General features: G+C 36.0%; 55 protein-coding genes, 1 pseudogene and 1 riboswitch. Of the genes and pseudogenes, 51 read left to right on the forward strand and 5 right to left on the reverse strand.

The annotated features are described in order from the left end of the window. Positions 1 to 576: 576 nt before the first annotated feature. On the reverse strand, positions 577 to 2,151 hold the full coding sequence (gene serA / locus DBX25_RS12215; protein WP_108671085.1) for a phosphoglycerate dehydrogenase: 1,575 nt from the start codon (positions 2,149 to 2,151) through the stop codon (positions 577 to 579). A 241-nt stretch (positions 2,152 to 2,392) separates the two neighbouring features. After that, positions 2,393 to 2,530: riboswitch (FMN riboswitch) on the forward strand. Positions 2,531 to 2,696: 166 nt separating this feature from the next. Here serA and DBX25_RS12220 point away from each other — a divergent pair. Then, positions 2,697 to 3,281: an ECF transporter S component gene (locus DBX25_RS12220; protein ID WP_108671086.1), complete on the forward strand. Its 585-nt coding sequence runs from the start codon at positions 2,697 to 2,699 to the stop codon at positions 3,279 to 3,281. Between the two features lie 95 nt (positions 3,282 to 3,376). Here DBX25_RS12220 and DBX25_RS12225 read toward each other — a convergent pair whose 3' ends face one another. Then, positions 3,377 to 3,625: a ferredoxin gene (locus DBX25_RS12225; protein ID WP_108671087.1), complete on the reverse strand. Its 249-nt coding sequence runs from the start codon at positions 3,623 to 3,625 to the stop codon at positions 3,377 to 3,379. Positions 3,626 to 3,873: 248 nt separating this feature from the next. On the opposite strand from DBX25_RS12225, the gene DBX25_RS12230 reads away from it, so the two are divergent. The 12 genes from DBX25_RS12230 to DBX25_RS12290 all read left to right on the forward strand — a co-directional run bounded on the left by DBX25_RS12230 (position 3,874) and on the right by DBX25_RS12290 (position 14,963). Next, positions 3,874 to 4,938 (forward strand): YpbB family protein, encoded by a 1,065-nt coding sequence (locus tag DBX25_RS12230; protein ID WP_108671088.1) that lies wholly within the window; start codon positions 3,874 to 3,876, stop codon positions 4,936 to 4,938. Next, positions 4,935 to 6,440 (forward strand): RecQ family ATP-dependent DNA helicase, encoded by a 1,506-nt coding sequence (locus DBX25_RS12235; RefSeq protein WP_108671089.1) that lies wholly within the window; start codon positions 4,935 to 4,937, stop codon positions 6,438 to 6,440. The genes DBX25_RS12230 and DBX25_RS12235 overlap by 4 nt, the downstream gene beginning before the upstream one ends. Further along, positions 6,430 to 7,035, forward strand: a complete 606-nt coding sequence (locus tag DBX25_RS12240) for a CPBP family intramembrane glutamic endopeptidase (protein ID WP_108671090.1) — start codon at positions 6,430 to 6,432, stop codon at positions 7,033 to 7,035. Before DBX25_RS12235 ends, DBX25_RS12240 begins: the two co-directional genes overlap by 11 nt. Further along, the gene (locus DBX25_RS12245) at positions 7,035 to 7,688 is read left to right on the forward strand and encodes a LysM peptidoglycan-binding domain-containing protein (protein WP_108671091.1); all 654 of its coding nucleotides are present in this window, start codon (positions 7,035 to 7,037) and stop codon (positions 7,686 to 7,688) included. The genes DBX25_RS12240 and DBX25_RS12245 overlap by 1 nt, the downstream gene beginning before the upstream one ends. Before the next feature lie 183 nt (positions 7,689 to 7,871). Next, a complete protein-coding gene (locus DBX25_RS12250) occupies positions 7,872 to 8,330 on the forward strand; it encodes a YpbF family protein (RefSeq protein WP_108671092.1) in 459 nt (152 codons plus the stop codon). Positions 8,331 to 8,422: 92 nt separating this feature from the next. Further along, on the forward strand, positions 8,423 to 9,055 hold the full coding sequence (locus DBX25_RS12255; RefSeq protein ID WP_108671093.1) for a CBS domain-containing protein: 633 nt from the start codon (positions 8,423 to 8,425) through the stop codon (positions 9,053 to 9,055). A 57-nt stretch (positions 9,056 to 9,112) separates the two neighbouring features. Continuing rightward, the gene (locus DBX25_RS12260; RefSeq protein WP_108671094.1) at positions 9,113 to 9,505 is read left to right on the forward strand and encodes a hypothetical protein; all 393 of its coding nucleotides are present in this window, start codon (positions 9,113 to 9,115) and stop codon (positions 9,503 to 9,505) included. Between the two features lie 17 nt (positions 9,506 to 9,522). Continuing rightward, a complete protein-coding gene (locus DBX25_RS12265) occupies positions 9,523 to 10,296 on the forward strand; it encodes a metallophosphoesterase (protein ID WP_108671095.1) in 774 nt (257 codons plus the stop codon). Between the two features lie 88 nt (positions 10,297 to 10,384). After that, a complete protein-coding gene (locus tag DBX25_RS12270; RefSeq protein ID WP_108671096.1) occupies positions 10,385 to 11,293 on the forward strand; it encodes a MerR family transcriptional regulator in 909 nt (302 codons plus the stop codon). 84 nt (positions 11,294 to 11,377) lie between these two features. After that, positions 11,378 to 11,959, forward strand: a complete 582-nt coding sequence (locus DBX25_RS12275) for an adaptor protein MecA (RefSeq protein WP_108671097.1) — start codon at positions 11,378 to 11,380, stop codon at positions 11,957 to 11,959. Positions 11,960 to 12,167: 208 nt separating this feature from the next. Beyond that, positions 12,168 to 13,442 carry a Glu/Leu/Phe/Val family dehydrogenase gene (locus DBX25_RS12285; protein ID WP_108671099.1) on the forward strand — a complete coding sequence of 425 codons (1,275 nt, stop codon included), beginning with the start codon at positions 12,168 to 12,170 and terminating at the stop codon, positions 13,440 to 13,442. Positions 13,443 to 13,997: 555 nt separating this feature from the next. After that, positions 13,998 to 14,963 (forward strand): YpdA family putative bacillithiol disulfide reductase, encoded by a 966-nt coding sequence (locus DBX25_RS12290; RefSeq protein WP_108671100.1) that lies wholly within the window; start codon positions 13,998 to 14,000, stop codon positions 14,961 to 14,963. A gap of 200 nt (positions 14,964 to 15,163) precedes the next feature. Here DBX25_RS12290 and DBX25_RS21640 read toward each other — a convergent pair whose 3' ends face one another. Together DBX25_RS21640 and DBX25_RS12300 are read right to left on the reverse strand one after the other, a co-directional pair. Beyond that, positions 15,164 to 15,754, reverse strand: coding sequence for a CPBP family glutamic-type intramembrane protease (locus DBX25_RS21640; RefSeq protein WP_108671101.1), 591 nt, complete (start codon positions 15,752 to 15,754; stop codon positions 15,164 to 15,166). Between the two features lie 564 nt (positions 15,755 to 16,318). Then, positions 16,319 to 17,296, reverse strand: coding sequence for an asparaginase (locus tag DBX25_RS12300; protein ID WP_108671102.1), 978 nt, complete (start codon positions 17,294 to 17,296; stop codon positions 16,319 to 16,321). A 159-nt stretch (positions 17,297 to 17,455) separates the two neighbouring features. Between DBX25_RS12300 and prsW the strand changes: the two genes are divergently transcribed. The 9 genes from prsW (at position 17,456) to fni (ending at position 25,559) form a co-directional block, all read left to right on the forward strand. Beyond that, positions 17,456 to 18,130 carry a glutamic-type intramembrane protease PrsW gene (prsW, locus tag DBX25_RS12305; RefSeq protein WP_108671103.1) on the forward strand — a complete coding sequence of 225 codons (675 nt, stop codon included), beginning with the start codon at positions 17,456 to 17,458 and terminating at the stop codon, positions 18,128 to 18,130. Positions 18,131 to 18,430: 300 nt separating this feature from the next. Continuing rightward, positions 18,431 to 19,222 (forward strand): spore cortex-lytic enzyme, encoded by a 792-nt coding sequence (gene sleB / locus DBX25_RS12310; RefSeq protein ID WP_205685225.1) that lies wholly within the window; start codon positions 18,431 to 18,433, stop codon positions 19,220 to 19,222. A 147-nt stretch (positions 19,223 to 19,369) separates the two neighbouring features. After that, complete coding sequence (gene ypeB / locus DBX25_RS12315; protein WP_108671105.1) at positions 19,370 to 20,722, forward strand: germination protein YpeB; 1,353 nt, start codon at positions 19,370 to 19,372, stop codon at positions 20,720 to 20,722. Between the two features lie 170 nt (positions 20,723 to 20,892). Further along, positions 20,893 to 21,549 (forward strand): flagellar brake protein, encoded by a 657-nt coding sequence (locus DBX25_RS12320; protein WP_108671106.1) that lies wholly within the window; start codon positions 20,893 to 20,895, stop codon positions 21,547 to 21,549. Positions 21,550 to 21,596: 47 nt separating this feature from the next. Further along, positions 21,597 to 21,788, forward strand: coding sequence for a DUF5359 family protein (locus tag DBX25_RS12325; RefSeq protein WP_338066683.1), 192 nt, complete (start codon positions 21,597 to 21,599; stop codon positions 21,786 to 21,788). A 192-nt stretch (positions 21,789 to 21,980) separates the two neighbouring features. Next, the gene (gene cmk / locus DBX25_RS12330; RefSeq protein WP_108671108.1) at positions 21,981 to 22,652 is read left to right on the forward strand and encodes a (d)CMP kinase; all 672 of its coding nucleotides are present in this window, start codon (positions 21,981 to 21,983) and stop codon (positions 22,650 to 22,652) included. Between the two features lie 5 nt (positions 22,653 to 22,657). Further along, complete coding sequence (locus tag DBX25_RS12335; protein ID WP_108671230.1) at positions 22,658 to 23,239, forward strand: lysophospholipid acyltransferase family protein; 582 nt, start codon at positions 22,658 to 22,660, stop codon at positions 23,237 to 23,239. A 146-nt stretch (positions 23,240 to 23,385) separates the two neighbouring features. Then, positions 23,386 to 24,519, forward strand: a complete 1,134-nt coding sequence (gene rpsA / locus DBX25_RS12340) for a 30S ribosomal protein S1 (RefSeq protein ID WP_108671109.1) — start codon at positions 23,386 to 23,388, stop codon at positions 24,517 to 24,519. 11 nt (positions 24,520 to 24,530) lie between these two features. After that, on the forward strand, positions 24,531 to 25,559 hold the full coding sequence (gene fni, locus DBX25_RS12345) for a type 2 isopentenyl-diphosphate Delta-isomerase (RefSeq protein WP_108671231.1): 1,029 nt from the start codon (positions 24,531 to 24,533) through the stop codon (positions 25,557 to 25,559). Between the two features lie 67 nt (positions 25,560 to 25,626). Here the strand turns inward: fni and DBX25_RS12350 are convergent, their stop codons facing one another. Continuing rightward, complete coding sequence (locus DBX25_RS12350; RefSeq protein WP_108671110.1) at positions 25,627 to 25,761, reverse strand: YpzI family protein; 135 nt, start codon at positions 25,759 to 25,761, stop codon at positions 25,627 to 25,629. Between the two features lie 110 nt (positions 25,762 to 25,871). Between DBX25_RS12350 and DBX25_RS12355 the strand changes: the two genes are divergently transcribed. From DBX25_RS12355 to DBX25_RS21365, 29 genes and pseudogenes are all read left to right on the forward strand, one after another. Further along, a complete protein-coding gene (locus DBX25_RS12355) occupies positions 25,872 to 26,471 on the forward strand; it encodes a YphA family membrane protein (protein ID WP_108671111.1) in 600 nt (199 codons plus the stop codon). Positions 26,472 to 26,475: 4 nt separating this feature from the next. Then, entirely contained in the window at positions 26,476 to 27,384 is a 909-nt protein-coding gene (locus tag DBX25_RS12360) for a YIEGIA family protein (RefSeq protein ID WP_108671112.1), read from the forward strand. Continuing rightward, positions 27,371 to 27,556 carry a capping complex subunit for YIEGIA gene (locus DBX25_RS12365; protein WP_108671113.1) on the forward strand — a complete coding sequence of 62 codons (186 nt, stop codon included), beginning with the start codon at positions 27,371 to 27,373 and terminating at the stop codon, positions 27,554 to 27,556. The genes DBX25_RS12360 and DBX25_RS12365 overlap by 14 nt, the downstream gene beginning before the upstream one ends. A 256-nt stretch (positions 27,557 to 27,812) precedes the next feature. Next, positions 27,813 to 29,123, forward strand: coding sequence for a ribosome biogenesis GTPase Der (gene der, locus DBX25_RS12370; RefSeq protein ID WP_108671114.1), 1,311 nt, complete (start codon positions 27,813 to 27,815; stop codon positions 29,121 to 29,123). Between the two features lie 15 nt (positions 29,124 to 29,138). Beyond that, positions 29,139 to 30,185 (forward strand): NAD(P)H-dependent glycerol-3-phosphate dehydrogenase, encoded by a 1,047-nt coding sequence (locus DBX25_RS12375; protein WP_108671115.1) that lies wholly within the window; start codon positions 29,139 to 29,141, stop codon positions 30,183 to 30,185. Between the two features lie 213 nt (positions 30,186 to 30,398). Continuing rightward, positions 30,399 to 30,599 carry a DUF2768 domain-containing protein gene (locus tag DBX25_RS12380; protein WP_108671116.1) on the forward strand — a complete coding sequence of 67 codons (201 nt, stop codon included), beginning with the start codon at positions 30,399 to 30,401 and terminating at the stop codon, positions 30,597 to 30,599. A gap of 28 nt (positions 30,600 to 30,627) precedes the next feature. Continuing rightward, positions 30,628 to 31,350 carry a hypothetical protein gene (locus DBX25_RS12385; protein WP_205685226.1) on the forward strand — a complete coding sequence of 241 codons (723 nt, stop codon included), beginning with the start codon at positions 30,628 to 30,630 and terminating at the stop codon, positions 31,348 to 31,350. 365 nt (positions 31,351 to 31,715) lie between these two features. Further along, the gene (gene spoIVA / locus DBX25_RS12390; protein WP_108671117.1) at positions 31,716 to 33,194 is read left to right on the forward strand and encodes a stage IV sporulation protein A; all 1,479 of its coding nucleotides are present in this window, start codon (positions 31,716 to 31,718) and stop codon (positions 33,192 to 33,194) included. A 414-nt stretch (positions 33,195 to 33,608) separates the two neighbouring features. After that, positions 33,609 to 33,881, forward strand: a complete 273-nt coding sequence (gene hbs / locus DBX25_RS12395; RefSeq protein ID WP_157950961.1) for a non-specific DNA-binding protein Hbs — start codon at positions 33,609 to 33,611, stop codon at positions 33,879 to 33,881. A 187-nt stretch (positions 33,882 to 34,068) separates the two neighbouring features. After that, the gene (gene folE, locus DBX25_RS12400; RefSeq protein ID WP_108671119.1) at positions 34,069 to 34,635 is read left to right on the forward strand and encodes a GTP cyclohydrolase I FolE; all 567 of its coding nucleotides are present in this window, start codon (positions 34,069 to 34,071) and stop codon (positions 34,633 to 34,635) included. A gap of 25 nt (positions 34,636 to 34,660) precedes the next feature. Further along, the gene (mtrB, locus tag DBX25_RS12405) at positions 34,661 to 34,885 is read left to right on the forward strand and encodes a trp RNA-binding attenuation protein MtrB (protein ID WP_108671120.1); all 225 of its coding nucleotides are present in this window, start codon (positions 34,661 to 34,663) and stop codon (positions 34,883 to 34,885) included. A gap of 144 nt (positions 34,886 to 35,029) precedes the next feature. Further along, positions 35,030 to 35,851, forward strand: a complete 822-nt coding sequence (locus tag DBX25_RS12410; protein ID WP_108671121.1) for a heptaprenyl diphosphate synthase component 1 — start codon at positions 35,030 to 35,032, stop codon at positions 35,849 to 35,851. Positions 35,852 to 35,854: 3 nt separating this feature from the next. Beyond that, positions 35,855 to 36,565 (forward strand): demethylmenaquinone methyltransferase, encoded by a 711-nt coding sequence (locus DBX25_RS12415; RefSeq protein ID WP_108671122.1) that lies wholly within the window; start codon positions 35,855 to 35,857, stop codon positions 36,563 to 36,565. A gap of 150 nt (positions 36,566 to 36,715) precedes the next feature. After that, positions 36,716 to 37,678 (forward strand): heptaprenyl diphosphate synthase component II, encoded by a 963-nt coding sequence (hepT, locus tag DBX25_RS12420; protein ID WP_108671123.1) that lies wholly within the window; start codon positions 36,716 to 36,718, stop codon positions 37,676 to 37,678. Between the two features lie 108 nt (positions 37,679 to 37,786). Continuing rightward, positions 37,787 to 38,233, forward strand: a complete 447-nt coding sequence (ndk, locus tag DBX25_RS12425) for a nucleoside-diphosphate kinase (RefSeq protein ID WP_108671124.1) — start codon at positions 37,787 to 37,789, stop codon at positions 38,231 to 38,233. 307 nt (positions 38,234 to 38,540) lie between these two features. Beyond that, complete coding sequence (locus DBX25_RS12430) at positions 38,541 to 39,329, forward strand: CheR family methyltransferase (protein WP_108671125.1); 789 nt, start codon at positions 38,541 to 38,543, stop codon at positions 39,327 to 39,329. A 343-nt stretch (positions 39,330 to 39,672) separates the two neighbouring features. After that, on the forward strand, positions 39,673 to 40,842 hold the full coding sequence (gene aroC, locus DBX25_RS12435) for a chorismate synthase (protein ID WP_108671126.1): 1,170 nt from the start codon (positions 39,673 to 39,675) through the stop codon (positions 40,840 to 40,842). 4 nt (positions 40,843 to 40,846) lie between these two features. Further along, the gene (gene aroB, locus DBX25_RS12440) at positions 40,847 to 41,929 is read left to right on the forward strand and encodes a 3-dehydroquinate synthase (RefSeq protein ID WP_108671127.1); all 1,083 of its coding nucleotides are present in this window, start codon (positions 40,847 to 40,849) and stop codon (positions 41,927 to 41,929) included. 27 nt (positions 41,930 to 41,956) lie between these two features. After that, a complete protein-coding gene (aroH, locus tag DBX25_RS12445) occupies positions 41,957 to 42,328 on the forward strand; it encodes a chorismate mutase (RefSeq protein ID WP_108671128.1) in 372 nt (123 codons plus the stop codon). A gap of 13 nt (positions 42,329 to 42,341) precedes the next feature. Next, the gene (hisC, locus tag DBX25_RS12450; protein WP_108671129.1) at positions 42,342 to 43,433 is read left to right on the forward strand and encodes a histidinol-phosphate transaminase; all 1,092 of its coding nucleotides are present in this window, start codon (positions 42,342 to 42,344) and stop codon (positions 43,431 to 43,433) included. A 59-nt stretch (positions 43,434 to 43,492) separates the two neighbouring features. Continuing rightward, positions 43,493 to 44,596 (forward strand): prephenate dehydrogenase, encoded by a 1,104-nt coding sequence (locus tag DBX25_RS12455; RefSeq protein ID WP_108671130.1) that lies wholly within the window; start codon positions 43,493 to 43,495, stop codon positions 44,594 to 44,596. Between the two features lie 15 nt (positions 44,597 to 44,611). Beyond that, positions 44,612 to 45,901 carry a 3-phosphoshikimate 1-carboxyvinyltransferase gene (gene aroA, locus DBX25_RS12460; RefSeq protein ID WP_108671131.1) on the forward strand — a complete coding sequence of 430 codons (1,290 nt, stop codon included), beginning with the start codon at positions 44,612 to 44,614 and terminating at the stop codon, positions 45,899 to 45,901. 427 nt (positions 45,902 to 46,328) lie between these two features. Next, the gene (locus tag DBX25_RS12465) at positions 46,329 to 47,195 is read left to right on the forward strand and encodes a hypothetical protein (RefSeq protein ID WP_108671132.1); all 867 of its coding nucleotides are present in this window, start codon (positions 46,329 to 46,331) and stop codon (positions 47,193 to 47,195) included. A 112-nt stretch (positions 47,196 to 47,307) separates the two neighbouring features. Next, positions 47,308 to 48,570, forward strand: a complete 1,263-nt coding sequence (locus DBX25_RS12470; protein WP_108671133.1) for a tetratricopeptide repeat protein — start codon at positions 47,308 to 47,310, stop codon at positions 48,568 to 48,570. A gap of 39 nt (positions 48,571 to 48,609) precedes the next feature. Beyond that, positions 48,610 to 49,146, forward strand: a complete 537-nt coding sequence (locus tag DBX25_RS12475; protein ID WP_108671134.1) for a ReoY family proteolytic degradation factor — start codon at positions 48,610 to 48,612, stop codon at positions 49,144 to 49,146. A gap of 125 nt (positions 49,147 to 49,271) precedes the next feature. After that, positions 49,272 to 49,730 (forward strand): YpiF family protein, encoded by a 459-nt coding sequence (locus DBX25_RS12480; protein WP_108671135.1) that lies wholly within the window; start codon positions 49,272 to 49,274, stop codon positions 49,728 to 49,730. Positions 49,731 to 49,983: 253 nt separating this feature from the next. After that, a complete protein-coding gene (locus DBX25_RS12485; RefSeq protein WP_108671136.1) occupies positions 49,984 to 50,487 on the forward strand; it encodes a QcrA and Rieske domain-containing protein in 504 nt (167 codons plus the stop codon). 3 nt (positions 50,488 to 50,490) lie between these two features. Further along, complete coding sequence (gene qcrB / locus DBX25_RS12490) at positions 50,491 to 51,165, forward strand: menaquinol-cytochrome c reductase cytochrome b subunit (protein WP_108671137.1); 675 nt, start codon at positions 50,491 to 50,493, stop codon at positions 51,163 to 51,165. A 53-nt stretch (positions 51,166 to 51,218) separates the two neighbouring features. Beyond that, positions 51,219 to 51,334, forward strand: a pseudogene (locus tag DBX25_RS21365) (menaquinol-cytochrome c reductase cytochrome b/c subunit); the annotation flags it as partial.

The following is a 51,334-nucleotide window of genomic DNA, read 5'->3' on the forward strand; positions in this document are numbered from 1 at the left end:
TCAATCGCCCACACTTCTAATTGTTCACGTTCATTTAATTGGTTTCTCGTCATCATTTTGTACGTCACTTTTTGTATTTTAACCGCTTAGTTGATTGGAGTGGAGGGCGACGACTCCTGCGGGAGGAGTGTGAAGCTTGAGACCCCGCAAGGAGCATAGTGACTGAGGAGGCTCAAGTCACACCCCGCGGAAAGCGTTCGCCAGGAACGGAAATTAAAGGATTATCTAGTATATAAATTATTTTAATTGAAAAAAGACTTTAGACAAACTCTTAATTCTTAGAGTTTGTCTAAAGTCTGAAGCGTGTTAACCATTAAAGTTAACACGCTTTTATTATTGTTTAGAAATTAATATTATCTAGAACTGAGGATAACTTATATATAAGAATTTCTGCGTCTAGCTACAGCGCCTAGCCCTGACGTACAGGACGTACAAATGCCATCGGTGCTACTGGACATGGCGACCTTAGTCGGCCACGAGGTCATAAGTCGATCCATCAAGACGGTAAAGACCAGCCTTCTCGCCGGCTTGGCTAATGCTTGTCGGAGCGTAACAACGCGCTTGTGCTTTTATACTTTAAAGGGTTATAGAGTGCATAGATGTAATATCGTCCAGGTTCTCCATAAGTGTGAACATTTCTTCACTAAGAGGCTTATCAAAGGACATAATCATTATTGCTTCTCCACCAATTGTCTTTCGACCAACTTGCATCGTAGCAATATTTACACCGTGGTCTCCTAAAATTTTTCCAACTCGTCCGATGACTCCCGGCTTATCAGTATGCTGGATATATAAGAGATTACCTATTGGATTGAAGTCAATGTGAAAACCATTTAAACTAACCACTCTAGGTCCATAATTCTCAATATAAGTTCCTTTTAGTTCAAAGGTTTTCTTATCTCCTTTAACGGTTACAGAAATACAATTCGAATATCCAAATGTGTTTTGTGATATTTTTTCTCCAATAGTTATTCCTCTTTCCTTGGCTGTCAAAAGTGCATTTACCTCATTAACTGTTGCATCCACTCTTGATTGGAAAAATCCTGAAAGTAAGCTTTTGGTTAAAATCGATGAATCAAAATCAAAGCCATTTCCTGCATAGGTAATCGATATTTCATGTATGCCTTCTTTCATGCATTGAGAAACAATTGATCCCAATTGTTTTACTAAATGATAAAAAGGTTGTACCTTTTCGAATAGTTCTTTTGATATAGCTGGCAAATTGATACTATTAGCCACTGGATTCCCGTTCAAATAATGCAAAACTTCCTGTGCCACCTGTGTTGCGACATTCAACTGAGCTTCTTTTGTGGATGCTCCTAAATGAGGGGTTACAATAACTTGATCAAGCTCTAATAGACGATTATGGATAGCGGGTTCTTCAGAGAACACATCGAGTGCAGCTCCTGCGATATGCCCCTCAACAATTAGTTCATATAAATCGTTTTCATCAATGATTCCGCCACGTGCACAGTTTAACAAATAGACGCCTTTTTTTGCTGTACGTAGGTTTTCCTTGTTCAAAATACCAGTCGTTTCTTTAGTCAAAGGTGTATGTACGGTAATGACATCGGAGGTTTTTATTAATTCCTCTATAGATAAGAGTGTAACGTTTAATTTTTTTGCACGATCAGCAGTTAAAAATGGGTCATAGACTTGGACATCCATTCCAAAGGCTTTTGCTCTTTTTGCAATTTCTCCTCCAATCCTACCGAATCCAACGATTCCTAATATCTTCCGATTCAATTCAGTTCCAGTAAATGAACTGCGCTTCCATTCTCTATTTTTTAATGATGTATGGGCTTGAGGTATGTGTCTAAGCAAAGATGACATCATTGCAAAAGTATGCTCAGCAGTAGAAATCGTATTTCCGTCAGGTGCATTCACCACTACGATTCCGTTCCTAGTTGCTGCTTCTACATCTACATTATCAATTCCAACACCAGCTCGAGCGATAATTTGTAGCTTCGGCATTTGATTCATCAATTCTTCAGTAACTTTGGTTGCGCTACGCACTAGAATGGCGTCAATTTCATGCAATTCTGATTGTGCTTCCTCAACTGTTTTCTGAATTAAGTCAATCTCCTTAGCTTCTAATAATGGATATAATCCTTCAGGTTTTATTGAATCAGCGACTAAGACTTTATACACTCAAAACCACCATCCTATTTGGCAAAATATTATAAATTTTTGTTTATTTTACATAATGAAAGAACATCTGTCAATTTAACATGGACAAATATATCGTAATTACGAACGTTAAATAAGGCAATAATGATTTTTGTTCGCATTTAATTTGTGATTGGTATTAATTGTTTTTGGTACCCGAAACAAATTTCTTCACAGAACGAGTTAATTCCTATATAATCATTACTGTAGTAAAAATTAAATAGTCTATCTTCGGGGCAGGGTGTAATTCCCGACCGGCGGTGATGAGGAAGTTTCTCTAAGCCCGCGAGCCGTTTTTATAATGGCAGGATTTGGTGTGATTCCAAAGCCGACAGTATAGTCTGGATGGGAGAAGGTGGAGGTTCAAGGACGTTTTAATTTATAATAGTTATTACGTTTATTTGGATGCGCTTTTTTCTCCCTACAGAATGTTTTTTTCTGTAGGTTTTATTTATGTTGGAGAAAAAGCCATGCAATGAACCAATCCTCTTTTCGTGGAGTAGACACAAAAAGAAGGAGAGAAAAGAATGAAGCAAGAAAGTAAGGTTAAGAAGTATGTAGCAATAGGTATGTTCAGCAGTATAGCGTATATTTTGATGCTGTTAAACTTTCCTTTCCCAGGGTTACCTAATTATTTGTTGATTGATTTTAGTGATATTCCAGCTTTGATAGCCGCACTTTTATTCGGACCAATGGCAGGTATATTGGTTGAACTAATTAAAAATCTACTGGACTATATCATGACAGGAAGTTCTACAGGTGTTCCGATTGGGCATCTTGCAAACTTTACAGCGGGGTTATTGTTCGTCCTACCAACATACTTTGTTTATTCAAAACTTCTAACTAAGAAGGGTATGACATTTGGGTTGGTTGCAGGTACATTATCGATGGCATTCATTATGTCGGTATTAAATTACTTTGTGATTTTGCCAGCTTATTCAATTTTTATGGGTTGGGAAGCAATGTCTGCAAGTGCAACAAGACAGTTGATTGTCACAGCGATCTTACCATTCAATCTAATTAAAGGAATCTTTATTACTATTGTATTCATGCTATTATTTACTAAACTTCAGCCATGGATTAACAAAAAGTCCATGTTGAAGGGAGCTTAATATATAAATGTTAAAAACGTCTCCATTTTTGGAGACGTTTTTTGTTGAAATAAAAATACCACCCAAATAATAAGGGTGGCACTTCCATTTAAGCATTATTCAAATTTCATAGCGTCGCCGTCGAATGGCTCATCTGCAACTTTAATGGAGTCAGTAGGACAGCCTTCAAAAGCATCCATCATATCATCTAATAAAACATCAGGAATCTCAACAATTCCTTGGTTGTCATCTAGAGTAACAAATGCAATGCCTTCATCATCGTAATCATAAATGTCCGGTGCAGCCGCTCCACAAGCACCACAAGCGATACATGTTTCTTTGTCAACAATCGTATATTTTGCCATGTTAAAAATCCTCCCGCCAATAATTTTGTTTCCATGATTTTACACAAGAAACATCTTTCTATCCTTTATTGTAAATCTCATTCCTAAACTTTTCAATAGAAAATCTATTGAGAATGCTTATCATATAAGGGTTTGTTGCACTTTTACCATTTTAAAATAAAGTGACAAAATTCAATTTTTCTCTACAAAATGTTCCTTAATTTGATAAAATGTGATGTAAGATAAAATTAAAAGTGAGTGATAAAATAATGATTACATTTATAGAGGCACTCATTTTGTCCATACTTATTAAAGTGAATGGAGAGCGAACAGTTTATTCAATCTATCACATTTTGAGTGGGAAAAAAAGCTTCCAAACAATCCAAGACAGTCATTTATATAACATATCGGTATGGTTTGATACAGCTAGGAACATGAATCGTAGTGATTTTGATATATTAGTGAATAATTTACATAATCAAGGTTATATACAATTCATTTCAGATAAGAAGCATGCCATCGTAAATCCAGAAGGTGTATTGGCGTTAGAAATGGCTTTTTCAAAAATGGAAATCCCCAACCATCTTAATGGGATGGGTCTTCAACGTCCAGTAAGGATTTTTTGGAAAAGGCTGTCACTCTTTGTACAAGTAATTTCTAATTACAATCACGAATCATCTATATATATTCCTATCCAAAGAGATACTGGGGTTCAAAATTTTGTTAAACAATATCTCATGTCTTTTAATAATCGCCAGATAATTGGTGATTTTTTGCATAAGGAGTTTGTGATAATCCTTCATTCTTTATCAGAAGATCAAAGACATATATTCGTATGGAAGTTAACAGGATTTCATAGAGCAGGGTGGACTAATCAACAGATTTCGAAGAAACTAAAATTGGATGAATGGCACATCCATTATTTATTCTTAAATACACTTCACTATATTATTCAAGAGATAAAAAAATCACCAAATAAATTTCCTGTTTTATTTAATTTAAGTAAGGATTTGTATACAGAACATTTCTCTCAAATCACTGAGTCAAGTCAAATAACCTATAGGATGTTGGGGAAAGGTTATGGAATAGATGAGATTGCTGCTGTAAGGGGATTAAAAACAAGTACGGTCGAAGATCATATTGTCGAACTTGCATTGAGTATTAAAGACTTTAATATATCACCTTATGTAAGTGAGGAGATTTTTCAAGAGATACTTTCCATTTCAAATAAGCTAAAGACCAAACAATTGAAAATAATTAAACAAGAGCTTGATCATCAAGTAAGCTATTTTCAAATTAGGTTGGTTTTAGCAAAAAGTGGTGGGCGATTATGAATTTATTGTCTTATTTAAAGCAATATTTTGGATATAGTTCCTTTAGGAAGGGACAAGAGGAAACTGTAATGAGCTTAATAAACAGCCAAGATACACTCGCTATGCTTCCTACTGGTACCGGGAAATCTCTTTGTTTTCAATTGCCAGCATATGTTTTGGATGTAAGGGTGGTCATTGTTTCTCCACTAATTTCATTAATGCAAGATCAAGTAGAACAGATGAAATCACGGGGAGAAAAAAAGGTAGTCGCTCTAAATTCTTTTCTGTCCACAGAACAAAAATCCAAAGTTTTGGAAGTTCTTCATCAATATAAATTCATATTTCTATCACCCGAAATGCTTTCAAATGAGAATGTTATTCGTGCCTTACAATTACTTGAGATTGGCTTATTCGTTGTAGATGAAGCTCATTGTATTTCTCAATGGGGATACGATTTTCGTCCCGATTATTTAAAGTTAGGAGACGTTCGGGAGAAGCTGGATTTCCCATTAACTCTAGCTTTAACCGCAACTGCAACAGAAAAAGTCCGAAAAGATATTAAATTGAGGCTCCGAATAGAAGAAGGTAATGAAGTTATTTCATCAGTGAATCGACCCAATATTAATATGCAAGTGGTTCATTGTGAAAACCATGTGATAAAGATGAGTAAATTAGAGGAACTTGTTTCCCAACTGAAACCACCAGGTATCATTTATTTTTCAAGTAAAAAACTTGCAGAACAAGCCGCTCAGCATCTATCAAAAGAAAATCTTTTAATATCCCATTACCATGGTGGAATGGAGCAAGAACAAAGAATCCTAATCCAACAACAATTCATTAATGGTCAATTGGATGTTATTTGTGCAACAAGCGCATTTGGGATGGGAATAAACAAAGAGAATGTGAGATATGTAATTCATTTTCATATGCCAGGTGACCTTGAGTCCTATGTTCAAGAAATCGGCAGAGCTGGTCGCGATGGTGAACAAAGCTGTTCGATTCTTTTATATGGAGAGGGAGATGAAGCCATTCATACTCATCTAATGGATTTTGAATTACCAGGAAACTCATCTATAGACCTATTGTTCGATTACAAGCAATCCATTAAGGATTATAATGAAATTAAGAAAAAGGAACTAATGACTGAAAGGATGCAGCAGCTAGGTTTGAATGAAATCCACATACGATTAATAGATTCGCTTCTTCATCAATTTAAAGATTCTAATAATCAAAGGGGTAAAATTCAAGGTTATCTAAATGAAAGAAGAACCAACAAAGTTGCTAAACTTTTGAATATACAAGGTTGGATAAAAGATAAAAACTGCAGACGACAAAACCTATTTGAGTATTTCAATGAAGAGCCCCAACTCTCCCAACAATCTTGTTGTGATAATTGTGGCCATTTGATCCCAGAAAGTTTGTGGCTTGGAAACGAGCTATTATATGAGAAACGCGATTCCTTTAAGGGTTGGGAACTAGAATTGGAGAAATTATTGTTGGAAAAGAGAAGCCATGAAAAATAAACAAGCAGAACTGATAAAACATCTTACGGATCAGCAACTTCTAGCTAATGTCATATTAACTCAAGTAATTGTCTTAATCGTTGCTGCAATTATTGGCTTTTTAACTTTTAACAGCTTCCAACAATTTTCTGAATTATTCCGTTGGGATTTTGAGCAAATAGTGGTAATTGGAGGTTTATCTGGGCTACTTATTGTTTCGTTAGATATCGTATTCATGAAGTTTTTACCTGAGCGTTATCATGACGATGGTGGGATAAACAAGCGAATTTTTGGAAGCTTGTCCTATCCAATGATTATCATTGTAGCTTTTGTTGTAGCGATTGCAGAAGAAATTTTGTTTCGAGGAATTCTGCAAACTACTTTTGGTTTGGTTCTCACTAGTATTATTTTTTCAATTGTTCATTATCGATATTTGTTTAATTGGTTTTTGTTTATAAATATTGTGTTACTTAGTTTTTTCATTGGCTTCCTTTACGAATGGACAGGCAATCTGAATGTCACGATATTTGCACATTTTCTTATAGATTGTATTTTAGGAATAATCATCCGTAGGTCAGCAAGAAAAGAAATGACTTTAGAAGAGAGGGAAGATTAGTGGAAAGAAGATCGAATAAGCAACTTGATCAAGCTGATGGACTTCGTTCAGAAATAGAAGGGATGAAAAGAAATTCATCATCTCTTCCGACCAGAAGCGAATTACATGCAAATAAGAAGCAAAAAACAAAATGGAAAGTCAAATTCCCATTAATCAAGCTCTTATCCTTATTTTTTATTTTGATTCCGATTACGATTTATGCCATCTATGCTGCAAATCATCAGGATAATGAAACAGCTGTCACTTCTGTTGATGAGGTGCAGGGAGTTGAGACTATTGAATTTAACGAAAACGAGAATATAACGCAAACAGACGACGAAGAAAATACTGATAAACAAAATGAAGTTATTTCTTCTTCAGATTCAACTAAACAATCCAGTCAAAATACCAATACACAAACGACGAAAGAGAGTGAAACATCGAGTACCGAGGACGGTCAACAGGACGAATCATTAGTTAGCAAAGATTCCTCAGAAGAAGACTATAAAATCGTTTACCATGTTGTAAAACCACAAGAGACAATCTTTCGTATAGCAATGAATTACTATCAATCTCAAGAGGGAATTGAGCTAATAAAAGAGTGGAATAACCTTAAAGATAATAGCATAGAAGTAGGGCAAGAACTGAAAATACCAATAAAAAACAATAATTAATTCATTCTTCAAGGTGGATATTTGAAGTTTGCAGCATTTTTGGTATGTAAGAATTTATTGTCAAAAACCAATAAACTATGCAACAGTCTTAAATAAAGAGTACCTCTTAAGTATTTTCAGGTCTACATTGTAGGACAAGGTCATACAATGTTGTAAACTGTTTATGCTCCGGAGGTATTTTTTATGGAAATGTCCGTTATCATGTTAGAGGATTGGACTGACCAAGCAACAAAAGTAATGTTAAATAATGTAATTGATAGAAAAAAGAAGTTTGATAAACTTAAAAAGAAACATTTTCAAACTAGTGTATCGTCGTTTATCCTTGGTCTGCTTTTCATGGCCTATCTGTATCAATTTATTTTAAAGCCCTATTCATATTCTTTTTTTGATATGTACTCCGTTTTTGTAGATGATTTTATGAATTTGATTTATATGTTAGTTGTCTTTGGTTTGTATGGATACATGCTTTTCCTGAAAAAGAAATTAGACAAGGCTGAAACGGAGTATCATGCACTTCGATGTGAGATTATCGACAGGAGTAAGGATCTGTGGAAACATGAGGATTCTTGGAAAAAAAGGCATAAGGTTTATGAAATGATGAAGAAAAACTATGACATCAACCTTTATCATGAAAATAAATAGAAAATGAAAAAAATATTTTATTTTAAAAAGGTAAATGACACCGTTTGTTGAATACATTATCTAAGAAATATTACAAAAACGGGGTGTGCTATATGTTTGTTAAAAGTATTATGATCCCTAATCATAATTGCTATGTTATTAGTCATGAAGACACGATTGATAAAGCGTTACAAAAGCTTGAAGAATATAAAATTGATGGTTTACCGGTGCTGGACGGGGAGAACTATGTAGGGATCGTCACGCGATACGGAATCTACGAGAACTTCTTTAAATCTATTCTGACTAAGGAAGAATACTTGAAGAATACACTAGCTAAAGAAATTGCCACTCATACCGACAATTATCTTGTAGGGCAGGAGCTGTTTGAAAACACATTAATCGAACTAAAAGATTTCCCGTTATTAGCGGTGGTGGATGACAATAAAAAATTCCTTGGAGTGGTTACTCGCTTTGATGTGCTAGAGCAATTCCAAAGTGCTTTTGGTGTACATAGACCAGGGGTCAGAATCGCTTTCACTTCTGTAGAAACGGAGGGGCGTCTTGCAAGATTATCTGAAATTGCTCATCAGTTCCATGAGCATATTATCTCACTTGTAACCTTTGATGATAGTGACAAGCTTGTTCGTAGAATTGTCATGAAAATTGAAAAAGCTCCTAATATTGATAAATTCACGAAGAAGGTTGAAGAAGCTGGCTTCCGAATTTTAGATATACACGAAGATTAACAATAGCTGTTATGAAACTTTATTCCTCTCATACATTTTGATATGGGGGGATTTTTTATGTTCATTAAATGGTTGAAACTTTTAGTTGGAATCATGAGTGGTTTAGCCTTTATTAAATGGTTTCCTCTTGATCTTCCTTTTTCCTTAAATGGATTTTTAACAGAATGCATATTAAATCCATTAGATTTTTTTGCGTCATCCATCAGTTTTATCATCGGTACCCTTTGCCATGCTAGTATATTGAAAGAAGGATTTACAGAGTTTATTGAATTTATTAAGGGTAGAAAAGGTAAAGTGCAAATAATTTTTATCTCTACGTTTTCTTTAGTGAGTTTTTATGTGTTTTCTTCCATGAGCGTCTTACATACAGCTTTGTTTTTTAGTTTTTCTATTCTATATGGTATTATTTCAATAGATTATTACAGCATTAGGCAAAAAACGGCTGATTAATTATTAGGAGAGACACAATGGTTTATATCTTGATTTTATTGATTTTTGCGTTTTTGATTGTTTTTTTTATGTGGAGGACTGCTAATCAAAATAAAGTTTATTACCAAGAATTTTCATTCGAGCAATTTCCTTCAAGCTTTGGTGAGCTTAAGGTTTTTTTTATTTCTGATATTCACAAGCGAGAAATTAGCAATAAGATTATCGATGAAGTCAAGGGGAAGGTCGACATCGTAATTATTGGTGGTGACTTGACTGAAAAAGGAGTGCCACAAAAAAGAGTAGAAGAAAACATAAAAAAATTGAAAGGTCTCGGCCCTACATACTTCGTCTGGGGAAACAATGATTATGAAGGTGATTATCATTGGCTTGATGCCACATTACTACAATATGGCATAAAAATTCTTGATAATACTTCCGTAATTTTTGAATCTGAAAAGGGAGATCTCGTTTCACTAGTTGGAATCGATTACTTAGGATTTCAAAAAGATAAATTGGACTTAGCATTATCTGACTCTATAGAAGGTTCTTTTCGTATTTTAGTTAGTCATCATCCAGGGATTATAAAAAAAATAAAAGAGTCCGATAGTATCCCGTTAATTTTAAGTGGTCATACACATGGTGGACAAATCAGATTTCTTTGGTTTGGACCTTATGAAAAAGGTGGAATTAAAAAACATGGAAATTCATTACTTTTCACTTCAAATGGTTATGGTACTAGTTTAGTTCCGTTAAGGCTCGGAGCTAAACCCGAAACGCATGTAATCACTATTAAACATAAAACATACAAATAGAATTCCATGCAAAACCTATACAAAATTTACACAAAAACAAACGTTCAGTATACTAGGAAGTAATCATGTTTAGTTTTGGAGGATTTGTATGGCTTTTACTGAAGGGAAATACAACATAAAGGCAGTTTCGAAAATGCTTGGTATTCAGCCGGGGACCCTCAGAGCTTGGGAACGTAGATATCAGTTTATAGCACCTGTCAGAAATGAATCTGGACATAGACTTTATACAGATGAGCACGTACGCATTCTAAGATGGCTAATTGATAAAACAAATCAAGGTTTTACGATTAGTCAGGCAGTTTCTCTTCTTGAAAGGCAGGAAGTTTTGAGCGAGACATTTATTCAAGATGAGATGAATGGAGATCAATCAAAAAATTTATGCTCGGACTTACTGGATGCGTTGCTAAAATTTGAGGAAAATAAGGCACATGAATTAATCAATCAAGCATTCGCCATGTTTACGATTGAAAAAGTCGTCATAGAGATATTAGGTTCGATTTTAGTGCAAATAGGTGATTTGTGGGAGAATGGGAAAATCACGACTGCACACGAACATTTCGCATCATCACTTTTAAGGTCTAGAATTGGTTTTATCATGCATACGCTGCCTCAGAACTCTTATCTTCCTAAGGCCATAGCTGTTTGCGCACCAAATGAATCTCATGAATTCGGTATATTAATATTTACTTTATTTTTACGAAGAAAAGGGTTTGAAGTGATTTACTTAGGCGGCAGTTTAGAAACGAAGGATCTCATTACTGTAATTGATACAGTCAAGCCTAAGTTTCTGTTCATGTCCTGTACCTTAAAAGAAAATACGAAGGATACATTTGCCTTAGTTAACGAATTAAAAGACAAGTTTACCCATCTGGAAATTGGTCTAGGAGGTAGTGCGATGGATAATATTTCACAGCCTGAAAGAGAACATTTTTCAGATCAATTGTTAGGTAATGATAAAACTTATTGGGAAAAGTGGTTGGCTGCTAAAATCAACTAAAGCATCGGTAGTTGGAAAGGCACTCTGTTTCTTCTTATACATAAGATATAGGAAGATGGATATCATCACAGGGGGCATTCGACTATGAAGCTTGAACGGTTAAATTATAACAAAATAAAGATTTTCTTAACCTTTGATGATTTAATGGAATACGGTCTCACCCTAGATGATATTAAAGGCCATTCCTTGAAAGTACAAAAGATATTCCAATCCATGATTGAAGAAGCCTGTGATGAAATGAATTTCCTGATGGTTGGAGCCATCGAAATTGAGATATTCTCATTACATGCCCAAGGACTAGTTATCATCGTTACTAGGGAAGATGATGAAAGCGCGGATGAAGAAGAGTATTTTGACTTGAATGTGAAAATGGGGGAGCAGCCTCATATCATTTTCTCATTCAAGGAATTTGAACATTTGATCCAGCTTGCCCATCGACTAAATTCAATAGATATAGATGCTGGTGCAGTATATTGGTTCGAAGACAAATATATTTTTTATTTTGAGGATATTCCAACGGAAAAATATGATGCAGCCATTTCACTTGCAGCTGAATATGGAATAACATCTACGTTATCTCTATTTAGAATCCAAGAATATGGTAAAACCATTTTTCCTAGCCATGCAATTTCTCAATTGTGTGATTTTTTTAAAAATATTCATTAAGAGAAAACCCCATCAAAACCTTGAAAAGATGGGGTTTTTTGAATTCATAGGCTGTAAAATAAAGTTATGTTGGAATAATAAAAAAGTTCAATTAAAAATTAATCAAAACCTGTTAATTTTTCTTTGCATAAATTGTCCAAAGGTGTATACTATCTCTGAAGGTGACCAAGTTGCTAATTTTAGATATGACTTTTTAGGAGGTACATGAATGGTAGCCGATAAAGGTACGGATAATGCTAACCATGAAAAACATGATGTGCTGAAATCCACCCAAACTGTAATCCACAAAGCTTTAGAAAAACTAGGATACCCAGAAGAGGTGTTTGAACTTCTAAAGGAACCATTACGAATGCTAACAGTTAAAATTCCTGTTAAGATGGATGATGGTTCAGTAAAGGTATTTACTGGATATAGAGCGCAACATAACGACGCTGTTGGACCAACAAAGGGAGGAATTAGATTCCATCCTGGCGTTACAGAGCGAGAAGTTAAAGCGCTTTCAATATGGATGAGCCTTAAATGTGGCATTGTCGACCTTCCATACGGAGGAGGAAAAGGTGGGATTGTGTGTGACCCAAGAAATATGTCCTTCCGTGAGTTGGAAAGGTTAAGTCGTGGCTACGTACGTGCAATCAGTCAGATTGTAGGACCAACTAAAGATATTCCTGCTCCAGATGTTTTCACTAACTCACAAATCATGGCTTGGATGATGGACGAGTATAGCCGTATTGATGAGTTTAACTCTCCTGGTTTCATTACAGGTAAACCGCTTGTATTAGGAGGTTCTCATGGACGTGAATCTGCTACTGCAAAAGGTGTAACAATCTGTATCCATGAAGCTGCAAAGAAAAAAGGAATTGAGATTAAAGGTGCAAAAGTAGTTGTTCAAGGTTTCGGGAATGCAGGAAGCTTCCTAGCGAAATTCATGCATGACGAAGGAGCAATCGTTGTCGGTATTTCCGATGCATACGGTGCCCTTTATGATCCTAATGGTTTAGACATCGACTACCTATTGGATCGTAGAGACAGCTTTGGAACAGTTACTAAGCTCTTCAATAACACTATTACAAATAAAGAGCTATTGGAACTTGAATGTGACATTCTTGTACCAGCAGCTATTGAAAACCAAATTACTGAAGAAAACGCTCACAATATCAGAGCTAAAATAGTTGTAGAGGCTGCTAATGGTCCAACAACTTTAGAAGCTACTCAAATCCTGACAGAAAGAGGCATCTTGCTTGTTCCTGATGTATTGGCTTCTGCAGGTGGAGTTACCGTTTCATACTTTGAGTGGGTACAAAACAACCAAGGTTATTACTGGTCAGAGGAAGAAGTTGAGGAAAAACTAGAAAAAATCCTAGTTAAATCCTTCAACAACATTTACGAAACTGCACAGACTAGAAGAGTAGACATGCGTTTAGCGGCTTATATGGTCGGAGTTCGTAAAATGGCTGAAGCTTCCCGTTTCCGTGGATGGATTTAATCCTTCTACCAAATTCAGTACTGACATTGCAATATGTTTGAAATAATATAAGATTAATCCTATCATTAATGTTGATGATAGGATTTTTTTTGTCCTTTAGCAATGTATAATTTGGCAGCAAAGAAGTAAATCGACGTAGTGGCCAATTTTAGGATTAGAGTATAAGTGCAACTAGGCAATCGCCAGCGCTTAGGCTTGGAGCTAGCCAAGTTTTCTAATTTCCATCACTGTAAACAATAAAAGTGCATTATATATTATTCGAGAAATCACGATATTGTTTGAAATAGGCTATTTTTTAAAAGTTTGCTGCTTTTTTGTGCAATGTAATAATATATGTCTAAGTTGATTGGAGCGGAGGGCACTTGACTCCTGCGGGAAATTGAGGGAAGTGGGAGAACCCACAGGCGCTAGCGCCGAGGAGGCTCCCACCCTCTCCGCGGAAAGCAAGTGCCTGGAGTGGAAAGAAACAGGCAAACTATAGAGTCTAATACAACAATTTATAGGAAACGAGCTTGTAATTAAATATTATTGTTGTTTTGTTTAGGAGGAGTTTTCATGCGTAAAGAAAGTGTTGTAATAGTAGGTGGAGGACCATGTGGTCTTGCAGCATCCATTGCATTACAGGAAGAGAATATAGATGGGGTCATAATTGAAAAAGGAAACATTGTAAACGCCGTATACAATTATCCAACCCACCAGACATTCTTTAGTTCAAGTGAAAAACTTGAAATAGGTAATGTTCCATTCATTACTGAAAATAGAAAACCATTTCGTAATCAGGCTTTAGCATACTATCGTGAAGTTGTTAGACGTAAGGATTTAAGAATTAACACGTTTGAAAGAGTAATGGAAGTAACGAAAAATAATTTTGGAAATTTCATTGTTAAAACTACAAAGGAAGAGTATGAAGCTGAAAAAGTCATTATTGCTACTGGATATTATGATAATCCGAATTACATGAATGTTCCAGGAGAAAATTTACCCCATGTTCATCATTATTTTAAAGAAGCCCATCCTTATTTCAATAGTGATGTAGTGGTTATTGGAGGTAAAAATTCTAGTGTAGATGCAGCTCTCGAATTAGTGAAGGCAGGGGCAAGAGTCACTGTTTTATATCGTGGGTCCCAGTATTCTCCGAGTGTTAAACCTTGGATTTTGCCAGAGTTTGATGCATTGGTGCGTGATGGGACGATAAAAATGGAATTTGAAGCATGTATTGAAGGAATAAGTGAAGAAAAGGTATTTTACCAGGTTAAAGGTGAAAAAAAGGAAGTACAAGCAGACTTTGTTTTTGCCATGACCGGATATCGCCCAGATCATAATTTCTTAAAGAAAATGGGTGTTGACATTGATTCAGATACCGGGCGTCCAATTTTTAATCCAGAAACGATGGAAACTAACGTGGAAGGGATTTATATAGCTGGAGTTATTGCGGCAGGAAACAATGCAAATGAAATTTTTATTGAAAATGGAAGGTTTCATGGTGAATTGATTGCTAATCATCTATCCTCGAAAGGTTAATATAAAATAATTCAGCCAGGATCACTAAGGGTAAGTAGTTCAGTTATTGTGGGGAAAACTTAATATAACACCCTAAATAATATCTGAATTCAAATGGTAAATCTCACTCATTAAATAACTTGTAAAAAAGCTCAGAACTATACATAACTCTGAGCTTTTTTACAAGTTACATTTTCTCATTAAAGTCTTTTTTGGAGTATTTAAAATATCCATCCGTTAAGAACCATACCTAAATTAATAATAAAATGAAAGACTATGGCTGGGTATATGCTTTTGGACTTTATTACTATAAATGCGTAGAAAAGCCCCCCAAAAGAAAAAAGCAAACTCATTACCAAAGGAATTCCTATTGATATATGCAACAGACCGAATCCAATGCTGGTAACGAAAACGGCGTAAAAAATCGAAACATTTCTTTCTATACTAGATAACATTATGCCTCTCCAAAGCAACTCTTCGAGGAAAGCGTTTACGATGGAGAATAATATACCATATCTCACGAATGATGTTGTATATCTCACATCTTCAAGGAACAATAAAGGTATAAAGATTGTAGTCGAGCCGACCAGTCCAATAAATAAAAAATATGATAACTTAATCGAATGAAATGGAAACACTATGCGTATCCGCCAATCTGGTAATTTTTCGAAAAGAAACACTTTTTGCTTAGATAACAAAAGTGAAAGCAATAGTCCACATATTATAAACAGAAGCAAACTTCTATTTATAATGATTTTCATCTTTTTGGATATGTCCCATTCAGTAAAATAATCAGTTCCAATTTGAAACATGAATGTCCCTAATAAAAAGAATATAAACAAGGATACTGTTGAACGAAATTGAGGGGTTAAAGCGTAGATGAAAAGAAAGAATACGATTAGTAATATTCCCCAAACAAATAACCTGTAAGAAAAAAGAATAATACCTGAGAAAAATAAACTTGCCAAAAATATGAGTAATACATTTATTCTTAAGTGTTGTATTTAAAATCCCTCCTTAATTATCCTGTAATTTTTTATGGTAACATCGCGTTATCAAAACAATAACATTTCCTCTTCTTTTATACTTTAACATATATTACCTTTTCATTTTGTTTTTTCCACCTAAAATAACAACCATAATCGCATCCCAGTTTACAAATTGACAAAAGATATTGTCATTCTGTTAATTGATATGTTATTTGATTTGTTAATTTAGGAACGAAAACAGTAATAATCCATAAATAACAATAAAAAAATCGAGTATAAAACCTTTACGATTTCATACTCGATTTTCAATGCTAATTCTATTGTTCCTCCACGTTATCTGAACTACCTACACTAAGGGTCCTGGCTGAATTTTATTTAATGTGCTGACTAATTAGCGAAAACAGCAGGGAGTTGATTTTTAGTGCAACCTGATTCCAAGGCAATTAAAAGTTTAATGCGGGCTTTTTGTCCATTTAATCCATTGGAAAAAATGACACCAAATTCTTTTAGTTGTTTTCCTCCCCCTTCGTATCCATATACATCCTCTGCAATCCCATTAAAACAACGAGAAACTAATACGATAGGAATGTCTTGTTCTAAAAGAGCTTTTACACCTGGTAGTGTAGCAGGGGGAAGGTTACCTTGTCCCAATGCTTCAATTATTAGTCCATCAATGTTATTTATCTTCAATGCATAAAGTAAGGATGAGTCCATTCCAGCGTGAGCTTTAAGAAGTGGGACGGATTTAGTGACGTATTGAATATCATATTTTTCACTATTGATTGGTTTATGATGAAAGACAATGCCTCTTTTAGTCACTATGCCGATAGGTCCGTATTGTGGACTTTGAAAGGTAGATACATTACTTGTATGAGTTTTCGTTACATTCATCGCAGTATGTATTTCATCATTTAGCACAACAAGGACACCCTTTTTCTGTGCCTCATCGGAAATGGCCACTCTAACTGCAGAAATATAATTATATAATCCATCGAATCCAATTTCATTGCTAGAACGCATAGCTCCAGTCAAGACAATCGGGATATCGCTATTTACTGTTAAGTCTAAAAAGTATGCCGTTTCTTCCAATGTATCTGTACCATGGGTAATAACTACTCCTTCAATCTTGGATCGTTGAATATGGTGAACGATAAGATCTTTAATATAAAGCATTTCCTTCGGTGTTATGTGAGGGGATGGTAAAATAAATGGATCTTCTAAAATGAGCTCGGCTAAATCATTTATATTTTCTGATTTTGATTTCATGGGATTTTCTTTAGTCGGTTTTACTGCTCCTGTTTCTTGATCTTCCGACATTGAAATCGTTCCACCTGTATGTATAACTAATATTTTTTTCTTCTTCATAAAATCCTCCTCGGTGCTTAGTGAAACAAGGCATCTAGACGGTAAATGAACAAGCTTATACCGTTTTCTTTTTTATAATATCATGTTACGATTATATATAACTAATGAATTCATTCTTTACCAATTAGTTAGTTTTTTGTTATAGAAAGGGGTCAGCCTATGCTGATTGTACTATCGGCCGGTATTGCACCAGGGCTGGCAATATTGAGCTATTTTTATTTAAAGGATTATTATGAACATGAACCGATTTCTGTTGTGTTTAAAACTTTTTTATTTGGAGCAATACTTGTCTTTCCCATCATGTTCATTCAATATGTACTTACATCAGAACAAATCGTAACGAACCATTTTGTGAATGCCTTTCTTACTACAAGTTTTCTTGAAGAATTCTTTAAATGGTTTGTCTTAATTTATACCATTTATCAGCATGTTTCATTCGATGAGCCATATGATGGCATTGTTTATGGTGCAGCTGTTTCACTCGGTTTTGCAACCGTCGAGAATATTTTATACCTTTTGGGCAATGGTGTTGAATACGCTCTAGGTAGGGCATTCTTACCTGTTTCATCACATGCGCTTTTTGGGGTTATCATGGGATTCTACTTAGGGAAGGGGAAATTTCAAAAGCATAAAAAGAAACTGATGCTTTCACTTGCCTTTTTAATTCCGTTTTTTCTTCACGGAGTTTATGATTATATTTTGATCACCCAAGTCAAATGGATTTACTGGATACTGCCTTTCATGATTTTTCTTTGGTGGTTTGGACTTCGAAAAGCAAAGCTAGCTAGGACTCTTTCAGATCTTCATGCTGCAAGTTCCTCTGTTAATATGTAAATTATTAGATGGCCTAACAATCATATTGCTGATTGTTAGGCCATCTTTTTTGATTTGGTTCTTATAAAACGAGATATTTTGTTGATGCAATCAACAAGCTAGTTTATAGATCGTTGTAAAAACTATTTCGTAAAGGCTGTTGATTGTTAGTAGAAGGAACAGATTTTAAAACTATCATTAGGAATAAAAAGATTGTAAATGAAGAAAATAGGTGTAATTCCAATTAAAGAAAAGGGAGTGTAAATAATGATAGGAATTCCTTCGAAATTGAGGGTCTATTTCTTCATTTTCCTAGTTACTATGATGTCCATCACGGGATTTGGATTGAAAACTGAAGCATTTTCCAGTCAAGTGATACAGAAGGGAGCGCAGGGTGATGATGTTATCGAGTTGCAGGCTCGCCTTCAAAACATAGGGTTTTATAATGGGAAAATTGATGGTGCTTTCGGATGGGGTACGTATTGGGCAGTAAGAAATTTTCAAGATAAATTCAGCTTACCGATAGATGGAGTAGTTGGTCAAACCACAAAAAGTAAGCTAGTAAATGCGTCAAACTTCAATAAAACTTGGGTTCATGATCAAATTAACAAAGGTAACGATTTTACTTACTATGGTGGAGTACCAATTGAAAAACAAGTTAAGAAAAAAGCAACGACTTCAAAACCAGCAGAGGGTGGAACTGCTAAAAAAAATACAACTAGTAAGACGAGTACAGCCTCTAATGTACCTGCTGGTTTTTCAGAAAATGATATTAAGCTTTTATCCAATGCTGTGTATGGTGAAGCAAGGGGAGAGCCTTATATCGGTCAGGTGGCCATTGCAGCTGTCATCCTTAATCGATTGGAAAGTCCATTATTCCCAAACACTGTTTCAGGTGTAATATTTGAACCGCTAGCATTTACAGCTGTAGCGGACGGGCAAATTTGGTTAACACCAAATGATACAGCAAGAAAAGCTGTTATCGATGCAATAAACGGATGGGATCCAACTGGAAACGCTTTATATTATTTTAATCCGGATACTGCGACAAGCAAATGGATTTGGAGTCGTCCTCAAATTAAAAGAATTGGTCAACATATCTTCTGTGAATAAAGCAGCTGGAATAGGTGTGAATGATGGTCACTACACTAAACGTAAATTAGATAGAAATGGTCAGCCTTACAATTACCTAGAAGCCAATAAAAAATAAACACAATGTTCAAGAAGAAAGTCTTACTTTTAGTAAAGGAGTGAATGGCCTTGTTGCGAGGAATACTTATCGCCGTTCTAACTGTTGCAGTGGCTGGAACGGCTTTCTGGGGTTATCAAGAACATAAAGAAAAAAATGTAATCCTATTAAATGCAGAAAATAACTATCAAAGGTCGTTTCATGATTTGACATATCAAATTGATTTATTGAACGACAAAATAGGTACGACATTGGCGATGAATTCTAAACAATCTCTATCTCCAGCACTTGCTGATGTATGGAGAATCACTTCTGAGGCGCAAAATGATGTAGGACAGCTACCGTTAACGTTACTTCCCTTCAATAAGACGGAAGAATTCCTGTCTAAAATCGGAAATTTCAGCTATATGGCAGCGGTTCGTGATTTAGACAAGAATCCTTTAAATGAAAAAGAATATAAGAAACTAGAAGATCTATATAAGCAATCTGCTGATATTCAACAAGAGTTAAGAAAAGTCCAATATCTAGTTTTAAAGAACAACCTAAGATGGATGGATGTGGAACTTGCACTTGCCTCAGGGAAAGAAACAGCTGACAATACAATTATTGATGGCTTTAAAATGGTAGAAAAAAAGGTTACAGGATACTCTGAAGCCTCTGAGATGGGACCAACTCATGTAAGTAGCGGGAAAAAAGACGCATCATTCAAAAATTTACAAGGAAAAGAAATTACCAAAAAAGAAGCGGTCGAGTTAGCTAAAAAATTCACCAATATGAAAGGTTCTCTTAAGGTGAAGGTTGAAGATGGCGGTAAAGGAGCTGACTTTGGGTTCTATAGTGTTAGTCTTCAAGATTCCAAAACGAAAAATGAAGTAAATTTGGACATCACAAAAAAAGGTGGCTATCCAGTTTGGTTCATTAATAATAGGGCAGTAAAAGAGAGTGCGATTAGTCTAAACGATGCAACGAATAAAGCGACAGCATTTTTGAAAAAAAATAAATTCACCTCACTTGATTTATTTGAGAGTACGCAATATGACAATATTGCAATGTTGAACTTTGTTACCATTGTAGATAATGTCAGGGTATATCCAGATTCTGTTAAGGTTAAAGTGGCATTAGATGACGGTAGTATAATAGGATTTTCTGCGAATGATTACTTAAAGGCAAACAAGGATAGGGAAATTAAAGCTCCTACCCTCTCGGTAGATGAAGCAAGACAATTCATCAACCAAAAAGTAAATATAATGGAGAATCGTTTGGCTATTATTGTGAACGATATTGGTGAAGAAGTATTGTGTCATGAATTCTTAGGAGTAATAAAAGAGGATACGTATAGGATTTTCATAAATGCTGATACTGGACAAGAAGAAATGGTAGAAAAACTTCAAAATGCAGAACCTATTTATGAAAATTTAATATAAACTCTGTATCTTTTATGGAATTTTAAGGATTAATTTTAAAAATATGCTATAGTAAAAGGAAAGGCACAATCGTGCTTTTCCTTTTTGATTATTATTAGATGTATATATAAGTGCGCGCTTTTCGCTTTTCACTAAATCAACTTGAAATAACGTCTGGAAGTGTGGAGATTATGATAAAAATAGGAGATACTCTCATACTTGAACCAAAATTTTCTTTACAACCTGAAAAGTATAGATCTAAAATACAAGAACTCACTAGTGATTATTTTTATGTCGATTATCCTGTGAATCTTTCGACCAATCGTACCGTGTTCATGACAGATGGTACACAGTTGAAATGTACATATATCGGTCCTGACCAATCTGTTTACATTTTCGATACAGAGGTGCTAGGAAGGAAAAAAGGAGAACTTCCCCTTGTGAAGTTAAGAAAGCCTTCAGAGGATACTTTTGTAAAAATACAGAGACGTCAATTTGTAAGGGTTGAAGCATCTGTAGATGTCGCAATACACCCAATGAAGTTTGAATTTCAGCCTTTTCTTGCAGTGACCGATGATATAAGCGCAGGTGGGGCAGCAATCATGGTTCATAAAAAAGTGAATCTGATTCCTTCTACCCAAATACAGGTATGGCTATCATTACCTCTTAAATCAGGGGAGATTCATTATCTTCAAGTAACAAGCAAGATTATTAGAGTCATAGAGGTTGATAATTCGAAATTTAATCGTGTATCCATACAGTTTGAAAACCTAAGTCAAACAGATAGGCAAATAGTAATTCGATTTGTATTTGAAAGACAATTGGAAATGCGAAATAAAGGATTATAATGAATGTAAACTGACAAATCTGTTAATACTTGTAGAAAAAACAAGTGGTGATTGCTTTGAAAACATTTGAAAGAATCCTAATAAAGATCATCGTGATTCAGTTCTTATTCTTACTTTTTTTTCAATTATTCTTTCATAAAGAAGATTCATTTTTAGAACTAAAAAAACTTGCTCAATACGAGGGAGTAAATAAAGATAATTACACGAATGTATTGGAAACGATGGGTGGAAATAAATAATTAGTCCACATTTGCATTTTTAACATAGGATAATAGTTTTAAATTTATTGTGACAAAAGTCTCCCGATTTGAAGGAGGCTTTTGTCCTTTTTGTTAGATATCAAATGTGAGCTTTCGTGCATAATTAAATCTGTGTTTATGATAAAATAGAAGAGTAATTTGTATTTTGCATAAGGCAGTTCAGGAGGAAATATGATTAAACAAATATCAGTTGCGATTGATGGGCCAGCTGCTGCTGGAAAAAGTACGGTGGCAAAGATTGTTGCCGAAGCATTCTCTTATATTTATGTAGATACTGGTGCCATGTATAGGGCATTAACTTATAAGGCGTTAAAGAATAACGTCGATATAGAAGATGAAAGCAAACTACATGATTTATTAATGAAAAGTGTCATTGAATTAAAACCTAGTGAAATAGGACAACTTGTTTTCCTAGATGGAGAGGAAGTAACCGAAAAAATTAGGACACAGGATGTGACTTCATCTGTTTCAGCCGTTTCTAGACATGAACTAGTACGAAAAGAAATGGTGAAGATGCAACAGGAGTTAGGGAAAAATGGTGGAGTTGTCATGGACGGTAGAGATATTGGAACCCATGTACTTCCTCATGCTGAATTGAAAATCTTCATGATTGCCAGTGTGGACGAGCGCGCACAAAGAAGACACCAAGAAAATGTCTCAAAAGGATTTCAATCTAATCTAGAGCAATTAAAAATGGAGATTGCAGCACGCGATAAATACGATTCTGAACGTGAAATTGCTCCATTAAGAAAAGCTGATGACGCAATTGAAATTGATACAACTTCTTTGACCATCCATCAAGTAGCAGATCGAATTATCTCTTTAATTAAAGAAAGGGCTTGATGACGGTGAGTTTTTATAAATTTGCAAAATCATTAGTAAGTATGGCGTTATATCCAACCTATCGAATTGAAGTTATTGGCACAGAAAACTTTCCTAAAGAAGGAGGAGTACTTCTTTGTGCGAACCATATCGATAATCTAGATCCTCCGGTGGTTGGGATTACTGCCCCACGTGATGTTCACTTTATGGCAAAAGAAGAATTGTTTAATTTGCCTATCTTAAAAAATATTTTACCGGGCTTACATGCCTTCCCTGTCAAAAGGGGAATGAGCGACAGAGAAGCCCTCAGAAGAGGTTTACAGGTTTTAAAAGATGGGAATGTATTAGGGTTGTTTCCAGAAGGAACTAGAAACAAAACCGGTGAGTTAGGTAAAGGTTTAGCTGGTGCGGGGTTCTTTGCATTAAGATCAGATGCATTAGTCGTGCCGTGTGCAATCATTGGGCCATATAAGGCATTCAATAAACTTAAAGTTGTTTATGGAGAACCAATTAACCTTAAAGAATACCAAGATGAAAAATTAAATGCAGAACAAGCAACCGAATTCATTATGGGCAAGATTGGTGAGTTAATCACTCAACATAGATAATCCACTTTACTTGACAAATTTCGCTTTTTGTTAGAATTTAATTAATAAGAATATTTTCTATTTATAGAAAAATGGTGACATTCATGTAACTAAAACGATGAAGAGTTTACCACTGCAAAGCAGACATGGGATAAGGAGGAGTACATATGACAGAGGAACAACAGTTTGAAGTAAACAATTTTGGTGTTGGCGACAAGGTAAAGGCAAAGGTAATTAAAGTTGAAGAGAAGCAAGTCATTGTCGATGTGGAAAACAGTAAGTCCGATGGTATTATTCCTATTAGTGAATTATCCAGTCTTCATATCGAAAAAGCTACTGACGCAGTAAATGAAGGTGACGAATTAGAGCTGGAAGTCATCAAAGTTGAAGAGGAGAACTTAATCCTTTCTAAACGAAAAGTGGATGCTTTAAAAGCATGGGATGCCCTAGAAAGAAGTTTTGAGTCTCAGGAAGTTTTCGAGGCAGTTGTAAAGGACGTCGTTAAAGGTGGTTTAGTAGTCGACCTTGGAGTTAGAGGCTTTGTACCAGCGTCTCTAGTCGAAGACTATTTTGTCGAGGATTTTTCAGATTATAAGGACCGTACTATGACATTTAAGATCGTGGAACTTGATAAAGAGAAAAACCGTCTTATTTTATCACATCGTGCAGTAGTCCAAGAAGAGAAAGGCAAGCATAAACAAGACCTTTTAGGGACAATACAAGCGGGGCAAGTCCTGGAAGGAACTGTTCAAAGGTTAACGGACTTTGGTGCCTTTGTTGATATTGGCGGGGTTGATGGACTTGTTCACGTATCACAATTGTCGCACGAACATGTGAATAAACCTGTTGATGTAGTTAAAGAAGGAGACCGAGTCAATGTAAAAGTCTTATCCGTTGATAGAGACAATGAGAGAATTTCATTATCAATCAAGGAAACTTTGCCTGGACCATGGTCTTCCGTATCTGAAAAAGCGCAAAAAGGAGCAATCCTTGAAGGTGTTGTTAAAAGATTAGTTTCTTTTGGTGCTTTTGTTGAGGTATTACCGGGAGTGGAAGGACTTGTACACATCTCACAAATTTCCCATAAACACATTGCTACTCCGCATGAAGCATTGAAAGAAGGGCAAACTGTGAAGGTAAAAGTTCTTGATGTGAATGAAGAAGAACAACGACTATCCTTAAGTATCAAAGAATTGCAGGAAAAGGAATCATTTGTTTCTGAGGACTATGTACTTCCTGAAGAAAACAAAGGGTTTCAACTAGGTGATATGATAGGTGACAAATTAAAAGACTTAAAATAATGGTGATGAGCTTGTCGAGGACAAAACGTAAATTAGATCATATTGAGCATGCACTAGCAACAGGACAGGAAGGCATAACTGGCTTCCATGATTTTATGTTTGTTCATCAAAGCTTACCAGATATAAACGTTGATGAAATTGATTTAACTACTGAAATTGGCGAACTTACTTTAAGTTCGCCAATTTTTATCAACGCAATGACTGGTGGTGGCGGTAAAGAAACAGAAGAAATCAACCGAGCATTTGCTTGGGCTGCCCAGGAGACTGGAATTGGTATGGCAGTTGGTTCCCAAATGGCTGCAATAAAGGATGCCACACAGATTCCTTCATATCAAATAGTAAGAAAGGTAAATCCTAAAGGAATTATTATCGCTAATTTAGGAGCAGAGGCAACAGTTGATCAGGCAAAACTTGCTATTGATATGATTGAAGCAAATGCATTGCAAATACATCTTAATGTTATTCAAGAATTGGCAATGCCAGAAGGTGATCGATCTTTCTATGGTGCCCTAAATCGGATAGAACAAATTGTTAACTCTGTTGAAGTACCAGTCATAATTAAAGAAGTGGGCTTTGGCATGAGTAAAGAAACAGCTAAGAAACTTTCATCTATTGGAATTCAATTTGTAGATGTTGGAGGTTTTGGTGGAACCAATTTCGCTAAAATCGAAAATAAACGCAGAGTTAGAGGGTTAGACTATTTTAACCAATGGGGAATATCGACACTATGTTCAATTTTAGAAGCCCAATCTGAAGGTAGAAACCTAACAGTTATTGCCTCTGGTGGCATAAAAGATTCCCTTGATATTGTGAAATGTTTAGCTTTAGGTGCCAAAGCAACTGGACTTGCTGGTTTTTTATTGAAGATTTATAAAGAACGTGGAGTAGAAGCTTTAGTGACACAAATAGAAGAAATGCAAGAAGATATAAAACTAATTATGGCAGCATTAGGTAAGAAACGGATTGGAGAATTGTCTTCTGCTCCATATGTATTATTGGGCCAGTCATTGGAGTGGGCTAAACAAAGGAATTTGATTTAATTTTAATAGTGAGATAAAAAATGGAGACCCGTTGTCATGAGACTTCGGGTCTTTATTTTTGTGTTTTTTAATGTTTATTTCTTTCTCTTGCTTCTTCCGGACCTTCTAGAGCAGTCGCACCTGCATAATGTAAAGCTTGATCACGATCGGATTCCACTTTCTTACTGGCTTTTAATTTTTTTTCTTGTCTATCCTTACCCATCGATTAACACCTCCATGCATTTACCTTTCCATGATTAAGAGAGATTATTCCTTTACGGTTGATTAATCAACAGAATAAAAAGACATAATGATTCTAAAGGGGGAATCGTGATGGAAGGTATTTTTTTTATTTGGATAGCTTGGATTATTTTCGTAATCCTTACTTTTTTTTATAATCCTTCTACTAATAGGAATAGTAATATCCTTCACGTGTTGATGTTGATTATTTTATCACCCTATACATTTATCATTCCTTCTTCGTCTATCGATGTAAACTGTTCAGCACTTTACCTAATATTGATGCTTTTTTTCTATTCCAGGAACTTCGAATTTAAACAATTTCTTCACCTTTTCATCTCCTCATTAATAATCGGATTATGTATAGCTAGCTTTGGGATTTTTGCAATGATTGATCCAGTGTGGATTTTATTCGATCCTACGTGGATGCTAACAATAATTTTACTGTACTTGAGCATAATACTTGTGTATCGATGGAATTTGCGGATGCTTTCATTACTGCTAGGGATGGTTGTCGGGGAGCTGCTCATGTTTATGGCGGTATACAGGCTTGGTTTGCCATACCAACCTTTTTCTAGCGAATGGTTGGACCAATTAGCTAAAGTGGGTGCAGGTAGTATGATTTGGAGACTATTTGAATTATCGGCATCCGTCATTACACAAACGAGGTCTGCAGCTAAGAAAGAGGTGTAAGTCATTGAATGAATATTTTTATCCAATCGTATTTGGTGTCATAACAGGAACATTAGCTAGAATTTTTATGCTTAGAAGTGACTATCGGCAGTACCCAACCTATTTACATGGAAAGGTCATTCATCTTGCAATTGGTTTTATTGCTGCAGGCTTGGGCAGTATAGTACTACCAGCTGTGTTAGAAGAAGAATTTACGGCCATAACTTTTTTAGCTCTTGCAGCTTCACAATTTAGAGAAGTTAGGAACATGGAACGTAATACGCTAACTGAACTAGATCAATATGAATTAGTTAAAAGAGGAAGTACATATATAGAAGGAATTGCTATTGCATTTGAGGGAAGGAATTATCTTGTTATCATGACTTCCTTATTTTGTACAGGTGGTTATTTATTTTGGAATGTATGGGTCGGGATTATAGCGTTTATCATTTCACTGTTTGTATGCCGGAAATTCATGTCTGGCACACATTTGAAGGATATCGTTAAAATTGATTATGTAGAACCAAGATTTGATGGTGCAGGCTTATATGTAGACAATATTTATATCATGAATATAGGACATCCTGAAAGACAAAAAGAAGTATTGAAATATGGAATGGGGTTTATATTAACACCGAAAAATTTCAATGTTCGATCTTCCATTTCAAACTTAGGGCAGAGGCAAGCGATATTGCATGATGTATCCACTGCTATGGGTGTATATCGTGATTCAGGCACCCCTTCGCTTGTGCCTTTAGCAAAAAGGGATTTAGAAGATGGAAGGGTAGCTGTATTCGTCCTACCACAGGATAAAGATATTGAACAAGCCATTAGGGTAATTGGAAATGTCCCAACTCTTGAAAACGCGATCAGGATGCCGTCTGAGTCGGCTGATCGTAAGATGAAGGGAAGCGATACTCATGGAACTAGATAAATTCATTTTAGCCGTAGTTACAACACAACCAGAAAAAATACCGGTCGGTGGATACGTATTTCATTGCCATTCCATAGAGGAGATGGATTATTTCGCAGCTAATTTGGAGGCGATTTTGGATGGGATTGCACATAAACTTAGCGATGAAATTTATATTATTGTCAAACATTAATATAATTCTAAACTACAGGTTGACCAACTAGGAATGAATTTGTATAGGATAATGATTGTTGTTGTTAGGATAATTTGGTACTATTAGATAGCTATACCCTTCTTAGTGGACAAGAAGGGTTCTTTTCGCTAGCAATTCATAATAAACAAAAACAAAATATGCGATCTTCTAAAAGGTATTTATGTCCCAAAGACAGTTTGGGTCTTTCCTCTTGAAGTACGCTTTTGAAAAATAATAAAAAGAAAGGGTGACTTCCATGCCAAAACCAGTGGTTGCTATTGTTGGGAGGCCTAATGTAGGGAAATCCACCATTTTTAACAGAATTGTAGGAGAAAGAGTCTCCATTGTCGAAGATATACCGGGAGTAACACGTGATCGAATTTATAGCTCGGGAGAATGGTTGACACACGATTTCAACATTATTGATACAGGTGGTATCGATATTGGGGATGAGCCGTTCTTAGAGCAAATTCGCCAACAAGCTGAGATTGCCATAGATGAAGCTGATGTAATCATCTTTATGACGAACGGTAGAGAAGGAGTTACTTCCGCTGATGAAGAAGTGTCAAAAATTCTTTACAAATCGAAGAAACCCGTAGTACTTGCTGTCAATAAAGTAGATAATCCTGATATGAGGGACCAAGTCTATGATTTTTACTCCTTGGGGTTCGGTGAACCGTTCCCGATTTCGGGAACTCACGGATTAGGGTTAGGAGATCTTTTAGATGAAGTAGCAAAGCACTTCCCAAATTATAACGGATCTGATTATGAAGATGATGTAACGAAGTTTTCCTTAATCGGAAGACCAAATGTAGGGAAATCATCTCTTGTAAATGCCTTATTAGGGGAAGATCGTGTCATCGTTAGTGATATTGAAGGCACAACACGTGATGCTATTGACTCTCCTTATACTTACAATGGTCAAAAATATGTGATTATTGATACAGCTGGGATGAGGAAGAAAGGAAAGGTTTACGAAAGCACAGAAAAATATAGTGTATTACGTGCATTACGTGCCATCGAAAGATCAGATGTTGTCCTTGTCGTTCTTAATGCTGAAGAAGGCATTAGGGAACAAGACAAAAAGATTGCAGGATATGCGCATGAATCTGGAAGAGGCGTTATCATCGTAGTAAACAAATGGGATGCCATTGAAAAAGATGACAACACTATGCGTGATTTTGAAAAAAATATACGTGAGCATTTCTTATTCTTGGATTATGCTCCTGTTGTTTTTCTTTCAGCAAAAACAAGAAAACGTACACATACCTTAATTCCTGTAATCGATACTGTCAGCGAAAACCATTCAATGCGTGTCCAAACTAACATTCTTAATGAAGTAATTACAGATGCCGTTGCGATGAATCCTACTCCAACTCATAAAGGGCAGAGACTGAAAATTTTCTACACGACACAGGTTGCGGTTAAGCCACCGACATTTGTTGTCTTTGTAAATGATCCTGAACTACTACATTTCTCTTATGAGAGATTTTTAACAAATAGAATTCGTGATGCATTCGGATTTGAAGGCACACCAATTAGGATATTCGCAAGAACAAGAAAATAAAAAGGTTGTGATGATATGGTTCATAGTCGTGATAAAGTCGCAGTGATTGGTGCAGGGAGCTGGGGGACAGCTCTTGCAATGGTCCTTGCTGACAACGGCCATGATGTCCGCCTGTGGGGACATAACGCTAGCCAAATAGAAGAAATAAACACATATCATACAAATAAAAAGTATTTACCTGAAATTGAATTACCTTCTTCAATTATTGGCTATGATTCATTGGAAAAAGCGCTAGATGGAGTGGAGCATGTGATTCTTGCGGTACCAACGAAAGCTATTCGTGAGGTTCTTTCTTCAATCGCGGAGGTCATTTCCAATCCGATTGTCGTTGTTCATGTGAGTAAAGGGATTGAACCAGATACACTTCTTCGTATTTCTGAAATGATTGAGGAAGTGATGCCGTCTACACTCTTGAAAGATGTTGTAGTTTTGTCAGGGCCAAGCCATGCTGAAGAAGTAAGCCTACGCCACCCAACTACTGTTACTGTTTCTTCAATGAATATGAAGGCTGCAGAGGTCATCCAAGATCTTTTCATGAACACAAATTTCCGAGTATACACGAATGCTGATGTGATTGGGGTAGAAATTGGGGGAGCTTTAAAGAACATTATTGCTCTTGCAGCTGGTATTACAGATGGTCTAGGGTATGGTGATAATGCAAAAGCGGCTCTTATTACTAGAGGACTAGCGGAAATAGCCCGCCTTGGTACCACTATGGGTGCCAATCCTCTTACTTTTTCAGGTCTAACTGGTATCGGTGATTTAATTGTTACTTGTACAAGTGTCCACTCTCGAAATTGGAGGGCAGGAAACATGTTAGGGAAAGGTCAAAATCTTGATGAAGTTCTTGAAAATATGGGAATGGTTGTCGAGGGAGTCCGAACAACTAAAGCAGCGTACCAATTAGCTAAAAAATATGATGTAAAAATGCCTATCACAGAAGCCTTGTATGGAGTGTTATTTAATGGTGACCCAGTTAAGGCAGCTGTAGATACATTAATGTCTCGAACGAAAAAATCTGAGATGGAAGACTTGGTTAATATTCTGGATGTTTCTAGATAATAATTTCTGTAGGAATAATTTCAAGAAATTTTAATGATTATAGGCTTTTTTTGGTGCAGTGGCTCAACTTGATGCATAGTATACAGAGTACCAAACTGGTCAATGAACCTAAAATGGTGATAAATTAGTCAGAAAACAGGAAAATCGGCATAAGATTTTCCTGTTTTTTTTCTGCTTATGTTATAATACTTTTCGTGAAAAGGAGTGAAGGAAATGACACCAGCTTTACAAAAGATGTGGATCTCACTCGCATCGATGGGATTTATGTTTCTATCTATTATTTTGATTTATTTAAGCCGTTATAAACTAAAAGGATTTTTCCGTGTATTGACTGCTATTTTTGCCTATATGTTAATGATTGTCTCAGGCATTATCATATTTTTAGTAGTTCTAAGCGGACCTACAAATGGGTGACAAGATGAATATACATATGAACAAGCTAATGAAAAAGTTCAGTCTAGTTATTTTATGTATAGTCCTTCCATCTTTGCTCTCAGGTTGTCTTTATCCTGCCGAGCAAAGAAAGGAAAACCAAGTTCCGTATAAAGATCAAATAATGATGGTACAAACTGCTGTCAATCAATATAAGTCGGATCAAAATGGCTTGTTACCAATAAAGACAACTGAAGCAGGCACACCGGTTTATCAAAAATATTTAATTGACTTTAAAAAAATCTCTCCAAAATACATGGCAGAACCTCCTGGGAACGCATATGAAAGCGGAGGAGTATTCCAATACACATTAGTGGATGTAGAATCAAACCCTACAGTCAAATTATTTGATATGAGAATTGCCAACACTTTACAAGACTTAAACATTCGTTTGATGGTATACCGTCAATCTAAAGGTTACCCACCTTTCAAAGAGAGATTAAGCAATGATGTCTATACATTGGATTTTAAAAAACTTGGAGTAAAGGAAATCCCAACTGTTTTAAGTCCATTTTCTCAAAAAGAATTAGGTTTTGTAATCGATTCAAACGGAGAATTATTTATCGACTATACTCCAGATTTAATCACTGCGCTTGAAAATAATAAACATAATTTCAAGCCAGGTGATGATATTCGTCAAATTTTAGTAGAAAATTCATTCTTTGTACCAGCGTATTCTTTACCATATACCATCAGCGAAGATGGAAAGATGCCGAAATTCATGACAAAATAGGAATAACCCTTTTCCTGTGCAAATATATTGCAGGAGAAGGGTTTTTTGTTATTCAACAAGTTCTTAAAACTTATCATAATGCTGCAATTATATAAATGTCACCAAAACCTTTCCATCATAACTCAAAATGAAATGATTTTCTAAGTAAATCAGCATGAAAATATTATGGTGCATGTGATCTATAAAGCCATAAGAGCTGTATGAAAATGAGGGGTAGACCATTGAGAGTCCCCAAAAGAAAAAAGGAGGCATAAAAGAAAAAATAGGCATATTTGTACAAGGTAGTCTCATACACATATATTGTCCAATACTAATAAAAATGGATGGAAAAATCCCAGGAACTCTAAATATCGGGAGGGAATCTCGTGGAAAAAGTAGATATTTTTAAAGATATTGCAGAACGGACTGGCGGAGATATTTATTTAGGAGTTGTTGGTGCAGTACGTACCGGCAAATCCACCTTCATAAAAAAGTTTATGGAACTAGTAGTCATTCCTAACATTGGCAATGAAGCAGATCGATCCAGAGCACAGGATGAACTTCCACAAAGTGCAGCAGGTAAAACAATTATGACAACTGAACCTAAATTTGTTCCTAATACAGCAGCTGCTGTTAAAGTGGATGATGGCCTTGAAGTTAATATTAGACTAGTTGACTGTGTAGGTTATACAGTACCCGGGGCTAAAGGATATGAGGATGAAAATGGACCTCGTATGATTCATACACCATGGTATGAAGAACCCATTCCTTTTCATGAAGCTGCGGAAATCGGGACGAGAAAGGTAATACAGGATCACTCTACAATTGGCGTAGTAATCACTACTGACGGCAGTATCGGAGAAATCCATCGTTCAGACTATGTTGAAGCTGAGGAAAGAGTGATTAATGAGCTTAAAGAAGTTGGGAAGCCATTTATCATGGTAATCAACTCCGTCCAACCTCATCACCAAGATACAGAATCATTACGTACATCTCTTCAAGAAAAATATGATATTCCGGTGTTGGCGATGAGTGTTGAAAGTATGCGCGAATCGGATGTTCTAAATGTGCTTCGTGAAGCGTTATTCGAATTCCCTGTACTTGAAGTAAATGTGAACCTTCCAAGTTGGGTGATGGTTCTTAGAGAAAATCACTGGTTACGTGAAAGCTATCAAGAAGCTGTTAAAGAAACCGTCAAAGATATTAAAAGATTGCGTGATGTAGATCGCGTAGTAAGCCATTTTAATGATTTTGAATTCATCGATAGTGCTGGATTGGCTGGCATGGATATGGGGCAGGGTGTAGCAGAAATCGATTTGCATGCTCCTGATGAACTATACGACACAATTTTGAAAGAAATTGTAGGCGTTGAAATCCGAGGTAAAGATCATTTACTGGAATTAATGCAGGATTTTGCACACGCTAAAGCCGAATACGATCAAGTATCGGATGCATTAAAAATGGTGAAGCAAACAGGTTATGGTATAGCTGCACCATCCTTGGCTGATATGAGCCTAGATGAGCCTGAAATCATCCGTCAAGGAGCAAGATTCGGTGTAAGATTAAAGGCTGTGGCACCTTCTATTCATATGATAAAGGTAGATGTAGAATCTGAGTTTGCCCCAATCATTGGAACAGAAAAACAAAGTGAAGAATTAGTCCGATATTTAATGCAGGATTTTGAAGATAATCCACTTTCAATATGGAATTCAGATATTTTCGGGCGTAGCTTGAGCTCAATTGTCCGTGAAGGAATCCAAGCAAAACTAAGCTTAATGCCAGAAAATGCTCGCTACAAATTAAAAGAAACATTAGAAAGAATTATTAACGAAGGATCTGGTGGTTTAATCGCGATTATCCTATAAAAAAAAGCTCAAATGGTCGACAGTGACGACTATTTGAGCATTTTTTATTGTTTAAAAAAGCAACAAGAAAAAATTCCCTTATCCTTATCAGAAAATTTTTACGCTTTTACAGAGTGTGGTTTAAACCTTGATATTTAAGGGAAAGATGGCATTTGAGGACAAAAACAATGAAAATTGTTAATTTTAAACAAAAGATTCTTATTATTTATTGAATTCTCTTGCTAACCCTATGTGATTATGATAATCTACTAACAGAAAACGCAGTGTATCAGCCATTCTACCGAAACTCGCAATTATTTTTACTTGCATTTGGTAGAGATTTGATAGTAGAATAAGCCGCAATGATGATTCATGGATTATTCGGTATTACATACTTCTTTTTTTGAAAATTCCTTTTGGGAGGAGGTGAATGGCATGAACAAAACAGAACTAATTAATGCAGTCGCAGAAGCTAGCGAACTTTCAAAGAAAGACGCAACAAAAGCTGTTGATGCTGTTTTTGATTCAATTCTAGACGCATTGAAAAACGGTGATAAGGTACAACTTATCGGTTTTGGTAACTTCGAAGTACGTGAGCGTGCTGCCCGTAAAGGTCGCAACCCACAAACTGGTGAAGAAATCGAAATCTCTGCAAGCAAAGTTCCTGCATTCAAACCAGGAAAAGCGCTTAAAGACGCTGTTAAATAATCTAGCCTTTAATAAAATTGGCGAAAATATTACATAATTAAGGCCTGTCTACATGACAGGCCTTAATTTTTTGAACACATAAACATAATTCTACATCATATTTTGCGTCTGTTTTTGGATATGTGCTAATATGAAGACGTAAACGTACAACATAAAACAATGATTGGTTTTTTGGGAGGATATTAGATTGACAAATATAAATCACGCACAAATAGAAGAAGCAATTCGAATGATTCTAGAAGCTGTGGGAGAAGACCCTAACAGGGAAGGGTTACTAGATACACCAAAACGAGTTGCAAGGATGTATGAAGAAATTTTTTCTGGCTTAAGAGAAGATCCATCTCAACATTTCCAAACGATTTTTGGAGAAGACCACGAAGAATTGGTTTTGGTAAAAGATATTGCTTTCCACTCAGTTTGTGAGCATCATCTAGTACCATTCTATGGACATGCGCATGTTGCATACATTCCAAGAAACGGTAAAGTTACTGGGTTAAGTAAACTAGCTAGGGCTGTAGAAGCAGTTGCTAAAAGACCACAGTTACAAGAAAGAATCACTTCTACAGTAGCTGATGCAATTATGGGGAAACTTGAACCTCATGGTGTAATGGTCATTGTAGAAGCTGAGCATATGTGTATGACAATGCGTGGTGTTAAAAAACCTGGAGCAAAAACGGTCACATCGGCAGTACGTGGGATTTTTGCAAAAGATTCAAAAGCAAGATCAGAAGTTTTATCATTGATTAAATCCTAGCCAACAATATTTGGGGGTACTTCATATGAAAGAAAAAGTGATGGACTACGTTGTCATAAAAGCGATGGAAGATGGAGTCAACGTTATTGGTTTAACGCGTGGATCAGATACAAGATTCCACCATTCTGAAAAATTAGATGCTGGCGAAGTCATGATTGCTCAATTTACCGAACATACTTCTGCGATAAAAGTCAGAGGAAATGCAAAGATTTTTACTCCTTTTGGGCAAATGGAAAGTGAAAAGAAATAATGTTACTTATAAATTAATGCATAAACCGAGCCACTAATCCCATTGTATGTTATAATGACATGTGCTTTTAAGTGAAACCGCTTAAAAATAATGGTATATGGAAATAATAACAATACATAATTTTGGCTACAAGGGTGATGAAAGGTGAAGGATTTAAACATGTACATGGAAGAACTTAAAAGTTTAATTATTTCAAAAGCAGGACATCCTTACCTTCTTCACTTTTTAGATAAGCCGTTTATTGATGATAATAAACTCTTTCTTCTTGTATCCATGTTAGAGGATTTAGACTTATCGGATGAAGAGATGGATAAATTTATCACTTCAACCATGTTGGTTCAAATAGCCTTGGACACTCATGAACTTGTAACCAATACAACTTTTAAAAATGAAACCACGTCCATTCTGCGAACTAGGCAACTTAGTGTGTTAGCAGGCGATTATTATAGTGGACTTTATTACAAAATTTTATCTGACATTAGTCAAGTGCCTCTTATTCAAGCGTTGGCTGGTGCCATTAAAGATATTAATGAGCAAAAAATTAAAGTCTACCAATCGACAATAGAGGATATTAATGTTCTTTTAGACAGCATTAGAATCATAGAAGCATCGCTACTATTATCTATAGCAGATTTCTTTAATAAAAAGATCTGGTCGGATTATGTGTCAAATTTATTGCTTTTGAACCGTTTGATTGACGAGAAACAAGCCATTGAAAATAAAAACCCATCACCAATAGGGGAAGTATTAAAGAAAATCTTGTTTCCTAATGTGGGCATGCATTTGACGGATGAACAAAGGAATTTCATTGTACGTACTTTAGATCAGTGTATCATTCAAGTAAATAACTTAACTGAGCAAGCTAGGAAATCACTGTCCCCTATTAATGAACAAGTGAAAATCAGATTAGATGCGATAGGTAAGCATAATTTGGTGATTGCCAATTCGTTCGTGGAAGAAGGGTAAACCATGCAACAATCTAAAGAGGAAAAAGTACATAAGGTATTCGAGAAAATTTCTCAAAACTATGACAAAATGAATTCTGTTATCAGCTTCCAACAGCATATAAAATGGCGCAAATCTACTATGAAATTCATGAATGTAAAAAAGGGTTCAAAAGCCTTGGATGTTTGCTGTGGAACAGCTGATTGGACTATAGCATTGGCACATGAGGTTGGAAAAGAAGGAATGGTTAAAGGCTTGGATTTCAGCCAAAACATGTTGAATGTCGGGATCCAGAAAGTCAAAGAACAGCACCTTGAACAGGTTGAATTAATTCATGGCAATGCGATGGAATTACCTTTTGACGACAATAGCTTCGATTATGTGACAATCGGTTTTGGATTAAGGAACGTTCCAGATTATCTTCAGGTTCTTAAAGAAATGAACCGTGTGTTGAAGCCTGGTGGAATGGCAGTTTGTTTAGAAACATCACAACCAACCATGATTGGATTTAGGCAACTTTATTATTTTTATTTCAGATTTTTCATGCCACTATTCGGAAAACTTTTCGCGAAAAGTTATAATGAATATTCATGGTTACAGGAATCTGCGCGTGATTTTCCGGGTATGAAAGAGTTGGCAGTTATGTTCAAGCAAGCTGGTTTTGAAAAAGTTTCATATAAGCCACATAGTGGTGGTGTAGCTGCAACTCATATTGGTTATAAATCAAATAAATAAAAAGTATAGTACTAGATGTTAGGTCTAGCTCTAAGTTCAAGTGATTCAAGTACCCACATATAAGGACGAAATTGTTTAATTGACGTTCCATTCTTAGAGGTTCTTGGGCGTTTCTTAGAAGACTTGATGAAGTAAAGCTGGGTGGAATAAATGAAATTAAAAATGCTGTATTCTTTTTTGAATGCAGACCTACAAATAATTGAAAAAGAATTAGAAGCTACCATTCAAGCCGATTCACCTGTTCTTCGTGAGGCTTCTATGCATTTATTGCAGGCAGGTGGGAAAAGAATTCGCCCTGTTTTTGTGTTATTGGCTTCAAAATTCGGAACACATGACATTCATGTTACGAAGAATGTTGCTGTTGCATTAGAGTTGATTCATATGGCGAGTCTAGTGCACGATGATGTCATTGATGATGCTGAGTTAAGGAGAGGTGTGCCGACCATAAAATCCAAATGGGACAATAGGGTCGCAATGTATACGGGTGATTATATTTTTGCCCGTTCATTAGAATTGATGGCAAATATTCATAACCCAGTTGCTCATCAAATCCTTTCCAATACAATTGTAGAAGTTTGTATTGGGGAAATTGAACAAATTAAGGACAAGTTCAATTTCGATCAGAACATTAAGACATATTTTAGAAGAATTAAACGTAAAACGGCTCTATTAATTGCTACTAGCTGCCAGTTAGGTGCTGTAGCTTCAGGTGTTTCTGAAGAAATTCATAAGAAGTTATTTCTTTTTGGATACTACGTTGGAATGTCCTATCAAATTACAGATGATATTTTGGATTTCACTGCATCTGAAAAAGAGCTTGGGAAGCCAGCTGGAAGTGACTTGTTACAAGGAAATATTACGTTACCAGTTTTATATGCCATGGAGGAAGGTCCAAGTAAGGAATTTTTGAAGTCTATTAATGAAAATTCATCACAAGAAGACATAAACCAGGCTATTCGCTTAATTAAGTCCTCTGGTGCCGTAGAACGGTCTATCGCTGTAAGTGATTTGTATTTGAAAAAAGCGTTGAACATTCTTCGACAATTACCAGAAAACAAAGCGAAAAAAACATTTATGGAAATAGCGAAAAATATCGGGAAACGAAAATTCTAATAGATTTCAGTCATTATATTGCGAATTTTATAAATCAATGATAATATTTTTCGTGGATTGTCCATTTGGATGTCACATACATACAGAAAATAGGAGTGGATTACTAACATGGAAAAAACTTTCTTGATGGTAAAACCTGACGGTGTTCAACGTCAGTTAATTGGTGAAATCGTATCTCGTTTCGAAAAGAAAGGGTTTACATTAGCAGGTGCTAAATTAATGTCTATCTCTCAAGAGCTAGCTGAACAACACTATGGTGAGCACAAAGAGCGTCCTTTCTTTGGTGAACTAGTTGACTTCATTACTTCAGGACCAGTATTCGCTATGGTTTGGGAAGGCGAAAATGTAATTGCAACTGCTCGTCAAATGATGGGAGCAACTAATCCAAAAGATTCTGCTCCAGGAACAATTCGTGGTGACTTTGCTGCTACAGTTGGTAAAAACATCATCCACGGTTCTGATTCACCAGAAAGCGCTGAGCGTGAAATTGGCTTATTCTTCAAGCAAGAAGAATTAGTAGAATATACAAAATTAATGAACGAGTGGATTTACTAATATCAAGTTACTGAATCCATTAAAAACTCTATCTTTTTAGATAGAGTTTTTTTAAATTTAAGTATGTATATATGGGGCAACTATGATAAGTTGTAATGGTAAATTATAGTATTAATGCTACTAGGTAAATGCCGGTGCGTAAGCTAAGCACACCGCCAAGTTTTCTAATGCTAGAAGTGTAAATGCTAATTTCTTTGAATTTTTTGTTAAATTGCTAAAAATCTAAAGTAAATTCCAAGTTATTCCGTTATACTTAATTACTATAATAATATAAGTAAATTACATAGAGATAGAGGAGTAGGATTTCATGTCTCATGACTATCAGGAATTTATCGCACAAGTAAAAGTTTTGACGGGTATCGATCTGAATTTGTATAAAGAAGCACAAATGAAGCGAAGATTGACTTCCTTATATGAAAAGAAGGGCTTTGGTAGTTTCCGTGAATTTCTTTTAGGAATTAAAGCAGATAAACAACTTCTTAACGAATTTTTAGATAGAATGACAATCAATGTGTCGGAATTTTATCGAAACGGAAAACGTTGGGAGGTTTTGGAGGAGAAAATTTTACCACGTCTTTTACAAGCGAATAAGAGCATAAAGGTTTGGAGTGCTGCCTGTTCAACTGGCGAAGAACCATATACCATTGCAATGGTATTATCCAAATTTCTACCTTTATCACAAATTAAGATATTAGCTACGGATATTGATGATAATGTGCTTGCTAGGGCGAAAATGGGTGTGTACCATGATCGCTCACTGAATGAAGTACCATCCTCAATTAAAGCAAAATATTTTGTAAAGCAAGGAGATTATTTTAAAGTAGTCGATCAAGTAAAAAATACTGTTACTTTTAGAAAGCATAATTTGCTGGCTGACCCATTTGAATCAGGCTATGATTTAATCGTTTGTCGCAATGTATTGATATATTTTACCGAAGAAGCAAAAGACCAGCTCTATAAGAAATTTAGTCAAGCATTAAAACCTGATGGAGTTTTCTTTGTGGGAAGTACAGAACAAATTTTTAACCCAGCTCAATTTGGCTTAGAAACTGAAGATACCTTTTTTTATAAAAGGCTCGTTAAAGCACATTGTTGATTTTTCTCGGAAAGTCCGAGATTCACCGGGAATGCATTCGAATATCCTAACTTGCGGTGTTTGTTCAAGGAAGCAAAGTTAAGTCTGTGACAAAAGCGCCGATCAGCTTCCGAACTGCAAGCGGAAATTGAGTACCTTGTGTATAAATCAACAATCATCATTAATTTAGCCTAATAAAAATGTGTAGTATGATAAAAGATAAAGATTCAGGGGTTTGAAATTATATTGATTAATTTCAAACTTTTTTTGTACACAATATTTTTATTTGTGATATAGTGATACATAATCCTATAACGCTTTTAAGCGCTAAAGTACATAGATTCAGGTAAAGGGGGACTTCTCAGTGAGATATTTAACTTCAGGAGAATCGCATGGACCAAAACTAACAACGATCCTTGAAGGTTTTCCAGCTGGAATGCCATTAACAACTGAGGATATCGATAGAGAGCTTTCTCGTAGGCAGAAAGGCCACGGAAGAGGTCGTAGAATGCAAATAGAAAAAGATACTGTAGAAATCACTTCAGGTATACGTCACGGGGCAACACTAGGTTCGCCTATTTGCTTAGTAGTAGAAAATAACGATTGGAAACATTGGACTAAAATAATGGGAATCGAGCCATTGGAAGAAGACGCAGATGAGATAAAAAGAAAGATTACAAGACCACGCCCAGGACATGCAGATTTAAATGGTGGCATTAAATATGGGCATAGAGACTTACGAAATGTTTTAGAAAGATCCTCTGCGAGAGAAACGACTGTTAGGGTTGCTGCTGGTGCGGTGGCGAAAAAACTACTTTCATTGCTTGGGATACATATTGCTTCTCATGTTGTTGAAATTGGGGGAGTAAAAGCTGAGAGAACTGAAGATTTATCTATCTCGGAGATTCAAGAAATTTCAGAAGCCTCACCTGTAAGGTGCCTAGATGAAGATGCTAGTCAGAAGATGATGCTTGCAATCGACGATGCCAAGAGCAATGGTGACTCCATTGGTGGAATTGTAGAGGTGATTGTTGAAGGGATGCCTATTGGTGTAGGCAGCTATGTTCACTACGATCGGAAACTCGATTCTAAATTGGCTGCGGCAATCGTCAGTATCAATGCATTTAAGGGTGTAGAGTTCGGGATAGGTTTTGAAGCTGCTAGAAAATTTGGAAGTGAAGTACATGATGAAATAGCCTGGTCCGAAGAAAAAGGATATACCCGTAAAACCAACCGTTTAGGTGGATTGGAGGGTGGCATGACAACAGGTATGCCTCTTGTAATCCGAGGTGTAATGAAGCCTATTCCAACATTATATAAGCCGTTGAAAAGTGTGGATATTGATTCTAAAGAAACATTTGAAGCAAGTATTGAAAGGTCGGATAGCTGTGCTGTACCAGCGGCAGCGGTTGTCGCAGAAGCAGTAGTTGCGTGGGAGTTAGCTTCAGCAATTGTTGATCAATTCCCTTCTGACAAATTTTCGACACTTTTGAGTTTTATTGAAGAGTATAGAGTAGAAACGAAGGAATTTTAAGTATATGAAGGTACAGCACATTTATACTTCAAGTAAAAAATATCCCGTCATAATTCATAAAAACGCAATAACTTCAATAACTGATATTCTCTTGGGGAAATTCCAACATTATAAAATATGGATTATTACGGATGAAAATGTCGCGCCTCTATATCTCGAATTTGTCACAAATATGATTACCTCAAAACTGCAGACTCCCGTTATTCACACGATCGTACCAGGGGGAGAAGAAGCAAAATCGCTTGCAGTTTTTCAAGATTGTCACACTGAAGCACTTCAATCAGGGTTATCAAGAAAAACGTTAATCCTTGCATTAGGTGGTGGAGCAGTTGGTGACTTAGCTGGATTTGTGGCTGCCACATACATGAGAGGAGTTCCTTTTATACAAATTCCTACTACGATTCTTGCACATGATAGTGCAGTTGGAGGGAAAGTGGCTGTTAACCATCCTCTAGGGAAAAACATGATCGGGACATTTTATCAGCCGGAGGCAGTAATCTACCATCTAGATTTCCTATCTACATTACCTAGAAGAGAAATACTTTCTGGTTTTGCTGAGGCGATTAAACATAGTTTAATTGCTCCAAACTCATTCTATACTGAATTACAAAACCGGATAGTAACATTTGAAGATATTACTGGGGAAAATCTATCTTGGTATTTAGAAGAGGGCATTCTTGTAAAATCCCAAATTGTTGCTGAAGATGAAAAAGAGACAGGAATCAGAGCCTATCTGAACTTCGGTCATACACTTGGCCATTCAATCGAAGCTCAACTAGGTTATGGAGCCATTTCCCACGGTGAAGCCGTTCTAATTGGGATGATTTTCGCCATAAAATTAAGTATAGAGTATACTTCATTGGAGTTCGATGAAGCCGAATTTTATAGATGGGTAGAGCATTTAGGCTATTCATTAAAAATACCTAAAGAACTAGATTCTACAACCTTACTTACCACTATGAAAAAAGATAAAAAGACAACTTCGGACCAAGTCAGGTTTGTACTATTGTCCTCAGTCGGTAACCCAGTTTTGAAAGAATTATCTGATGAAGAAATTTTAAAGGTTTTAAAAACGATGTATTTATAAAAATGAAATTTAGGAAAGGGTGGTAGTATGATAAGGGGAATCAGGGGGGCTACTACCGTCTCTGGAAATGTAGAAAAAGAAATCCTGGAAAATACAGAAGAACTATTGCTACACATAATACAGGAAAACCAAGTGGGACCTGAATCAGTGGCTTCAGTTTTCATTTCTGTAACAGATGACTTATCAGCAGGGTTCCCTGCAAAAGCTCTTAGGAATTTTAAGGAATGGTCATTCGTCCCAGTGATGTGCATGAGGGAAATTCCAGTCCCTGGCTCACTGGAAAAGTGCATTAGAATCATGATGCATGTTAATACAACAAAACCTCAAAATGAAATAAAGCATATCTATTTAAAAGAAGCGATACAGTTGAGACCAGATTTAAGTCAATCCATTAAATAAGGAGAAAACCATCGTGAAATGGAATGAATCCGTCTTATCATTAAAGCCATATCAACCTGGCAGAACAGTCGATGAAGTAAAAAAACAATTGGGTTTAACAGAAATTACAAAGCTGGCCTCTAATGAAAATCCTTATGGTAGTTCAGAGTTAACCAAGCAAGCATTAAGTGAATGGAATCAATCGTTTGCGTTGTATCCTGATGGCTATGCTACCGTATTAAGAAGTGCCTTAGCAAATTTATATAATTTACGCGAGACACAATTGATATTTGGGAATGGCTCTGATGAAATTATACAAATCATATCTAAAAGCTTGCTAGAACCAGGGAAAAACACAGTGATGCCTACACCATCTTTCCCTCAATATAAACATAACGCAGTATTACAACAAGCGGAATCAAGAGAGGTTTCACTTGTGGATGGTGCGCATGATTTAAATGAAATGCTAAATAAAGTGGATGAGCATACATCAGTAGTTTGGTTGTGTTCTCCAAATAATCCGACTGGGTTATATATCAATCATGAAGATTTAATAACTTTTCTTGATCAGGTGCCATCCAATGTGTTGGTCGTATTGGACGAAGCATATTATGAATACGCTACGGCAGAGGATTATCCAGATACCTTGGCATTATTGGATAAGTACACAAATATCATTATCCTACGCACATTTTCTAAGATATACGGCTTAGCAGGTTTCCGAGTTGGTTACGGAATTGCTTCTGAAGAGATTATCTCTAAAATCGAACCGGCACGTGAGCCATTTAATGTAAATAGCATTGGAATGCATGTGGCTGCTAGAGCGTTGGAAGATCAACAATTTATCGATGAATGTAAAAAGAAAAATACTGAAGGTCTGGAACAATATTATCGTTTTTGTAAGGAATCCAACCTTAACTACTTTCCTTCTCAAGGGAATTTTATTCTAATAGACTTCGGAATAGATAGTGATGAGGTTTTTCAATATTTACTAACCAAAGGCTATATAGTTCGCTCCGGAAAAGCATTGGGCTTCCCTACTTCGATTAGGATAACAGTAGGAACAAAAGCTCAAAATGACAATTTGATTCAATTCATGAAGGAATTTATTAAAACGCCGGTCTAAAAACCGGCATTTTTCCTTATGTTGGTATTTAATAATAGGGTTGAGGAGGGGTAGTTAGGATGAGGGGGAATATTTTTGTCATTGGAATTGGCTTAATAGCTGGTTCAGTGGCCCTTTCAATCAAACAAGCTCATTCTTCGGCAGTTGTAGTAGGCTACGATATTAATGAGCAAAATATTCAATTGTCCAGAGCACTAGGGATAATTGATAAAGCTTGCGATAGTTTTGAAGAAGGTGCTAAAGAAGCGGATCTTATTATTATTGGGACACCAGTAAAACAAACAGAAGAAATTATTGAGAAGTTAGCTAATATAAAATTAAAGCCGCAAGTCATCATAACAGATGTAGGAAGTACGAAGAAAAGAATTACAGAAAAAGCACAAATATTAAGCAATCATGGATATACATTTATTGGAGGCCATCCAATGGCTGGATCACACAAAAGTGGTCCAGCGGCAGCTAAGGCACATTTATTTGAGAATGCTTTTTATCTCTTGACGACCTCTAAACATGTGGAAGATAGAAAGCTTGCAGAATTGAAAGTTTGGCTCAGTGGAACAAAGGCACGGTTTTTAGTAGTCGATCCTGATACCCATGATGAATTGACGGGTGTAGTTAGTCATTTTCCACACTTGATTGCGGCTTCATTAGTACATCAAGCAAGAAAGAAAAATCATGAAGATGATTTAGTTACCAGATTGGCAGCAGGTGGCTTTCGAGACATAACTCGAATAGCATCCAGTAGCCCTGAAATGTGGAGAGACATTTTTATACACAATAAGGAAGTACTTATTTCGTTATTGCAAACCTGGATTGAAGAAATGGATTATCTAAAATCAAACCTATTAAACGAAAATGAAATGGAATTGCTCCATTACTTTCAAGAAGCTAAGGATTTTAGAGATGGCTTGCCCCTCCAAAAGAAAGGTGCTTTACCTTCATTTTATGATTTATTTATTGATGTTCCCGACTACCCGGGGGTCATTTCTGAAATAACAGGATTGTTAGCAAAAGAAAGCATTAGTATAACTAATATCCGTATTTTAGAAACTCGTGAAGAAATATACGGAGTCCTAGTAATTAGTTTCCAAACCGAAGATGATAGACAAAATGCAGAAAAGTGCATACAAAGTAATACGACGTATGAAACATATCTTGCATAATTGAAAGGAGCAATTATGAACGTTCTACCATTAACCACGAATGTCTCTCGCTTAAATGGTGAAATACAAGTGCCAGGAGACAAATCTATCTCACACAGATCGATTATGCTTGGCAGTATTGCAGAAGGTAAAACGACAGTTTCTAATTTCCTATCAGGGGCAGATTGTTTAAGTACAATCTCGTGTTTCTCTAAGATGGGGATCGTAATTGATCGAGAGAAAGATTTTGTTACCATCCATGGAAAAGGAGCTTACGGACTTCAAGAACCAGAACAATTATTGGATGTTGGAAATTCAGGCACTACAATACGCCTAATGATGGGGATTCTAGCAGGGCAATCCTTTTACTCCGTATTGGCGGGAGATGAATCGATTGCAAGACGTCCAATGGTAAGGACTGTCCTTCCTCTTCGTGAAATGGGTGCAGTTATTGACGGAAGAATGGAAGGTAAAAGGACCCCCCTCAGTATTAGAGGTGGACAATTGAAACCAATTACATATGAACTACCTGTCGCGAGTGCCCAAGTTAAATCCTGTGTACTGTTAGCTGGACTTTATTCAACAGGTACAACTACAGTTATTGAAAAAGAAAAAACAAGAGATCATACTGAAAGAATGCTCGCGAAATTTGGCGTTAATGTGAAAGTAAATGGTTTGAATGTTTCCGTTGATGGGGGACAAAAGTTAAAAGCGACTCATATTGATGTTCCAGGCGATATTTCATCTGCTGCTTTCTTTTTGGTTGCTGGAGCAATCGTAAAAGACAGTGAAGTTCGATTAAAGAATGTAGGAATGAATCCTACTAGATCAGGAATTATTGATGTACTGAAAGAAATGGGAGCGGATATTGAAATCCACCCTTATTCTGGAAATGTTGAGGAAGAACCTGTGGCGGATTTAATCATTAGAAATTCGACTCTTAGAGGTACAGAAATAAAGGGAAGCCTAATTCCACGATTAATAGACGAAATTCCTATCATCGCTTTATTGGCTACACAAGCAGAGGGAAAAACAATCATTTCAGATGCCAAAGAGCTAAAAGTAAAAGAAACAGATCGAATTCTAACTGTTGTAGAAGAATTGTCTAAACTTGGTGCAAATATTGAAGCCACTGAAGATGGCATGATTGTTCATGGAAAAACTATGCTTACAGGTGGGACAGTAAATAGTCATGGTGACCATAGAATTGGCATGATGCTTTCCATTGCATCCCTTATTTGTAACAGTAATGTTGACTTGGAAGATTCTGAAGCAATCAATGTGTCTTACCCTAACTTCTTTGAGCACCTTCAAAGCTTAATGTAGGAAATGTTGAAATAGCAGGTTTCGTTAAGTTTGTTACTATTTTATCTATGTTTACTTATAGAGTAAATTGAGTAGTGGAACAATGAGACATACTTTATTGTCTAAGGCTGTATTAAAGTCCACTGTTGATATTAGCAGGTTGGTGATGGGAGTGGAAGACGCTAGACTCCTAGGGGATTAGCGCTACAGGCGAGACCCCTGTGAAAGGAAAGCAACGAAGAAGCTCGGCTAACGACTACCGAAAAAGCAAGCGTCTGGAACAAAAATCAACAGCAAATTTAACGGAGCATATTATAAAAAAGGGGGGAAGTCTTTTTGAACAATGGTTTAAAAGACTTCTCTTTCTGTATTTGGATGGATTATCCAACATATTTTCCCTAACCTAATCATACATTGCCTTAAATAGGATTAGAAGAGAGGTAATGGGATGCCCTATGTAGTAGAAAATATGTCTATTGTTCAAAATGGCCTATTGCAAACAACAAACCTTGTCGTAAAAGAAAATAGAATTTATAGCATGTATACACCTGTTAATCGATTGAAATTTATTCGTATGAACTTGGACAAGTATATTATGACTCCAACAAACGTTTACCTGCATTCTTTAGATAAAGAGTTGGATTCAGAGCTTTGGTTGAAGATGCTTCAACTAGGAGCGGACACTCTACTATCTATTTTTAAAACCGATTTTGAATTTAATATAGAGAAAGAGTATAAAAATGCTATTCAGCAACTCGATAACTTCCCCTTAGATTATTCAATTGGAATAAAAATCCCCATTCATCTATTAACTTCAAAGGTAATACGTTTTTGCAAGAGAGAAAAAATCCCTACAATCTTTGTAGAAGTGGGAACCATTGAATCTTTATACCAAATTGCGTGGGAAAGAGTGAAAGAGGACTTATTTCCTTATCAAGCTGTTCTGGTGCCAAGCTTTACAGCTGACCACAAACAAAATATAAATCTTGAAAAGAAATGGAAGGAATTAATGGAGGACCATCGAATACCTACTGCATTTGTTTCCCATCTATTCAACGGAAATCTTAATTTGCAAAATTTGAAGAAATTTGGACTATATCCGAAAAAAGGATTTTTGCATATTGGTGGTGAACTAAACTATAACCTTTATCGAAAGGAAGAGTTTGATACTAATACTCACTTAAATGAAAATAATTATGATAAAATAGATGTTACTGTTTTCAAAAACACTGTAGTCCGAGCTCAAGACAAATTTTATCAACCGGTTGGGCTTGGTAAAAGGCTTGAAATAAAAGTCCCTGGTTTTTTTCTATAATACTATTGGGATAAATAATGGTCTGTTTTGCAAACACCGGACAACATTCACTAAAAAACAACAACCTTTGTAATAAGCCTATAATAATATAGAATGGCAGGATTATTTACTTATGAAAAATACATCAGAAATCATCATTGATCTTTTTAAAAAAGGTAATCTCCAACAAGCGGAAAAGAAAATAAAGGAATTAGCTGCTTCCAATGATTATGAAGAAATATTATTAACAGCAGAAGAAGCGATGGAATTAGGTTTTTTTGATCACAGTATTCCATTGTATGAAGCATTGTTAGAGGGTTATCCAAACGAAGGAGAATTAATCATAACTCTAGCAGAATTATATATGGAACAGGATCGAGAAGAAGAAGCCCTGCAACTACTCTCTCAAGTCAAACAAGACGATGAAATGTTTGCTAGTGCATTGCTATTAGAAGCGGATCTTTACCAAATGCAAGGTTTAAGTGAAGTGGCTGAACAAAAATTAGCTAAAGCAAAACTTACGTTACCGAATGAGCCAATCGTGGATTTTGCACTTGCGGAACTTTATTATCAAGAAGGCCGTTTTGGACGTGCAATCGATAGTTACAAAAAAGTTAGGGAAAGTCATGTTGAACTTGCAGGCGTAAATATTGATCAAAGGTTAGCTGAATCTTATAGTAACAGTGGTCAATTTGAAGAAGCCCTACCTTATTACGAATTGGCAATTGCAGATAAGACTGAATTAAACACGTTATTTGAATATGGATTTACAGCATATCAAGCTGGATATCCAACCAAAGCGATACAGCTTCTAACAGAACTGAAAAATATGGACCATGAATATCACTCCTTATATGTCCCGTTAGCTAGTGCTTATGAACAATTAGAGGAATTGGAGCAAGCACTTGAAACCATGGAACAGGGAATCAAAGTAGATGAATTTAATAAAGAATTATTCTTTAAGGCAGGTAAACTTGCTTTAAAACTTCAAAAAACTGAAAAGGGAATTGAGTTTTTTAGACAAGCAATCGCCCTAGACCCAGGATATTTAGAAGCATCGTTAACATTAATAAAAATTTTTCAGCATGAAGAGCGATATGATGAAGTGGTTGAAACCATTGAATCAATAAGGAAGTACGGGGAAGACGACCCTCAATTTGACTGGATGCTTGCAAGCGCATATCAACATCAAGAGCAATATTCACTGTCATTAAAGCATTATGAAGAAGCATATAATTTCTTTAAAACCAATCCAGAATTTTTAGAGGATTTCGGATATTTTCTATTAGAAGAAGGTAAGTTCAATGAAGCAGAAGAAATATTTAATAAATTGCTTGAATTGGACCCAACCAACGAAGAATTTATCCAAGTAGTCGAACGATTGGGCGAAAACTAAGTGGTAAACAATTATTAAGGACAAGGGAGGGAATTTACCATGACAGCCCCTGTTTCTGTGAACGAGAAAAAAGAATTCATCAGATGGTTTTTAAACCACTACCAATTGAAACGAAGAGAATGTGTGTGGATCTTAAATTATTTAATGAGCCACGACCAACTTATGAACAAAGTCCATTTTGTTGAACAGGCACAATATTGTCCAAGAGGTTTAATTATGTCGACTCATTGTGTGGAAGAAGCACCTTTTCGTTTTTACAAATCGAACATCATGACGACTGATGCAGAAAAATCATTTCATGATATACGTTTAAACAGAGAAGAAGAGATTTATATTCAATTAAATTTCCGGTCTTCCTATGCTTCTCACCAATATGCTGGGGTGTTAGAAGAAAACCCATACAAGCCGAAACTATTGAAGGCTAATGAAAAGGATAAACTCCTGGCTGAACAATTCCTTGAAACGGCATTAGTAAATTATCAGCGAGAAAAACTGCTGGAATTGATTGATAAAGCATTAGATGACCAAGATGAAACATCATTTATCAAATTAACAGCACAATTGAATAAATTATGAAAAACCATACAAATTTGTGTGGTTTTTCTTTTTGGGATGTGTTTCTAAGCTGCATTTGTTACAATATATCAGTATGTATTGGGTTTATACAATTAAATGGAACATTCAAAAATGAGGTGTAAAAAATGAAATGGATTGCACAAGATGTAGATTTATACTCACAATCGAAGGAATATGTAGATACAGTATTGATTCCATTGTGTCCATTGTCACTAGGAACACAAATGAAGCAGCTTGCTTCGATGTATGAATTTAATACAATTCTAACTAATGAAATTGAAAGACAATTCAAAGGGAGATTATTTTTATTTCCTGCTGCCACATATTTTACTGACTGGACAAAAGAAAAAAAACTGGAGTTCATTCATGAATGGACTAGTAAATTATCAGTCGATGGTGTCAAACATGTATTTTTTATCACATCTGACTCTGAATGGAAAGAAATTGAATCAGAAATGGAAGGTACATTGATTTGGTCACCATATATTCCTATGGATCATGTCGAAGATAAATACAAAAGGTCCATGATGGAGGACCAAGTAAAGCAATTGTTACATATTTTTATCCAAAAATGGCGACAATAGTTTCAAAGGTCCAATAATGATATTCCACTATAAAACAGAATCAAATTTCTAATCGTCCCGTTTCATTGAATAGCTTTACTTAGACCTTTGAGAGTGATTATCAATCTCTAACATAGTCACATAGTTGCCATCTTTTCTCCTTATCAGATTATTGACCTGTTGGACATATTGATATATCATTGTAATGTCTTAGTTTTGTAGTGTAACTATTTATGTCCGTTGGACTCAGCTTAGCGATAGAGGGGGGAAAAATATGAGCAAACATCGAGTATCAAGACGTCAATTCCTGAACTACACATTAACTGGTGTAGGTGGCTTCATGGCTGCAGGTATGTTAATGCCAATGCTTAGATTTGCTGTTGATCCTGTATTAAAAGCAGGAGGAAAAGCAGACTACATTGCTACTAAATTAAAAATCAGTGATGTAACTGAAGACCCGCAACGCGTGGACTTTACAGTAGAAGTTGTCGATGCATGGTACAAGTCTGAAGAAACGAGAACTGCTTGGGTTTACAAAGATGGTGATAATATTGTTGCTTTATCTCCGGTATGTAAACATTTAGGCTGTACAGTTGACTGGAATACGGATAAAAGTAATCCAAACAAATTCTTCTGTCCATGTCATTATGGATTATACGACAAAGACGGGAAAAATGTGCCGGGAACACCACCTCTTGGGCCGTTAGATCGATACGAGCACAAAGAAAAAGATGGAATACTTTACTTAGGCGCAGTAAAACCACAGAAGGGGGCGTAATAATTGTTAAACAAGATTTATGATTGGGTTGACGAGCGATTAGATATTACGCCTTTGTGGCGAGATATTGCTGACCATGAAGTACCAGAGCATGTTAACCCTGCACATCATTTCTCAGCATTTGTATATTGCTTTGGTGGGTTAACATTCTTCGTTACAGTAATCCAGGTTCTATCCGGTATGTTCTTAACAATGTACTATGTACCTGATATCAAAAACGCTTGGGAATCTGTATATTATTTACAAAATCAAGTAGCATTTGGACAAATTGTCCGTGGTATGCATCACTGGGGAGCAAGCTTAGTTATAGTAATGATGTTCCTACATACTTTACGTGTGTTCTTCCAAGGTGCTTACAAAAAACCTCGTGAACTTAACTGGGTTGTTGGGGTTTTAATCTTCTTCGTAATGCTTGGATTAGGTTTCACTGGATACCTATTGCCATGGGATATGAAAGCGCTATTTGCGACTAAAGTAGGTCTGCAAATTGCAGAATCTGTTCCATTTATCGGTGGAGCAATCAAGACATTATTAGCGGGTGATCCACACATCGTTGGTGCCCAAACTTTAACTCGTTTCTTTGCGATTCACGTATTCTTCTTACCTGCTGCTTTATTTGGATTAATGGCAGCTCACTTTATGATGATTCGTAAGCAAGGTATCTCTGGACCGCTATAAGAAACAATAGATGAACATTATTTCACCTTTTAAAAAAGGAGGGGGATTGCTCGATGCATCGTGGAAAAGGTATGAAGTTCGTAGGAGACTCACGTGTTCCTGCTGGACGCAAGCCTAATATTCCGAAAGATTATTCGGAATATCCAGGAAAAACAGAAGCTTTCTGGCC

Origin of the sequence: Peribacillus acanthi (assembly GCF_003073175.1) — a bacterium.
GTDB lineage: Bacteria > Bacillota > Bacilli > Bacillales > DSM-1321 > Bacillus_BN > Bacillus_BN acanthi.

Bases quoted from the DNA above. Each gene is read 5' to 3' on its own strand.
- DBX25_RS12220 (WP_108671086.1), top strand. From the start codon at position 2,697: ATGAAGCAAGAAAGTAAGGTTAAGAAGTATGTAGCAATAGGTATGTTC.
- DBX25_RS12225 (WP_108671087.1), bottom strand. From the start codon at position 3,625: ATGGCAAAATATACGATTGTTGACAAAGAAACATGTATCGCTTGTGGT.
- DBX25_RS12230 (WP_108671088.1), top strand. From the start codon at position 3,874: ATGATTACATTTATAGAGGCACTCATTTTGTCCATACTTATTAAAGTG.
- DBX25_RS12235 (WP_108671089.1), top strand. From the start codon at position 4,935: ATGAATTTATTGTCTTATTTAAAGCAATATTTTGGATATAGTTCCTTT.
- DBX25_RS12240 (WP_108671090.1), top strand. From the start codon at position 6,430: ATGAAAAATAAACAAGCAGAACTGATAAAACATCTTACGGATCAGCAA.
- DBX25_RS12250 (WP_108671092.1), top strand. From the start codon at position 7,872: ATGGAAATGTCCGTTATCATGTTAGAGGATTGGACTGACCAAGCAACA.
- DBX25_RS12255 (WP_108671093.1), top strand. From the start codon at position 8,423: ATGTTTGTTAAAAGTATTATGATCCCTAATCATAATTGCTATGTTATT.
- DBX25_RS12260 (WP_108671094.1), top strand. From the start codon at position 9,113: ATGTTCATTAAATGGTTGAAACTTTTAGTTGGAATCATGAGTGGTTTA.
- DBX25_RS12265 (WP_108671095.1), top strand. From the start codon at position 9,523: ATGGTTTATATCTTGATTTTATTGATTTTTGCGTTTTTGATTGTTTTT.
- DBX25_RS12270 (WP_108671096.1), top strand. From the start codon at position 10,385: ATGGCTTTTACTGAAGGGAAATACAACATAAAGGCAGTTTCGAAAATG.
- DBX25_RS12275 (WP_108671097.1), top strand. From the start codon at position 11,378: ATGAAGCTTGAACGGTTAAATTATAACAAAATAAAGATTTTCTTAACC.
- DBX25_RS12285 (WP_108671099.1), top strand. From the start codon at position 12,168: ATGGTAGCCGATAAAGGTACGGATAATGCTAACCATGAAAAACATGAT.
- DBX25_RS12290 (WP_108671100.1), top strand. From the start codon at position 13,998: ATGCGTAAAGAAAGTGTTGTAATAGTAGGTGGAGGACCATGTGGTCTT.
- DBX25_RS21640 (WP_108671101.1), bottom strand. From the start codon at position 15,754: ATGTTTCAAATTGGAACTGATTATTTTACTGAATGGGACATATCCAAA.
- DBX25_RS12300 (WP_108671102.1), bottom strand. From the start codon at position 17,296: ATGAAGAAGAAAAAAATATTAGTTATACATACAGGTGGAACGATTTCA.
- prsW (WP_108671103.1), top strand. From the start codon at position 17,456: ATGCTGATTGTACTATCGGCCGGTATTGCACCAGGGCTGGCAATATTG.
- sleB (WP_205685225.1), top strand. From the start codon at position 18,431: ATGATGTCCATCACGGGATTTGGATTGAAAACTGAAGCATTTTCCAGT.
- DBX25_RS12320 (WP_108671106.1), top strand. From the start codon at position 20,893: ATGATAAAAATAGGAGATACTCTCATACTTGAACCAAAATTTTCTTTA.
- cmk (WP_108671108.1), top strand. From the start codon at position 21,981: ATGATTAAACAAATATCAGTTGCGATTGATGGGCCAGCTGCTGCTGGA.
- rpsA (WP_108671109.1), top strand. From the start codon at position 23,386: ATGACAGAGGAACAACAGTTTGAAGTAAACAATTTTGGTGTTGGCGAC.
- DBX25_RS12350 (WP_108671110.1), bottom strand. From the start codon at position 25,761: ATGGGTAAGGATAGACAAGAAAAAAAATTAAAAGCCAGTAAGAAAGTG.
- DBX25_RS12355 (WP_108671111.1), top strand. From the start codon at position 25,872: ATGGAAGGTATTTTTTTTATTTGGATAGCTTGGATTATTTTCGTAATC.
- DBX25_RS12365 (WP_108671113.1), top strand. From the start codon at position 27,371: ATGGAACTAGATAAATTCATTTTAGCCGTAGTTACAACACAACCAGAA.
- der (WP_108671114.1), top strand. From the start codon at position 27,813: ATGCCAAAACCAGTGGTTGCTATTGTTGGGAGGCCTAATGTAGGGAAA.
- DBX25_RS12375 (WP_108671115.1), top strand. From the start codon at position 29,139: ATGGTTCATAGTCGTGATAAAGTCGCAGTGATTGGTGCAGGGAGCTGG.
- DBX25_RS12380 (WP_108671116.1), top strand. From the start codon at position 30,399: ATGACACCAGCTTTACAAAAGATGTGGATCTCACTCGCATCGATGGGA.
- DBX25_RS12385 (WP_205685226.1), top strand. From the start codon at position 30,628: ATGAAAAAGTTCAGTCTAGTTATTTTATGTATAGTCCTTCCATCTTTG.
- hbs (WP_157950961.1), top strand. From the start codon at position 33,609: ATGAACAAAACAGAACTAATTAATGCAGTCGCAGAAGCTAGCGAACTT.
- mtrB (WP_108671120.1), top strand. From the start codon at position 34,661: ATGAAAGAAAAAGTGATGGACTACGTTGTCATAAAAGCGATGGAAGAT.
- DBX25_RS12415 (WP_108671122.1), top strand. From the start codon at position 35,855: ATGCAACAATCTAAAGAGGAAAAAGTACATAAGGTATTCGAGAAAATT.
- hepT (WP_108671123.1), top strand. From the start codon at position 36,716: ATGAAATTAAAAATGCTGTATTCTTTTTTGAATGCAGACCTACAAATA.
- ndk (WP_108671124.1), top strand. From the start codon at position 37,787: ATGGAAAAAACTTTCTTGATGGTAAAACCTGACGGTGTTCAACGTCAG.
- DBX25_RS12430 (WP_108671125.1), top strand. From the start codon at position 38,541: ATGTCTCATGACTATCAGGAATTTATCGCACAAGTAAAAGTTTTGACG.
- aroB (WP_108671127.1), top strand. From the start codon at position 40,847: ATGAAGGTACAGCACATTTATACTTCAAGTAAAAAATATCCCGTCATA.
- aroH (WP_108671128.1), top strand. From the start codon at position 41,957: ATGATAAGGGGAATCAGGGGGGCTACTACCGTCTCTGGAAATGTAGAA.
- DBX25_RS12455 (WP_108671130.1), top strand. From the start codon at position 43,493: ATGAGGGGGAATATTTTTGTCATTGGAATTGGCTTAATAGCTGGTTCA.
- aroA (WP_108671131.1), top strand. From the start codon at position 44,612: ATGAACGTTCTACCATTAACCACGAATGTCTCTCGCTTAAATGGTGAA.
- DBX25_RS12465 (WP_108671132.1), top strand. From the start codon at position 46,329: ATGCCCTATGTAGTAGAAAATATGTCTATTGTTCAAAATGGCCTATTG.
- DBX25_RS12470 (WP_108671133.1), top strand. From the start codon at position 47,308: ATGAAAAATACATCAGAAATCATCATTGATCTTTTTAAAAAAGGTAAT.
- DBX25_RS12475 (WP_108671134.1), top strand. From the start codon at position 48,610: ATGACAGCCCCTGTTTCTGTGAACGAGAAAAAAGAATTCATCAGATGG.
- DBX25_RS12480 (WP_108671135.1), top strand. From the start codon at position 49,272: ATGAAATGGATTGCACAAGATGTAGATTTATACTCACAATCGAAGGAA.
- DBX25_RS12485 (WP_108671136.1), top strand. From the start codon at position 49,984: ATGAGCAAACATCGAGTATCAAGACGTCAATTCCTGAACTACACATTA.